At 47.2% G+C, this 57,671-nt stretch carries 54 protein-coding genes (1 of these 54 running past the window's edge); 27 read left to right on the top strand and 27 right to left on the bottom strand.

Translation table 11 applies throughout. The features are described from left to right. On the top strand, positions 1-141 hold the 3' end of the coding sequence (locus tag OL444_RS28570) for a S9 family peptidase (protein WP_264727666.1). It extends 1,998 nt beyond the left edge of the window; 141 of the gene's 2,139 nt are visible here — the last part of the coding sequence; its start codon lies off the left edge, out of view; its stop codon occupies positions 139-141. A gap of 54 nt (positions 142-195) precedes the next feature. On the opposite strand, the gene murI is transcribed toward OL444_RS28570, so the two are convergent. Together murI and OL444_RS28560 are read right to left on the bottom strand one after the other, a co-directional pair. After that, positions 196-1,014, bottom strand: coding sequence for a glutamate racemase (gene murI / locus OL444_RS28565; protein WP_264727667.1), 819 nt, complete (start codon positions 1,012-1,014; stop codon positions 196-198). Positions 1,015-1,016: 2 nt separating this feature from the next. Continuing rightward, complete coding sequence (locus OL444_RS28560) at positions 1,017-1,679, bottom strand: carbonic anhydrase (RefSeq protein ID WP_264727668.1); 663 nt, start codon at positions 1,677-1,679, stop codon at positions 1,017-1,019. Between the two features lie 300 nt (positions 1,680-1,979). Here OL444_RS28560 and OL444_RS28555 point away from each other — a divergent pair, with 300 nt between their 5' ends. After that, positions 1,980-3,623 carry an ABC-F family ATP-binding cassette domain-containing protein gene (locus OL444_RS28555; protein WP_264727669.1) on the top strand — a complete coding sequence of 548 codons (1,644 nt, stop codon included), beginning with the start codon at positions 1,980-1,982 and terminating at the stop codon, positions 3,621-3,623. A 65-nt stretch (positions 3,624-3,688) separates the two neighbouring features. Here the strand turns inward: OL444_RS28555 and OL444_RS28550 are convergent, their stop codons facing one another. Further along, positions 3,689-4,084 (bottom strand): response regulator, encoded by a 396-nt coding sequence (locus tag OL444_RS28550; RefSeq protein WP_264727670.1) that lies wholly within the window; start codon positions 4,082-4,084, stop codon positions 3,689-3,691. A gap of 499 nt (positions 4,085-4,583) precedes the next feature. Beyond that, the gene (locus OL444_RS28545; RefSeq protein ID WP_264727671.1) at positions 4,584-5,546 is read right to left on the bottom strand and encodes a DUF8428 domain-containing protein; all 963 of its coding nucleotides are present in this window, start codon (positions 5,544-5,546) and stop codon (positions 4,584-4,586) included. Between the two features lie 140 nt (positions 5,547-5,686). Between OL444_RS28545 and OL444_RS28540 the strand changes: the two genes are divergently transcribed. Both OL444_RS28540 and holA read left to right on the top strand, forming a co-directional pair. Continuing rightward, positions 5,687-6,376, top strand: a complete 690-nt coding sequence (locus OL444_RS28540) for a ribonuclease H-like domain-containing protein (protein ID WP_264727672.1) — start codon at positions 5,687-5,689, stop codon at positions 6,374-6,376. Between the two features lie 37 nt (positions 6,377-6,413). Then, positions 6,414-7,409: a DNA polymerase III subunit delta gene (holA, locus tag OL444_RS28535; RefSeq protein WP_264727673.1), complete on the top strand. Its 996-nt coding sequence runs from the start codon at positions 6,414-6,416 to the stop codon at positions 7,407-7,409. A gap of 21 nt (positions 7,410-7,430) precedes the next feature. Here the strand turns inward: holA and OL444_RS28530 are convergent, their stop codons facing one another. Further along, positions 7,431-8,390, bottom strand: a complete 960-nt coding sequence (locus tag OL444_RS28530) for a bifunctional riboflavin kinase/FAD synthetase (protein WP_264727674.1) — start codon at positions 8,388-8,390, stop codon at positions 7,431-7,433. 137 nt (positions 8,391-8,527) lie between these two features. On the opposite strand from OL444_RS28530, the gene OL444_RS28525 reads away from it, so the two are divergent. Next, positions 8,528-9,703, top strand: a complete 1,176-nt coding sequence (locus OL444_RS28525; protein ID WP_264727675.1) for an AIR synthase related protein — start codon at positions 8,528-8,530, stop codon at positions 9,701-9,703. A gap of 63 nt (positions 9,704-9,766) precedes the next feature. Here OL444_RS28525 and OL444_RS28520 read toward each other — a convergent pair whose 3' ends face one another. Then, entirely contained in the window at positions 9,767-11,446 is a 1,680-nt protein-coding gene (locus OL444_RS28520; protein WP_264727676.1) for a M56 family metallopeptidase, read from the bottom strand. Positions 11,447-11,449: 3 nt separating this feature from the next. Continuing rightward, the gene (locus tag OL444_RS28515) at positions 11,450-11,815 is read right to left on the bottom strand and encodes a BlaI/MecI/CopY family transcriptional regulator (RefSeq protein ID WP_264727677.1); all 366 of its coding nucleotides are present in this window, start codon (positions 11,813-11,815) and stop codon (positions 11,450-11,452) included. Between the two features lie 169 nt (positions 11,816-11,984). On the opposite strand from OL444_RS28515, the gene OL444_RS28510 reads away from it, so the two are divergent. The 3 genes from OL444_RS28510 to OL444_RS28500 all read left to right on the top strand — a co-directional run bounded on the left by OL444_RS28510 (position 11,985) and on the right by OL444_RS28500 (position 15,570). Beyond that, positions 11,985-12,680 carry a cell division ATP-binding protein FtsE gene (locus OL444_RS28510; protein WP_264727678.1) on the top strand — a complete coding sequence of 232 codons (696 nt, stop codon included), beginning with the start codon at positions 11,985-11,987 and terminating at the stop codon, positions 12,678-12,680. A gap of 149 nt (positions 12,681-12,829) precedes the next feature. Beyond that, the gene (rpsO, locus tag OL444_RS28505) at positions 12,830-13,102 is read left to right on the top strand and encodes a 30S ribosomal protein S15 (protein WP_079470431.1); all 273 of its coding nucleotides are present in this window, start codon (positions 12,830-12,832) and stop codon (positions 13,100-13,102) included. Positions 13,103-13,233: 131 nt separating this feature from the next. After that, positions 13,234-15,570 carry a polyribonucleotide nucleotidyltransferase gene (locus tag OL444_RS28500; protein ID WP_264727679.1) on the top strand — a complete coding sequence of 779 codons (2,337 nt, stop codon included), beginning with the start codon at positions 13,234-13,236 and terminating at the stop codon, positions 15,568-15,570. Positions 15,571-15,666: 96 nt separating this feature from the next. Here OL444_RS28500 and OL444_RS28495 read toward each other — a convergent pair whose 3' ends face one another. After that, complete coding sequence (locus tag OL444_RS28495) at positions 15,667-16,242, bottom strand: hypothetical protein (protein ID WP_264727680.1); 576 nt, start codon at positions 16,240-16,242, stop codon at positions 15,667-15,669. A gap of 46 nt (positions 16,243-16,288) precedes the next feature. Further along, positions 16,289-16,471, bottom strand: a complete 183-nt coding sequence (locus tag OL444_RS28490) for a hypothetical protein (RefSeq protein WP_264727681.1) — start codon at positions 16,469-16,471, stop codon at positions 16,289-16,291. Between the two features lie 93 nt (positions 16,472-16,564). On the opposite strand from OL444_RS28490, the gene prmA reads away from it, so the two are divergent. From prmA to OL444_RS28475, 3 genes are all read left to right on the top strand, one after another. Next, positions 16,565-17,389, top strand: a complete 825-nt coding sequence (gene prmA / locus OL444_RS28485; RefSeq protein ID WP_264727683.1) for a 50S ribosomal protein L11 methyltransferase — start codon at positions 16,565-16,567, stop codon at positions 17,387-17,389. A 118-nt stretch (positions 17,390-17,507) separates the two neighbouring features. Further along, the gene (gene plsY / locus OL444_RS28480; RefSeq protein WP_264727685.1) at positions 17,508-18,149 is read left to right on the top strand and encodes a glycerol-3-phosphate 1-O-acyltransferase PlsY; all 642 of its coding nucleotides are present in this window, start codon (positions 17,508-17,510) and stop codon (positions 18,147-18,149) included. A 119-nt stretch (positions 18,150-18,268) separates the two neighbouring features. Then, the gene (locus OL444_RS28475) at positions 18,269-19,075 is read left to right on the top strand and encodes a M48 family metallopeptidase (protein ID WP_264727687.1); all 807 of its coding nucleotides are present in this window, start codon (positions 18,269-18,271) and stop codon (positions 19,073-19,075) included. 101 nt (positions 19,076-19,176) lie between these two features. Here the strand turns inward: OL444_RS28475 and OL444_RS28470 are convergent, their stop codons facing one another. Together OL444_RS28470 and OL444_RS28465 are read right to left on the bottom strand one after the other, a co-directional pair. Further along, a complete protein-coding gene (locus OL444_RS28470) occupies positions 19,177-20,121 on the bottom strand; it encodes a hydrogen peroxide-inducible genes activator (protein ID WP_264727689.1) in 945 nt (314 codons plus the stop codon). A 134-nt stretch (positions 20,122-20,255) separates the two neighbouring features. After that, entirely contained in the window at positions 20,256-21,560 is a 1,305-nt protein-coding gene (locus tag OL444_RS28465; protein WP_264727691.1) for a hypothetical protein, read from the bottom strand. A gap of 251 nt (positions 21,561-21,811) precedes the next feature. Here OL444_RS28465 and OL444_RS28460 point away from each other — a divergent pair, with 251 nt between their 5' ends. Genes OL444_RS28460 through OL444_RS28450 form a run of 3 tightly spaced genes read left to right on the top strand, consistent with a single transcriptional unit; the run spans position 21,812 to position 24,194 of the window. Further along, a complete protein-coding gene (locus OL444_RS28460; protein WP_264727693.1) occupies positions 21,812-22,549 on the top strand; it encodes a glycosyltransferase family 2 protein in 738 nt (245 codons plus the stop codon). Positions 22,550-22,563: 14 nt separating this feature from the next. Further along, positions 22,564-23,361 (top strand): O-methyltransferase, encoded by a 798-nt coding sequence (locus tag OL444_RS28455; RefSeq protein WP_264727695.1) that lies wholly within the window; start codon positions 22,564-22,566, stop codon positions 23,359-23,361. A 35-nt stretch (positions 23,362-23,396) separates the two neighbouring features. Then, the gene (locus tag OL444_RS28450) at positions 23,397-24,194 is read left to right on the top strand and encodes a carboxylesterase family protein (protein WP_264727697.1); all 798 of its coding nucleotides are present in this window, start codon (positions 23,397-23,399) and stop codon (positions 24,192-24,194) included. A 95-nt stretch (positions 24,195-24,289) separates the two neighbouring features. On the opposite strand, the gene OL444_RS28445 is transcribed toward OL444_RS28450, so the two are convergent. From OL444_RS28445 to hemA, 11 genes are all read right to left on the bottom strand, one after another. Beyond that, positions 24,290-25,720, bottom strand: coding sequence for a TolC family protein (locus tag OL444_RS28445; RefSeq protein ID WP_264727699.1), 1,431 nt, complete (start codon positions 25,718-25,720; stop codon positions 24,290-24,292). Then, positions 25,713-28,853, bottom strand: a complete 3,141-nt coding sequence (locus tag OL444_RS28440) for an efflux RND transporter permease subunit (protein ID WP_264727701.1) — start codon at positions 28,851-28,853, stop codon at positions 25,713-25,715. The genes OL444_RS28445 and OL444_RS28440 overlap by 8 nt, the downstream gene beginning before the upstream one ends. Positions 28,854-28,885: 32 nt before the next feature. After that, a complete protein-coding gene (locus tag OL444_RS28435) occupies positions 28,886-30,004 on the bottom strand; it encodes an efflux RND transporter periplasmic adaptor subunit (protein ID WP_264727703.1) in 1,119 nt (372 codons plus the stop codon). 125 nt (positions 30,005-30,129) lie between these two features. After that, a complete protein-coding gene (locus OL444_RS28430; protein WP_264727705.1) occupies positions 30,130-30,555 on the bottom strand; it encodes a hypothetical protein in 426 nt (141 codons plus the stop codon). 224 nt (positions 30,556-30,779) lie between these two features. Beyond that, positions 30,780-32,066: a glutamate-1-semialdehyde 2,1-aminomutase gene (hemL, locus tag OL444_RS28425; protein WP_264727707.1), complete on the bottom strand. Its 1,287-nt coding sequence runs from the start codon at positions 32,064-32,066 to the stop codon at positions 30,780-30,782. Positions 32,067-32,104: 38 nt separating this feature from the next. Then, positions 32,105-33,076 carry a porphobilinogen synthase gene (hemB, locus tag OL444_RS28420; protein WP_264727709.1) on the bottom strand — a complete coding sequence of 324 codons (972 nt, stop codon included), beginning with the start codon at positions 33,074-33,076 and terminating at the stop codon, positions 32,105-32,107. A 55-nt stretch (positions 33,077-33,131) separates the two neighbouring features. Beyond that, complete coding sequence (hemF, locus tag OL444_RS28415; protein WP_264727712.1) at positions 33,132-34,046, bottom strand: oxygen-dependent coproporphyrinogen oxidase; 915 nt, start codon at positions 34,044-34,046, stop codon at positions 33,132-33,134. 16 nt (positions 34,047-34,062) lie between these two features. Next, entirely contained in the window at positions 34,063-35,094 is a 1,032-nt protein-coding gene (hemE, locus tag OL444_RS28410) for a uroporphyrinogen decarboxylase (protein WP_264727714.1), read from the bottom strand. Next, positions 35,091-35,762: a uroporphyrinogen-III synthase gene (locus tag OL444_RS28405; protein WP_264731729.1), complete on the bottom strand. Its 672-nt coding sequence runs from the start codon at positions 35,760-35,762 to the stop codon at positions 35,091-35,093. The genes hemE and OL444_RS28405 overlap by 4 nt, the downstream gene beginning before the upstream one ends. Positions 35,763-35,808: 46 nt before the next feature. Beyond that, positions 35,809-36,732 carry a hydroxymethylbilane synthase gene (hemC, locus tag OL444_RS28400; RefSeq protein WP_264727717.1) on the bottom strand — a complete coding sequence of 308 codons (924 nt, stop codon included), beginning with the start codon at positions 36,730-36,732 and terminating at the stop codon, positions 35,809-35,811. A gap of 3 nt (positions 36,733-36,735) precedes the next feature. Further along, on the bottom strand, positions 36,736-37,989 hold the full coding sequence (gene hemA, locus OL444_RS28395; protein ID WP_264727720.1) for a glutamyl-tRNA reductase: 1,254 nt from the start codon (positions 37,987-37,989) through the stop codon (positions 36,736-36,738). A 346-nt stretch (positions 37,990-38,335) separates the two neighbouring features. On the opposite strand from hemA, the gene hemH reads away from it, so the two are divergent. The 7 genes from hemH (at position 38,336) to OL444_RS28360 (ending at position 46,529) form a co-directional block, all read left to right on the top strand. Then, the gene (gene hemH / locus OL444_RS28390) at positions 38,336-39,370 is read left to right on the top strand and encodes a ferrochelatase (protein WP_264727722.1); all 1,035 of its coding nucleotides are present in this window, start codon (positions 38,336-38,338) and stop codon (positions 39,368-39,370) included. A gap of 17 nt (positions 39,371-39,387) precedes the next feature. Continuing rightward, complete coding sequence (gene hemG / locus OL444_RS28385) at positions 39,388-40,734, top strand: protoporphyrinogen oxidase (protein ID WP_264727724.1); 1,347 nt, start codon at positions 39,388-39,390, stop codon at positions 40,732-40,734. Between the two features lie 60 nt (positions 40,735-40,794). After that, positions 40,795-41,925 (top strand): Re/Si-specific NAD(P)(+) transhydrogenase subunit alpha, encoded by a 1,131-nt coding sequence (locus OL444_RS28380; protein ID WP_264727726.1) that lies wholly within the window; start codon positions 40,795-40,797, stop codon positions 41,923-41,925. A gap of 41 nt (positions 41,926-41,966) precedes the next feature. Then, positions 41,967-42,281, top strand: coding sequence for an NAD(P) transhydrogenase subunit alpha part 2 (locus OL444_RS28375; RefSeq protein ID WP_264727728.1), 315 nt, complete (start codon positions 41,967-41,969; stop codon positions 42,279-42,281). A gap of 64 nt (positions 42,282-42,345) precedes the next feature. Next, positions 42,346-43,908, top strand: a complete 1,563-nt coding sequence (locus OL444_RS28370; protein WP_264727730.1) for an NAD(P)(+) transhydrogenase (Re/Si-specific) subunit beta — start codon at positions 42,346-42,348, stop codon at positions 43,906-43,908. A 45-nt stretch (positions 43,909-43,953) separates the two neighbouring features. Continuing rightward, positions 43,954-45,357: a methyltransferase RsmF C-terminal domain-like protein gene (locus tag OL444_RS28365; RefSeq protein ID WP_264727731.1), complete on the top strand. Its 1,404-nt coding sequence runs from the start codon at positions 43,954-43,956 to the stop codon at positions 45,355-45,357. Between the two features lie 209 nt (positions 45,358-45,566). Further along, on the top strand, positions 45,567-46,529 hold the full coding sequence (locus OL444_RS28360) for a LysM peptidoglycan-binding domain-containing protein (protein ID WP_264727733.1): 963 nt from the start codon (positions 45,567-45,569) through the stop codon (positions 46,527-46,529). A 70-nt stretch (positions 46,530-46,599) separates the two neighbouring features. On the opposite strand, the gene fmt is transcribed toward OL444_RS28360, so the two are convergent. Further along, positions 46,600-47,526 (bottom strand): methionyl-tRNA formyltransferase, encoded by a 927-nt coding sequence (gene fmt, locus OL444_RS28355; RefSeq protein WP_264727735.1) that lies wholly within the window; start codon positions 47,524-47,526, stop codon positions 46,600-46,602. 72 nt (positions 47,527-47,598) lie between these two features. Then, positions 47,599-48,729 (bottom strand): exo-beta-N-acetylmuramidase NamZ family protein, encoded by a 1,131-nt coding sequence (locus OL444_RS28350; protein WP_264727737.1) that lies wholly within the window; start codon positions 48,727-48,729, stop codon positions 47,599-47,601. A gap of 141 nt (positions 48,730-48,870) precedes the next feature. Between OL444_RS28350 and OL444_RS28345 the strand changes: the two genes are divergently transcribed. Beyond that, a complete protein-coding gene (locus OL444_RS28345; RefSeq protein WP_264727739.1) occupies positions 48,871-49,302 on the top strand; it encodes an FKBP-type peptidyl-prolyl cis-trans isomerase in 432 nt (143 codons plus the stop codon). Positions 49,303-49,464: 162 nt separating this feature from the next. Here the strand turns inward: OL444_RS28345 and OL444_RS28340 are convergent, their stop codons facing one another. Both OL444_RS28340 and metE read right to left on the bottom strand, forming a co-directional pair. Further along, positions 49,465-49,683, bottom strand: coding sequence for a cysteine-rich CWC family protein (locus tag OL444_RS28340; RefSeq protein WP_264727741.1), 219 nt, complete (start codon positions 49,681-49,683; stop codon positions 49,465-49,467). Positions 49,684-49,771: 88 nt separating this feature from the next. After that, positions 49,772-52,057, bottom strand: coding sequence for a 5-methyltetrahydropteroyltriglutamate--homocysteine S-methyltransferase (metE, locus tag OL444_RS28335; RefSeq protein ID WP_264727743.1), 2,286 nt, complete (start codon positions 52,055-52,057; stop codon positions 49,772-49,774). A 196-nt stretch (positions 52,058-52,253) separates the two neighbouring features. Between metE and pepT the strand changes: the two genes are divergently transcribed. The 3 genes from pepT to OL444_RS28320 all read left to right on the top strand — a co-directional run bounded on the left by pepT (position 52,254) and on the right by OL444_RS28320 (position 54,774). Next, positions 52,254-53,507, top strand: a complete 1,254-nt coding sequence (gene pepT, locus OL444_RS28330; protein ID WP_264727746.1) for a peptidase T — start codon at positions 52,254-52,256, stop codon at positions 53,505-53,507. 145 nt (positions 53,508-53,652) lie between these two features. Further along, positions 53,653-54,366 (top strand): MotA/TolQ/ExbB proton channel family protein, encoded by a 714-nt coding sequence (locus OL444_RS28325; protein ID WP_264727748.1) that lies wholly within the window; start codon positions 53,653-53,655, stop codon positions 54,364-54,366. A 12-nt stretch (positions 54,367-54,378) separates the two neighbouring features. Then, complete coding sequence (locus tag OL444_RS28320) at positions 54,379-54,774, top strand: ExbD/TolR family protein (protein ID WP_264727750.1); 396 nt, start codon at positions 54,379-54,381, stop codon at positions 54,772-54,774. A gap of 96 nt (positions 54,775-54,870) precedes the next feature. Here the strand turns inward: OL444_RS28320 and prmC are convergent, their stop codons facing one another. Further along, the gene (gene prmC, locus OL444_RS28315; protein ID WP_264727752.1) at positions 54,871-55,722 is read right to left on the bottom strand and encodes a peptide chain release factor N(5)-glutamine methyltransferase; all 852 of its coding nucleotides are present in this window, start codon (positions 55,720-55,722) and stop codon (positions 54,871-54,873) included. A 79-nt stretch (positions 55,723-55,801) separates the two neighbouring features. Between prmC and ribD the strand changes: the two genes are divergently transcribed. Continuing rightward, positions 55,802-56,875 carry a bifunctional diaminohydroxyphosphoribosylaminopyrimidine deaminase/5-amino-6-(5-phosphoribosylamino)uracil reductase RibD gene (gene ribD, locus OL444_RS28310; protein ID WP_264727754.1) on the top strand — a complete coding sequence of 358 codons (1,074 nt, stop codon included), beginning with the start codon at positions 55,802-55,804 and terminating at the stop codon, positions 56,873-56,875. Positions 56,876-56,933: 58 nt separating this feature from the next. Further along, positions 56,934-57,533 carry an IMPACT family protein gene (locus OL444_RS28305; RefSeq protein WP_264727756.1) on the top strand — a complete coding sequence of 200 codons (600 nt, stop codon included), beginning with the start codon at positions 56,934-56,936 and terminating at the stop codon, positions 57,531-57,533. Positions 57,534-57,671 lie beyond the last annotated feature (138 nt).

Below are 57,671 nucleotides of genomic sequence, written 5' to 3'. Positions count from 1 at the left end.
AAAACAGATCATAACCTGCTGCTGTTGCATACCAATATGGAAGCGGGGCATGGCGGGGCTTCCGGCCGGTTTGCTCCTTTGAAGGAAGTAGCGTTGGAATATGCTTTCCTGTTGAAGCTGGAGAAAGAAGCTAAAAAATAAACGAACAACAATATAAAAAAGAGGGCTGATCAATCATTGATCAGCCCTCTTTTTTTAATCTGTTTTTATCTTTTCGGAACTCACGGCTTTGCCGAAAAATATTTCTGCCATGCGATCAAAAATAATCGGATCATCTGTCGTATAAAAACGTTGTTCCGCATGTTTACTTAACCGGGTTTCCATCTCCGGATGTCGCTTCAGGTAGTCTTTCAGGCTATGCGCCACGATTTTTCCCTGCGATAATACGGTGATGCCGCCAGGCAAAAATTTACGGATCTTTTTCATCAGCAGCGGATAGTGGGTACATCCCAATACCAGCGTATCGATGTTGTCTGATTCTGACAGAATTTTGTCGATATATTTTTTTACAAAGTAGTCAGCGCCTTCTGTTTCATGTTCATCATTTTCTATCAGCGGTACCCACATCGGGCAGCTGAGCTGATAGGTTTTTACATGCGGAAAGAACTTGCTGATTTCTATTGGGTACGATTCGGAAGATACGGTACCATGGGTAGCCAGAATGCCTACTTCACCGGTTTGGGTGAGGGTGCCCACCATTTCACTGGTGGGGCGTATCACGCCCAGCACGCGGTTGTCCGGAGCAATGCGGGGCAGGTCTTTTTGCTGGATCGTACGTAGTGCTTTAGCCGAAGCGGTATTGCAGGCCAGTATTACCAGCGGACAGCCCATATCAAACAGCTGTTGTACGCACGACAGCGTATAGGCGTGTATGGTATCAAAGCTCCGGTTGCCGTACGGTGCGCGGGCATTGTCTCCCAGGTAGATGTAATCGTATTGTGGCAGGTCTGCCACTATTTCTTTCAGTACGGTGAGGCCACCGTAACCGGAGTCAAATACGCCTATGGGTCCCATGATTAAATGCTGTCTTTTTGTATCAGACCAGAGCCGGTAAGGTCATATATTTTTTGAATCTCGTGTAACAGGCCTTCGAAGTCAATTTCCAGGTCTTTGAGCAGGCCGTTTTTGAGATCGTATACCCAGCCATGTACGGTAGGATAGCCCCGTTCGAGGTAGGAACGCTGTACAGCGGCTGTTTTGATGACGTTAATGCATTGTTCCTGTACGTTCAGTTCTACCAGTCTGTTATAACGTGTATGCTCATCCGTTATGGCATTGAGTTCATCCATGTGGAGGCGGTATACATCCCGGATGTTGCGCAGCCAGGGGTTGAGGATACCCAGGTCCTGTGCCTGCATGGCAGCTTTCACCCCACCGCAGTTGTAGTGCCCGCAAATGATGATGTGTTTCACTTCCAGGTGTGCAACGGCGTAGTTGATTACGGCCATAACGTTCAGGTCTGTATTGCACACCAGATTGGCAATATTGCGGTGTACAAATACTTCTCCGGCTTCCAGTCCCATGATGTCATTGGTAGGAACGCGGCTGTCACTGCAACCAATGTACAGGTAGTCCGGTTTCTGGGAATCTGCCATTTTCTCAAAGAACGTTGCATCGGTGGCTAATTTGGAAGCAACCCACCGTCTGTTGTTTTCGAATACCTGTTTGTAGGATGTCATGCAGCAAATATTTTATGCGATAAAGATACGTATTGCAGGTATATCAACGTGCAACTAATAGTTATTCAACCGGTTAGCAGATTAATGAGGGGATACTGCCGTATAGAAATACCCATGAAGTCCGTCTTTTAATTATAAAGAGATGAATAACAGGTATTAATGCAGGTGTTTTCCGGTTGATATGGCCGCTGTACTGCTGCAGGATTACAGGGAATGCGGGCCGTGGCAGGTACGATGTCTTAACTTGGAAAGCCAGTATAAAATGTGTACCTTTGCGGCTTCAAAATTTACATAGCCAGCATGATCAGTGTTAAAAACGTAACGCTCTCTTTTGGTAAGAGAGTATTGTTTGACGAAGTAAACCTCAATTTCACAAAAGGGAACTGTTATGGTGTGATTGGGGCCAATGGAGCAGGGAAGTCTACTTTCCTGAAGATATTGAGCGGCGAGATAGAGCCGAACAAAGGCACCGTGGAAATCACCCCGGGTGAGCGCATGAGCGTTCTGAAGCAGAACCACTTTGAGTTTGATGAGGTGACTGTGCTGAATGCCGTATTGATGGGTAACAAGAAGCTGTGGGAAATCGCGCACGAAAGAGATAGCATCTACGCCAAGGAAGATTTTACCGAGGAAGATGGTATGCGTGCCGGTGAACTGGAAGCAGAATACGGCGAAATGGGCGGTTATACGGCCGAAAGTGACGCCGGTGTACTGCTGGGCGACCTGGGTGTAAAAGAAGAGCTGCACAGTGTGCTGATGAAAGATATCGCTGGTAGCTTAAAAGTTCGTGTATTGCTGGCGCAGGCACTGTTCGGTAACCCGGATATCCTGTTGCTGGATGAGCCTACCAACCACCTGGATGTGGAAACCATCGGCTGGCTGGAAAACTTCCTGGCTGACTACGAAAACATCGTGATTGTTGTATCCCACGACCGTCACTTCCTGGATGCGGTATGTACGCACGTAGCAGACGTGGATCGCGCCAAAATCCAGATTTTCAGCGGTAACTATACTTTCTGGTACGAATCATCCCAGTTGATGGCCCGTCAGATTGCCGATAAAAACAAGAAAATGGAAGATAAGCGGAAAGACCTCATGGACTTTATCGCCCGCTTTAGTGCGAACGCTTCCAAAAGTAAGCAGGCTACTTCCCGTAAGAAAGCACTGGAAAAACTGGTGGTGGAAGATATCCAGCCTTCCAACCGTAAGTATCCGGGTATCATCTTCAAGCAGCAGCGCGAAGTAGGTAACCAGATCCTGAATGTGGAAAAACTGGAAAAACAGGTAGATGGCCGCAAACTGTTTACAGATGTAACTTTCTCTGTTAACAAAGGCGATAAAATTGCTTTCCTGTCTAAAGACCACATGGCCCTGACTACCTTCTTCGAGGTGATCAACAACAAGGGACAGGCAGACGGGGGTAAATTCGAATGGGGTACTACCGTTACAACGGCTTACCTGCCGAATGATAACGCGGAGTTCTTCACAGATAAAGACCTGAACCTGATGGACTGGCTGCGTCAGTACGTACCACCGCATGTAACAGATGTGGATGAGCCGTTCCTGCGTGGTTTCCTGGGTAAAATGCTGTTTGGCGGAGATGAGATCATGAAGAAAACTTCCGTATTGAGCGGAGGAGAAAAAGTACGTTGCATGACCAGCCGCATGATGCTGCAGGATCCGAACGTATTGATTCTGGACGAACCTACCAACCACCTGGATCTGGAATCCATTCAGTCTTTCAACGAAAGCATGATCAACTATAAGGGAGTGGTACTGTTCACCACGCATGACCATACGTTTATGCAGTCTGTGGCCACCCGTATTATTGAATTAACACCTAAAGGTATTATTGACCGGCTGATGACGTTTGATGAGTACCTGGCAGATGAGCGGGTAAAAGCGCTGCGGGAAGAAATGTACGAAAACGCCGTATTAGCGTAGGTATAATAAAGTTTTATAGAGATGTGATCAGCCTACATGCAGATGTTTGCTGATCACATCTTTTTTTACAGATACTCTGCAATAACTTTCAGTTTGTTCTTGTCCAGTGGCTTGGTGATGTAAGCCATCAGTTCCGGTGTATGCTGCACTTTCTGCATATCCCGGACATCTATTGAAGAGGAGCACATGATAATCGGAATGTTACTCAATAGAGAGGTTTTCAGCCCTCTGTAGGCTTCAATAAAATCCCATCCGTTCATTCGTTGCATATTCATATCCAGAATGATAAGAGAGGGCAGGGTAGGCTGAGGAATAGCAGATAGTTGTTCCAGCGCTTCTTCTGCGCAAAGAAAGGAGGTTACAACCAGATTGTTTTCCTGCTGCCCCAACATCTTTTTAATGATGAAATGAAAAATTTCATCATCGTCTACAACGTACACTATTTTGTTCAAGTCTTCCATGCGGCTGTTTTTAATTGGGCTTCTGATCTTATTCCGTCAATAACAGAAGGCAATGAAAAGCGAGGAGTGAAAAGACCGTTCAGTAAAGCGATTTGTCCGGGTTGCTGTCAATAACAAGGAAGCGACTTCCGGGCACAACGGGGTACTGAAATCACGCATTTTCCATTGCCATTCACACGGGTTAAACTAAAGCAACAACGATCTGGTCACATTCTTTCTTTTCTGACATTGGTTACAATAGAACCAGGGTTTTAGTGCCTTCGGCTATTAGTTATGATTATGCTGGCAAAGAACGTTAATTTAATTTTATTTTTATATATATCTTTTTGTCAATAACTAATCGTTAACAATTAAGACAGGTGAAAAAAGTATTAATAAAAAGCCCCGCTGCGGTAATATAACAGGCGTATAAAAAACATTGGCCCGGAGTAAGCAGCGAAATAATTCCGCCGTTATCTCCGGGCCAATGTATATTTTTTGATGTATACTTATCTATCGCTTAAAACAGTCCGCCTTTTCTCAGCGTTACTTTACCCTGACCGATTTTGAAACCGTTGTGATAAATTTCAACGGAATAATCGCCCACTTTAAAGTCGGAATTCTGTTTCCAGTCCATGCTGATGGATTGTTTCTGACCAGTTACATAAGCCACTGTTTTCTTGGCAGTATATAACTTTTCAGTACCGTCTTCCAGGGTGAATCTGCCGGAACCCAGTGCTTCTACAGCCAGCGGGGAACCATCCGGAGCAGTAATCGCTACATAGATTTCCTTATCGCCGGTGGGTGCAATTCTGTTGTCATCCAGGTCAAAGGTTACCCGCATCATATCTGCGCGTTTCGCTTTGGTGGTTTCTACTTCCTTGCCGTTATTTTTAACCCGGATGGGCTGTAATTTAATGTTGGAGGCATGTAATACCGATCCGAGGTCTACCTTTTTATTCAGGCTGTCCTTTACAGTGGATACGGAATCCCTTTCCTTGCGGGCTACATCCCTTTCTCCGGCCAATACAATCTTTTCACCTTCCAGACGCTCAATGGTTTGCGTATAGCCTTCAATGTTGGATTTCAACTGCTCAATCAAACGACGGGCTTCTGCCAGTTGCGCCTGTGTAGCATTTTTGTTGGTCAGAATGCTGGAAATCCTGGCTTTCATATCCTGGATTTCTTTATCTTTTGTTTTTACCAGGCTGTCCATGCGGGTGTTCTGAGAAATCAGATCATCCAGCCGGGCATTGGCGGCATCATATTCCTGCTGCAAAGCATCGCGGGAAGAAGAAATAGAATCTATCTGTGTGTTTTTCTGAACAATCTGCTCGCTGGATTTATTTTTATCATACAGCATATAGATCCAGGTACCTGCCAGCGCTGCGATTAAAATGCCGTAAATTAGACCATTCCGGCTGCGCGGTTTTTCTGGTCCGGGTGACCCCGGTGCAGGTGTGTTAAAGGTGTTCTCCGTCATAGTTGTTAGTTTTATATTTATTTGTTATATGGTTAAAAATTGTTATTCAAAAGTAGGGATTAATATGCTGATTTTATCATACATATAAAAACTGTTTTTCAATCGTGCTTCCAAATATTTCATTAGATCAATTATTGTTGTTGGACATAGAGACAACACCCGGTGCTCCGGCCTTCGAGCATCTTCAGGGTGATATACAGGAACTATGGCGGGACAAAATTGCAAAAACTGCGCCAGTTTCCGAAAATGAGGAAGAAGCATATGCAGACAGGGCAGGCTTCTACGCCGAATTCGGGAAAATCGTCTGTATTTCTGTAGGATATTTCCATGTAGAACAGAATCATTACCAATTAAGGCTGAAATCGTTTTTTCATGACGATGAGACCGTTGTACTCCGCAGTTTTTTAGAATTGGTAAATATCTTTCATGCGAAGCATCCTAATTTTCAGTTTGCCGGACATAACATCAAAGAATTCGATATTCCGTTTATTTGCAGGCGGTCTGTTATTCATCAGTTATCTTTGCCCCTGCCTTTGCAATTGTACGGGCGCAAACCATGGGAGGTACCCATGCTGGATACGCTTCACCTGTGGCGGTTCGGAGATAATAAATACTATACATCTCTGAAATTGCTCACAGCCATCATGGGCATCGATACGCCCAAAGATGATATAGACGGCAGCATGGTAGGCCGGGTATACTGGGAAGAAAAAGACCTGCCACGGATTGCGGCGTACTGCCGGAAAGACGTGCTGGCCGTAGCGCAGCTCCTGTTGCGCTTTAAGCGGATGCCCCTGCTGCTCCCGGAAGAAGTAACACATGTACAATAAAGTATCAGGCCATCAGGCTTAAACGGTTCATATAACAATGGAATACCAGGATATCATCAAAGATTGGAAACAAAAAAAATTCCGGCCACTATACTGGCTGGAAGGAGAAGAAGATTTTTTCATCGATCAGGTTACCGCCTACGCAGAGCAGGAACTCCTGGAAGAAGCGGAGAAAGGATTTAACCTGACTGTACTCTATGGTAAAGATACCGATTGGAGTGCCGTGATTAATGCCTGTCGCCGTTACCCGATGTTTGCGGAAAAACAGGTAGTGGTACTCAAAGAAGCCCAGGCCATGCGCGACCTGCTCAAACTGGAAACCTATATCGACAATCCCCTGAGCTCTACCATATTTGTAGTGGCACATAAACAGGGCAAAATAGACGGCCGTAGTAAAATGGCCAAACTCATCAAGGAAAAAGGCGTATTGTTATCTACCAAAAAACTATACGACAACCAGCTGCCGGGATGGGTGGAAGCTTATGTAAGCAGCCGCGGACTGGCTATTGCCCAGAAGGCCGCCATCCTGTTGGTAGATCATATCGGTAATGACCTGTCGCGGATTGCCAATGAAATCGATAAGCTACTGGTCAACCTGCCGGCACAGAAAAAAATAGATGAAGGAGATATCGAAAAATATGTAGGTATCAGCAAGGAGTATAATGTATTTGAATTACAGAATGCATTGGGGCAGAAAAATGCAGCGAGGGTATTCCGCATCATTGCCTACTTTGCCGCTAACCCCAAAGCAGCGCCCATTCAGATGACCCTGCCGGCATTGTATAACTTCTTTGCAAAAGTGAATCTCATATTTGGTGTAAAAGGCAATGAAAAAGAAGTGGCGGCAACGCTGGGAGTACATTCCTTTTTTGTAAAAGACTACATGCAGGCCGCCCGCCAGTATGGGCCGGAAGGTACAGAGAAAGCTATTTTGCTGTTACATCAGTATAACCTGCGTAGTATAGGCATCAACGATAGTGGCGTGGAAGATGGAGAGCTGATGAAAGAGCTGATGTATAAAATCATGCACTAACCGCATCCGCTGCCGGGAGCATTATCTGCTGCCGGCAGTAGCAGCTTCCTGCTGCAGGATCTGCCTTGATTTCAGGGAGTCTTTATCCATCTGTTTAATCAGGGCATTGATATCTTCAAACTTCTCATTGGCCCGGATATAATCTACAAAATAAACCGTCAGCTGCTGATCATAGATATCTGCGTTAAAATCGAAGAGATGTACTTCCAGGCGCAGATCAGTACCATTGAAAGTAGGGCGGAATCCGATACTCATCACTGCCGGTAATAAATTTTCCTGGTCATTCAACCTTACCCATACGGCGTAAATACCTTCCGCCGGGATGAGTTTTCTTTCATCGGTCAGGTGCAGGTTGGCAGTGGGGTAACCAAGCTGGCGCCCCATCTTATCGCCATGCACCACGGTACCCGACAGGAAATAGGTATATCCCAGCAGCTCATTGGCCAGCCGGCTACCACCTTCCTGGAGGCTTTTGCGGATTTTGGTGGAGCTGACAGTCAGGTCGTGTACTACCTGTTGCGGAATCTCTATCAGTTCAAATCCATAGGACTTTTGCTCTGCTTCCAGTAGCTCCAGTCCGCCTTCGCGGTTATGGCCAAAACGATGGTCGTAGCCAATGATAATCGTGTGCGGCTTGAAACGGGCCACGAGGAAGTCTTCCAGGTAGCTGCGGGCCGATAATTCAGAAAATGCTTTGGTAAAAGGTACCACTACCAGGTGGTGGATGCCGGCACGTTCCAGCAAGGCAATTTTTTCAGGCAAGGTTGTCAGCAGGCGGATATTGTTGGGTTTAGGTAACAACACCTCCCTGGGGTGCGGATCAAATGTAATGATCACAGTTTCTCCTCCGCAATGGGCTGCTGCCTGCTCCAGTTGCTGTATAATGAAGCGGTGCCCTGCGTGTACGCCATCAAATGTGCCTATGGTAATGACTGCATTCCGGAATTCCGGTAAGTGATCTAAGTCCCTGTGAACCTGCATATAATTCAATAAAAAATCAAAACGCCGTGCAAATCTAACACATTCGGAGGGCATTATGCGTGGAATCTGTTACTTTTGCAGCCAGAACAGCATCTTTGTATAAAGAAATCTTTATTTAATTATTTATTTAATTTCCGGTGGATAATAACATTTACGCCAAGCGCGGTGTTTCGGCAGGCAAGGAAGATGTGCATAATGCCATTAAAAATATTGATAAGGGACTATTCCCGAAAGCATTCTGCAAAATAATACCCGATATCCTGGGAGGCGATGAAGCCTATTGCAATATCATGCATGCGGATGGTGCCGGTACCAAATCATCACTGGCATATATCTACTGGAAAGAAACCGGCGATCTGAGTGTATGGAAAGGTATTGCACAGGATGCGATTATCATGAACATGGATGATCTGCTGTGTGTGGGTGCTACAGACAATATCCTGTTATCTTCCACCATCGGCCGTAATAAACAATTATTGCCGGGTGAAGTAATTGCCGCCATTATCAACGGTACAGAAGAGATCCTGGCAGAACTCCGCCAGCATGGTATCAGCATCTATTCTACCGGTGGCGAAACTGCAGATGTGGGCGATCTGGTACGTACCATTATTGTGGATTCAACGGTTACCTGCAGAATGAAGCGGGAAGACGTGATTTCCAACGACCGTATCCAGGCCGGCGATGTAGTGGTAGGTCTGGCTTCCTACGGGCAGGCTACCTATGAAACCGCCTACAATGGTGGTATGGGCAGCAATGGTCTCACCAGCGCACGGCACGATGTCTTTAACAAAGTGATGGCAGAAAAATATCCGGAAAGCTTCGACCCCGGTATTCCATACGAACTGGTGTTCAGCGGTAAAAAATCCCTGACAGATAAAATAGATGTTCCCGGTTTCGACGCGGTAGATGCAGGTAAACTGGTGTTATCTCCTACCCGTACCTACGCACCGGTGATCAAAAAAATACTGGAACAGTTCCGTCCGCAGATTCATGGAATGGTACATTGCAGCGGTGGTGCACAAACCAAGGTGTTGCACTTTATCGAAAACCTGCATGTGATCAAGGATAACCTGTTCCCGGTTCCGCCTTTATTCAGCCTGATTCAGGAACAATCCGGTACGCCCTGGAAGGAAATGTACCAGGTGTTTAATATGGGGCACAGAATGGAGTTGTATGTACCGGAAGCGATTGCGGCTGATATTATCGCTATCTCCAAAAGCTTTAACATCGATGCGCAGATTGTGGGAAGAGTAGAAGCGGCAGAGAAAAAACAGGTAACTGTGAAAGCACCGGCCGGTACTTTTGTATACTAGGATTTTATTATTTTACTTTATAAAAAAGACGCATTTCCGAAGTACCGGAAATGCGTCTTTTTTTTACGCTTTGGTCCGGAAACTTATGGGCAGATTATACTGCACGCTTACCGGCCGACCGTTATGAACGCCTGGTTTCCATTTTGGCATTTCCTTTACTACGCGGATGGCTTCTTCTTCCAGGCCATAGCCTTTAAGTGCACCAACGGTGTGGGTGTCGCCGACACTACCATCGCTATGAACGGTAAACTGTACAAAAACAGTGACATTTACCTTGGCGGCCACGGCTGCCGCCGGCATCCGGATGGATTTGCGGAGGTACTGCACCAGTTGTTCCTCTTGGCCCGGGAAAACGGGTGGCTGATCTACGAAGGTGTATAGCTGTTCCTGCGCTGGTGGTGGCGTTGCTTTTTCCTGTTTCACGGAATCTTCTTCAAGTGTAAAGCGGATGGGCAGGTTAAACAAGACACTTACTTTTTTGCCTTTATCTCTACCGGGTATCCACCTGGGCATCGCTTCAATGACCCGTACAGCCTCTTCCTGCAGGCCATCGCCCGGATTTTTTCCAACAGCTTTTACTGCCTGCACAGCTCCGTTTTGCGTGACTACAAACTGCACAAAAATAGTTCCGGTGGTGCCTTTTTCATGTGCAGCTTTAGGGTAGGTGATATTCCTGGAAAGATAGGTGGCCAGTGCGGTTTCGCCTCCTACGTAGGCAGGCGGCTGGTCTACAAAGGTGCGGGGCGTATCGGTACTGTTTTGTACCGGAAGCATGTTGGCCTGTGCCATGGCGGGTGCCGTCACGCCGGGTGTTGCGATGATGGGTGTTGTGGGGGTGGGCGTGCCGGTAGCCGGCAGCATCCGAATGGCGGCCGGATGCTTGTCTGCTACAAAGGCAAGCGCACAGAAAATAAATGCGGCAAGCGGCAATACCATTATCCTGCGCAAATAACTGAACCGGGGGGTACGAAATTGTGTGAGCATAAGGATTCTTCGTTTTATAGGCGGGTGAAAAAAATCGTTGGTCAGCCGGAATTGTTTGCTGTGAAAGGCCATTTGCAGAATGGTTTGCGCATAGCCGGCAACTTCTTCCCCGGCTGCTTTTTTATCGGCCAGAAATTCATGTACGAGCGACAGTTCCCGTTTCAGCAGATGGAAAAAAGGATTGATCCAGTAAACGGCGGTGATGATTTCCATCAATATCTTATCCGCACTATGTTTTTCACGCAGGTGTACCAGTTCATGCCGGAGTATCTGCTGGCCTTCGGGGCTGTTGAGCTGTGTTTGATGATCCCAGAAAATATACCGGAAAAAAGAGAAGGGCGCCGTTACAGCCGGGTGTTCGATAAACCGGAAAGGGGGGATGTCCTGTACCGCGCTGGTGCGGATCAGCTGCCTGATTTTAAAATAGCCGATTACTAATCGTAGTAGTAATAACAGAAGGATGCCGGCATAAATAACGGTAAGCACTACACGAAAATTAATCACCGGAGCAGCTACCGGAATCGCATTTTCCCGGAGGGTGATAATGCGGTTGGTGTAGGTGAGCACGGTGGCGGGCGCCTGTTGCTGAAAGGGCAAAGGGATGCGCAGCAGGGGAATGACCAGGGAAACGAGGGTAATCAGTATCAGGTAGTACCGGTTCCACTGGTGAAAGCGGTTGTTGCGCAAGGCAATGTAGTAATAGCCGTATAAGACGGCTGAACAAAGGATAACTTTAGCCAGATAGATAAGTAGGAACATGGCTTATTTTTTTTGAGTGTCCTTGATTTTTTGCAGCAGTTTTTCCAGGTCAGATACACTCAGCTCTTTTTCTTTCACAAAAAAAGAGACCATGTTACTGAAAGAGCCGCCGAAATAACCTTTTACAATATTGTTGACAGTTTTATGGCTGTAGGAATCTTTGGTAACCAGGGCAAAGTACTGGTGAGATTTGCCATAGGCCTTGAAATCTATAAACCCCTTTTCAATCAGTATTTTTACGAGGGTGGATACTGTATTGTAGTGGGGTTTGGGATCGGGCATGGCTTCAATCAGTTCTTTTACAAATGCGGGTCCTGTTTGCCACAGGGCCTGCATGATCTGTTCTTCTGCTTTGGTCAGCTGTTTCATGTAACTGTAATTGTGTTATTCTAAGTTATAACTATATTCTTAGTTTAAAAACTATTTTTTTAGTTTTTGTGAAATGAAGTATCCGGTGCATATTTGGGAGATAATCACAACGGATTATTTTTTAATTAGTTATTTTTGCCGCAACAGATCGTAAAAACAGAAAAAATACATGACGCCTGAACAGCCTATCATCCAATTAACCAATGCCAGTATATATCAGGGGAATACATTGATCCTGGGAGATGTGAATGTCTCGGTTAACAAAGGAGAGTTTGTGTATCTTATCGGGAAAACGGGTACGGGGAAGTCCAGCTTGTTGAAAACTTTGTATGGCGATTTGCCGTTGAAGGATGGTACCGGTCAGGTAGTGGGTTTTGACCTGAAAAAGATGGATTGGAAAAAAGTACCGTACCTTCGCCGGAATCTGGGGGTAGTATTCCAGGATTTTCAGTTGCTGACAGATCGTAATGTACACGACAACCTGAAGTTTGCCCTGCGGGCTACCGGCTGGCAGGATCCGAAGCAAATGGAAGACAAGATTGCGGATGTGCTGGATAAGGTAGGATTAGGTACCAAAGGTTTCAAAATGCCGTATGAGCTTTCCGGAGGAGAACAGCAGCGTGTGGATATTGCCCGCGCCATGCTCAACTCACCGAAGCTGATTCTGGCGGATGAGCCCACCGGTAACCTGGATCCGGAAACATCGGATGGTATTATGCAGCTGTTGTTTCGTATTTGTAGGGAAGGCACCGCTATTGTGATGGCTACCCATGATTATATTGTATTACAAAAATTCCCGTCCCGGGTGTTACGGACCGAGAACGGGCATGTTATCGATAATGCAGCCGTGAATTTTTCTGCTTAATAGTTGCTGAAGGAGAAATTTTTACAGATGTAGATTAACTGTAATTTTATTATTAATTTCCGGTTAATTGGTAATTCCTATTTTTTAAATTACCTTTGCACCGGAAAAATAGCGTCAAAAAACATTATTATTACTTATTATTTTTAAAGATGTCTTACTTAACTGTTGAAAAGAAAGCCAATATTTTTAAGGAATTTGGTGGAAGCGAGAAAAATACAGGCTCTGTGGAAGCGCAAATTGCACTGCTGACTGAGCGTATCAACAGCATTTCCGGTCACCTGAAACAAAACAAAAAAGATTTCTCTACCCATCGCGGTTTGATGAAAATGGTTGGCCAGAGAAAGCGTTTGCTTTCATATTTATCTAAAACCAACCTCACAGGCTATCGTGCCCTTATTGAGAAGTTAGGTATCAGGAAATAACCATGACTTAATTATAGCGCTATTCCCAACTATCCTGGTTGGGAATAGTTTTTTGTATGTATACCATTTGTTGTTCCTGACTTGACGATTATAATACCAGGAACAATTTTATTTTTAATCCTCACTTTATTATGAATCTGACACCTATTTCAGTGAAATTCGATATAGGAGACGGTCGTATGGTGACCATCGAAACCGGCAAATTAGCTCGCCAGGCTGACGGTGCGGTTACGGTGCGTTTAGGGAATGCTATTTTGCTGGCCACTGTGGTAGCAAATAAAGAACCCAAACCAGGCCAGTCATTCTTCCCCCTGACTGTAGACTACCAGGAGAAATTTGCCTCCGCCGGCCGCATACCCGGCTCTTTCTTCAAACGTGAAGGCAGACTGTCCGATTCAGAGGTGTTAGTTTCCCGCCTGATTGACCGCGCGCTTCGCCCCCTGTTCCCCGACAACTACCTCTGCGAAGTACAGGTATTAGTAACCCTGATCTCTTCCGATCCGGAAGTAATGCCGGATGCTCTGGCCTGTCTGGCTGCATCTGCCGCCCTGGCTGTTTCTGATGTTCCCATTCAGGAAATCATTTCTGAAGTAAGGGTAGCCCGCATCGAAGGCAACTATGTAATCAACCCTAACCGTACTGAGCTCGCCAAAGCTGACATGGATTTCATCATCGGTGCTACCGATAAGAACATCATGATGGTGGAAGGTGAAAGTAAAGAATGCCAGGAAGAAGACCTGATTGCCGCTATTGAGGCTGCACACGCTGCTATCAAAGTGCAGGTAAAAGCGCAGGAAGAACTGCGTGATCTGAAAGGTGTTACCGGCAAGCGTGCATACACCCTGCCGCATCAAAACGAAGAACTCAAAGCAAAAGTGGTTGCTTTTGCCCAAGATAAAATTTATGTAGTAGCTAAGTCTGCTTCTGCCAAACACGTACGCAGCGATGCATTTGCGGCTATCGGAGAAGAACTGAAAGCACACTTAGGCGAATTACCGGAAGAAGATCAGCCGCTGGTAAAAGAATACCTGCATGATCTGGAAAAAGAAGTGATCCGTAACATGATCCTGGACGAATCCATCCGCCTGGATGGCCGTGCACTGGATCAGGTACGTCCGTTGGCGATGGAAACAGATATCCTGCCTTCCCCGCACGGTTCTGCACTCTTTACCCGTGGTGAAACACAGTCCCTGACCACAGTTACCCTGGGTACTCCGGAAGATGAACTGCTGATCGAAACAGCTGCTGTTTCTAACTATTCCAAATTCATCCTGCACTACAATTTCCCTCCGTTCTCTACCGGTGAAGTGAAAATGATGCGCGGCCCCGGCCGTCGTGAAGTGGGTCACGGTAACTTGGCCATGCGTTCCCTGAAACAAATGATGCCAGGTGCGGACTATGCTTATACTGTAAGGGTGGTTTCCGATATCCTTGAATCCAATGGTTCCTCTTCCATGGCAACGGTTTGTGCCGGTTCCCTGGCGCTGATGGATGCCGGTGTTCCTTTACCGAAACACGTTTCCGGCGTGGCAATGGGATTGATCTCCCGTGCTTCAGACGGTAAATGGGCGGTATTGACCGATATCCTGGGCGATGAAGATCACCTGGGTGACATGGACTTCAAAGTAACCGGTACCCGCGATGGTATCGTAGGTATCCAGATGGATATTAAAGTGGATGGTCTGAGCATGGACGTAATGCGTTCTGCACTGGCACAGGCACAGAAAGGACGTCTGCACATCATCGAAGCGATGTATGAAGCCGTTCCTGCTGCCCGCCCAGAACCTAAACCACATGCACCACGCATGGAGAAACTGATTATTGACCGTGAATTTATCGGCGCAGTAATCGGACCCGGTGGTAAAATTATTCAGGAAATCCAACGCGAAACCGGTACTACTATCAACATTGAAGAAGTAGGAGAAACCGGTGAAGTGAGCATCTTCTCTTCTCAGAAAGAAAGCCTGGATAAAGCAGTTGCCTGGGTTAAAGGCATCGTAGCTATTCCGGAAGTAGGAGAAGTATACGAATCTGTTGTAAAATCAATTATGCCATACGGTGCGTTTGTTGAGTTTATGCCTGGCAAACAAGGCTTGCTCCACATTTCTGAAGTTTCCTGGAAACGCCTGGAAACGATGGAAGGCGTACTGACCGAAGGTGAAAAAGTGAAAGTGAAACTGACCGGTACCGATCCTAAAACCGGTAAGTTTAAACTGAGCCGCAAAGTGCTGATGCCTAAACCAGAAGGTTATGTAGAAAGACCGGAACGTGAAGAGCGTGGTGACAGAGGCGATTTCCGTGATCGTGGCGACCGTGGCGACAGACGTGGTGGTGATCGCGATCGTGGTCCACGCGACGACAGACGTGGTGGTGGCGACAGAGACAGACGGGACAACCGCGATCGTGGCGGTGACCGTGGTCCTCGCCCGGAAAAGCCACAGGAACCTACCTTTGATGGCGAAGAGTAGGACTTGGAGTAGCTAACTGATAACTGAAAATTAAATGAAAAAGAAAGCAGTCACTTTGTTGACTGCTTTCTTTTTTTTATAACTGCAGGGAAGTATTTATCGCCGGGTGATCTGTTCTACACAGAAAGTACTTTCACGAAAGATTTCTTTACCGCTGGTGAGCCGGAAAACGCGATAGTTGTTATTGTCCACTGGTTCCTGTATCATCCGGTAGGCTGGCTGTGCAGCTTTGCTCATCCGGTCTGTTACCCGCAAACGGCCTTCGGCCAGTAATCCCGGTAATATTTCTTCTACATAAGGTAATAAGATACCCCCGTCTTCTGCCCAGAACATATTCATTTTATCCGTGCTGAAAGAAAAATCTTTGTTGTTGGTATCCTCCAGGTAACAATAGGCTTTACGGAAATGGGAAGCCATATCTGTTGGGCTGAGTCGTACAAACTGTATATGGCGGAAAGTCCGGTTATTATACTTGTTCTGGCGTAAGGAAGTATCCATGCCGATCATATAATCCATCAGGTCCTGGCGCTTAAATACCATCATCACATTTTCAGTCTGGTACGTAATCGAGTCTGTCAGAGGTTCGGCCGGTTGTACTTTGATCACTGTGGTTTGAGCCATACCAGCAAGGCACAGCGTCATGCCGGTCAGCAGGAGAAGGAGCGTTTTCATAGGTATATTTGATATGATTTATTTATCAAATATAAAACTATTTCTATTAATGCATCGTGGCTCCTGCGGATCCGTTATGTGGGGGATGTTTATCTTTTGCCGCAGCAGGAGAGGGCGCAGCGAGGCGTTGGTTGTTTTCCATCATCCGGAGAAAGTCGAGGAGTTCCTGGTATAAAGGATCTTTGGCGGGGTCATACCCGTGTACAGGTGGAGTGGGTTTTTTGCTCATATGGTCGTGGTTAGGTGAACGAAGTTTTTATTAACAGGTAGAGTTGGCGGCCCTGATATGTGGTTAACAGGCAATTCCCTATATTTGCCGCTTATGTCACACATTGCTATAACCATGCGTGCAGGAGCGGAACAAACCGATCTGTTGATTGCACTACTATCCGCTGTCGGTTTTGAAGGATTTGAAGAACAAACTGATGTACTTATCGGTTATATTCCCGAGGCGGATTATAATGAAGCTACACTGGAGTCGGTATTACAACCTTACGGTATCACCTATACGAAGGACGCAATTGTCCCTGTAAACTGGAATGCAGTGTGGGAAAGTAATTTTCAGCCAGTACAGGTCGATGATTTCTGTGGTATCCGGGCAGCTTTTCATCCGCCATTTACACCAAAACCAGTGTACGAAATTGTGATCACGCCCAAGATGGCTTTTGGAACAGGGCATCACGCCACTACTTCTTCCATGATCAAACTGATGGAAACACTGCCGGTTGCCGGAAAAAGCGTATTTGACTTTGGTACGGGAACAGGTATCCTGGCTATCCTGGCAGAAATGATGGGTGCTACCACAGCAGATGCCATTGATTATGATGAATGGGCGGTGAATAATACCCTGGAGAATATTGCTGATAATAACATGCACGTGGTAAAGGTGTGGCAGGCAGATAATCTGGAAGCGGTTACCCGCCGGTATGATATCCTGCTGGCCAATATCAACTGTAACATTTTGCTCCGTTTCATGGCCGATATGCGTCGTTTGCTGGAGCCGGGCGGAAAATTGCTGCTGAGTGGTATCATGCCTTCCGATGAAGCGCAAATCCTGGCAGCTGCGCTCCCACACGGGTTTACGGCAGAAAAAAGAATAGAAAAAGATAACTGGCTGGCACTGCAGCTGGGCGTACCGGTAGCATAATAACTTAAAAAAATCATATGAAATGCATTGATAATCCAACTTTTGTGTTATCTGGTTTTCTAATATTCACTTAATTTTAACACAGAATTCGTTATCTTAGCATTCCTAACTTATAGTGATGACAGAAATTTTATTGCTTTTTTGCGCTTATCTGATAGGCTCGGTTCCGACAGCCGTATGGGTTAGTAAAGGCGTTTTTGGTATGGATATCAGGGAGTATGGCAGCGGCAATGCCGGTGCAACGAATACTTTCCGGATATTAGGCCCCAAAGCAGGTACTTTTGTAATGGTAGTAGATATGTTGAAAGGGGTGTTAGCCGTTCGACTGGCTTACCTGGCTCCTTACTACCTCGATCCGGAACATCTTACACAGCTGGTAAACCTGCAGATTGGTCTGGGCCTGTCTGCGGTAGTTGGTCATATATTTCCTATCTGGGCTAATTTCAAAGGAGGAAAAGGCATTGCCACCCTTTTTGGGTTGGTACTGGCTATTCAGCCGCTGGTAGCCCTGTGCTGCGTGGGCGTATTTCTCATGATTCTCTTTTTAACCAGGTATGTATCCCTGAGTTCTATCATCGCCAGCATCGCATTTCCTATTTTAATCCTCTATATCTTCAATGAACCGGAGATCTTTTATCGCATCTTTGCCATAGCAGTAGCGTTAATGGTGGTATTAACACATCAGAAAAATATTACGAGATTGTTGAAAGGTGTAGAGAGCAAAGTCCCCTTATTTAAGAATAGGAAAGAAAAAAGTTAAGTCTGAAGCTCAACGCTATAAGCAAAGAAGCATAAAGTTAAAAGCAGTTGCCTATGAATGTGCATGCTTTTTGCTTTATGCTTTTTTCGTTGAAGCACTTTTAATAAATTAATTCTCCCATGAAAAAGAATGTACTCCTTTTTGCAGCAGGCCTTGGATTACTGGCAGCATGTACACGTGTGCCTATCACTGGTCGGAGCCAGTTGAACCTGATCCCCGAAAGCACCATGCAATCAATGGCATTGCAGCAGTACCAATCATTTCTCTCTGAAAACAAAGTAGTTTCTCAGACTACCAGTAAAGATGCAGAAATGGTAAAACGTGTTGGTCAGCGTATCGCAGCGGCGGTAACGCAATACATGAACCAACAGGGGATGGCCAGTACAATTGCCGATTACAAATGGGAATTCAACCTCGTAAACAGTAAAGAAGTGAATGCCTGGTGTATGCCGGGTGGTAAAGTTGTAGTGTATACCGGTTTATTGCCGGTAACACAGAATGAAACCGCACTGGCCTGTGTAATGGGACACGAAATAGCCCACGCGATTGCGCGTCATGGTAATGAACGTATGAGCCAGGGATTACTCGCACAGGGCATACAGGTAGCCGGTTCTGTAGCATTGGGAAAAAATCCTACTGCCGTGAATATCTTTAACCAGGCATTTGGTATCGGTGGTAATGTGGGCATGTTAGCCTTCTCCCGTTCCAATGAGCTGGAAGCAGATCACCTGGGTGTTATTTTTATGGCGATGGCAGGTTATAATCCGCAGGAATCTATTCCATTCTGGCAGCGTATGGGCAGTATGGGCAGTGGACAGAAACCACCGGAGTTTTTAAGCACGCACCCCAGCGATGCTACCCGTGTACAGAAGCTGCAACAGCTGATGCCGGAAGCGATGCGTTATTACAAGCCGGGAAGAGTATAAGCGTATAAAAATAAAAAAAAGACGCATTTTTAGGAAAATATCGGGCAGTTGACTGCGCGTATCATGGTCCTGAAAATGCGTCTTTCTTTAGATTAAACAGCTTAACTGTTGATAATCTCTACTACTTTTTTATTTTTCTGCACCTTCATTTTATCTGGCACATGCTGTAAGATTTCTTTCTTGAAAGCTTCTATCAACGCTTGTTTGATGAAATGTCTGTGGGTGACCAGGCTGATTTCCCGAACCGGTTCGGGCGCTTTGAAATAGCGTACCATGTTCAGCTGGCGGGTATTCAGATCCTGTAATGACAGCTCCGGCAAAATCGTATAACCTTCGTTCAGATCTACCATTCTTTTCAGCGTTTCCACACTGCCGGTATTATATTCCAGGTTTTTATGTTCGCCGGCGGTGAATTTATCCTTACAGATATTCAGGACCTGATTGCGCATGCAATGCCCTTCATTCAGCAGCCATACTTCTTTTATATCCAGTTCATCAGCCCTTACCACTTTCTTTTCAAATAAGGGATTGCTTTTAGCCGTGTATACCACAAACGTTTCATAAAACAACGGATGTTCTTCGAGGTGCGGGTTGTGCAGGGGAGTCGCCAGCAGGCCGCAGTCCAATAATTCCTGTTTCAGTTGCTGCATGATTTGTTCCGTAGGATATTCCCATATTTCCAGTTTTACTTTAGGGTATTTTTTCATAAAGCCGGTGAGAATACGTGGGAGGAGGTAAGGGGCCAGTGTGGGGATGATACCTACTTTCAGGGTACCCTGTACTTCTTTTTTCTGGTCGGTGATGATCTCCCGGATACGGGCATTTTCCTTGAGAATTATCCGTGCCTGCGAGATGACGGCGATGCCTATTTCTGTGGGTACCACCGGTAATTTACTGCGATCAAACAGTTTAACGCCCAGTTCATCTTCCAGTTTCTGTATCTGCATGCTTAAGGTGGGCTGCGTAACAAAACACTTCTCAGCCGCTATCACAAAACTTCGATAGGTCTCTACTGCAACAATATATTCCAATTGTACGGTTGTCATGTCCTCAATATTATTCCGGTAAAGGTATTGATATAATCTATAGGAAGTAAATAATAAATTAAGCCGGCTGGCTTATTACAGGACGTATTTCCTGGAATAAAGCAGCCGGCTGTAGTATTGTTGAGAACGAAAAATTAGAATATCCGGTAGCGGTATTTGATTTTCTCTGTATTGCTGTACAGTTCACGAATGTTGATAGACGCCTGTATTTCGCTGACAGCTTCCGTTTTCAGGTTCCTGAATTCAGCCTGTTTGTTATCGATGATGCTTTTGTCGGCAAGACCGTTATCCTGGGCTATTTTCAGCGAGTTATTTACTTTTGAATAGTAGGAATCCAGCAGGGTGAAATACTCGTTGTACAGGTTTTCATACCGTTTGGTTTGCAGTACCAGGTCTTCCAGTTGATTATTTACTTCTTTCAGATTAGGATTTTCGCGCAGCAGGGATTCATAGTCAATTCTCTTTCCCTTGGCGTATTTGGTTTCCAGCTGATTGAAATAATCCACTACTTTTTCTTTCTTGAAATCGAAAAAGTATTCATTCATGGTCTGGCTCAGGCTCTGATTACTTTTCTGAGGCGCCGGAAACTTCATGGAAGTGGCGGTGAAGGAAAGGTGATCGTAAAGGTTGTCCTGCAGCAGACTTAACTGGTCCTTATTGAAATTGAGGCCATACTCAAATTTCTGGTTGGCATCGTTCAGTGCCGTATAATACACGACGTATTTGTTGAGTTCTTTTTCAAACTCCTGCAGCGATTTCTGATTAATCTGTTTGTTGTTTACGCTTACACTGTGCAGGAAGTTCATCACGGAATTGGCGATGGCCAGTGGCGGCGTAAGAGAAGTAAAGCTTTGGAATATCGGGCTGTTGATGATGGACTTGGTAGACTCCACAATTTTGGAGTTCTTCTCGTTTTTTTCTCCTTTATTTTTTAAGATGATTTTTTCTACCAGTTCTACTATCCGGTCGCTCAGCGAAAAGCCGAGGGCCTTGCTTTCCGGGTTGTTCAGGGAAGTAATGAACACATCCAGGTTATTGGTAGTAGTACGGGATTTCAGGTCAATGATCTTTTTATTAAGGAGATAATAGGTTTCGCTGGCATTGACAATATTGTTTTTGATCAGCTCATATTTGCTGATATTGTCAATTTCTTTTCCCTGCAGCAGTGCCTGAATAGCGGTGGAGTTTTGTTTATCGTTATCCGTAATTCTTTGTAATTCCTCTACAATTTTCCGGATAGTGGTATCCTGTGTTTTAATGGTGGGAGAGCTGATAGCTTTGATTTCCGGGTCCTGTGCCTGCGCAGCCGCACAGCACAACAAAAGGAGGAAAGTGGCCGGAAGCATTTTCAACCATTTGTCAGACTTTCGTTTCGCGGGCAGGTGTACTAACGGTAATGACACATCGTACTTAGCTGTCAAGTGTAGATCTGGCTTCATTTCCGTCGGTAGGTGATTGAACATTTGTTTTTGCTTTTTGTTAACAAAAATTTAAGAAAATATGATGCCAAAAGCATCAAGAGCCAAAGATAATAATTAATGACAGTTAAAATTAAATCATGATAAGTGATGTAGGTAATATTTGTATAATATATTTTTAAATACCAACCGGAAACTTACCTTTGCAGCCAATTTGGCTTCATTTCATGCTGAATGCTACAAATAATTATCAGGCAAAACAATAACCTGTCATGCTCAACAACAAAAAGATTGTGGTGGTATTACCAGCCTACAATGCCGCGCTGACGCTGGAAAAAACATATCGTGAAATCCCGTTTGAAATAGTGGATGAAGTGGTATTGGTAGACGACGCCAGTAAAGATGATACCATAGAGGTAGGAAGAAGACTGGGAATTAAGCACCTGATACGCCATGATAACAATAAGGGCTATGGCGGTAATCAGAAGTCCTGTTATAATAAAGCATTGGAACTGGGTGCGGATATTGTGGTGATGTTACACCCCGATTATCAATATACACCTCATCTGATCATTGCTATGTGCAGTATCATCGCCAATGATGTGTATCCGGTGGTGTTCGGGTCGAGGATTCTGGGTAAAGGCGCCCTGAAAGGAGGCATGCCTATCTATAAATACATTGCCAACCGCTGCCTGACCTTTGTACAGAATGTACTGATCGGTCAGAAACTCAGCGAGTACCATACCGGCTATAGAACGTTTTCTGCAGATGTGTTGCGTAATATCAACTATATGGCAGATGATGATGATTTTGTGTTTGATAATGAAATGGTATCCCAGATATTTATGAAAGGATACGATATTGCAGAGATTACGTGTCCTACCAAGTACTTTGATGAAGCTTCCAGTATCAACTTCAAACGCAGTGCGATCTATGGAATAGGCGTATTGCGGGTGTCTTTACAGCACCGGTTGCATATGTGGGGCCTTATGAAGGGAAAAATCTATTAAAAACAGTATTAGCAGTGAGTTTAGCGCAACAATATAATCTGGCCGGCAAATACCTGAAGTATCGTTTTACTTCAGGTAACCGTCATGATGTACATTCCCCTTTTGTATTTTCCTTAATTGAAGAGGTGTTAAGGGATAAAACACAGCATGCGGCCTTCGGCGAAATTGAGGCGTTGCGCAAACAATTACTCCGCAGTCAGGAAACCCTGCAGGTAACCGATCTCGGAGCCGGGTCCCTGATATCAACCGGTAATGAACGAAAGGTGAGCGATATTACCCGATATGCCGCCAAACAGCCCAAATTCGGGCAGTTATTCTACCGGTTGATCCAATACTTTCAGCCGGGCAGAATCCTGGAATTAGGGACTTCTATGGGATTATCCACGGCCTATATGGCCAAGGCTGCTCCCCGCGCTAAAGTATACACCATTGAAGGCTGTCCCAATATAGCAGCCCGGGCAGCCAAGAACTTTGCGGCCCTTAATATTAAAAACATCACCCAGGTAACCGGTAACTTCGATACCGTACTGCCCGATGTACTCAAACAACTGCAACTACCCGACTGGGTATATATAGACGGTAATCACCGTAAAGAGCCTACCATCGCTTATTTCGAGCAATGCCTGCAGTTCGCGGACGAATATTCCCTCTTTATTTTTGACGATATTCACTGGACACCGGATATGGAGGAAGCCTGGCATACCATTCAGGCGCACCCGCAGGTAACTATGACCATCGACCTCTTTTTTGTCGGGTTGGTATTCTTCCGGAAGGATTTCAAAATCCCCCAGCACTTTACACTGAAATATTAACTTCCGGTAGTATATTAGGGAGAAAAACTCCCGCTATGCAAATCCTGAAACTTTTTTTACTGGTATGCCTGTTATGGCTAACCGGTACTCATGCCGCTGCGCAGGATATGAGCAGCTATAGCCGCGAATCGTTTAGCCGTAAAGGTAAGACCCTGCAATACCGGTTGCTGACTCCCGCCAATTACAATATTCAGCAAAAATACCCGTTGGTCATCTTCCTGCATGGCGCCGGAGAAAGGGGATGGGATAACAATGCCCAGCTGTTGCATGGCGGGGAACTTTTCCTGCGCGATACCATCCGGGAGCGTTATCCCGCTTTTGTATTGTTTCCGCAATGTCCGGGCAATGAAACCTGGGCGCCCATGAAAATGGTACGCGACAGCACCGGCAAGGTCATCAGGGCTGATTTCCCGCTGGATGTACCCGCCCCTGCGCCCACTCAGCTACTGACGCAATTGCTGGACAGCCTGCTGGCTACCGGTAAAGTAGATCCCAAAAGAGTTTACATCGGCGGCTTGTCGCTGGGTGGAATGGGAACATTTTACCTGATTACCCGGTACCCCCGCTTGTTTGCCGCTGCCTTTCCCATCTGTGGCGCCGGTAATACCGATGCTGCCGGTGATTTTGCCGGTAAAGTGCCAGTATGGATGTTTCATGGCGGAGCAGATATGACCGTACCTGTGGAGGCATCCCGTGCATATAATATCCGGCTGAAAGCGCTGAAAGCAGCGCCTAAATATACCGAGTATCCTGGCGTAGGCCACAACAGCTGGGACAGTGCATTTGTAGAACCGGATTTAATGAGATGGATTTTTAGTCATAAAAAGAAATAAGCGCCGTGACCCGGAGCAAAGAAGACGCCTCCTGTTGAAACGCTGTATCACAGCTTTCAACAGGAGGCGTCCTCCCTTACATAGCCTGTCTTCCCTTAATTGCCGCCCAACGAACGATACAGGGATACCATTCCCTGGTATACATTACGACGGGTACTTACCAGTGCCAGTTCTGCTTCCAGTACATTCTTCTGTGCCGTAATCACCTCCAGGTAGTTGGCATAACCTGTAGTGAAAAGAATATTAGCGGTAGCTACCGCTTCTTTCAGCACGCCTACTTCCTTGCTTTTCAGCGTAAAAGCCTGTTGCTGGTTATCTACTTTGTTCAGCGCCGTAGCTACTTCCTGATAACCATTTACAATCGCCTGCTGATAATTGTAGAAGGCTGTATAGGCGCTTGTTTTACTGATATTATATTGTGCTTTGAGCTGTTTCTGATTGAAGATGGGGGTGGTCATATTACCCAGTACACCCCAGGCCAGCGAGGCGGGCGACTGAAACAGGAGATTCGCCTTGAAGGCATTGTAGCCCGCATAAGGTGTAATGGTAATTGCCGGCAGAAAGGCTGCCCTGGCCGCTTTTACGTCTGCTTTGGCAGCGGTCAGTTCCAGCTCGGCGCGTTGTACATCCGGGCGTTGCAGCAGCAACTGCGCCGGAATACCTCCTTTTACGATCGGTGGCAACGCGGCGGAATCCTGTACTGTACTGCGTTTTGTCGGCTGTGGTAACCGGCCGGAGAGCGCATTGATCTGATTTTCCAGTGCCGTAATTTCTTGTCTTACGCCATATTCCAGTGCCTGGGTACTCAGCAGCTGGGCCGTGAATTGTTGTACGGCCAGCTCTGTAGCCCTGCCACCGGCTTTCTGAATATTCACCGTTGCTACGGCAGCTTCCTGCAGTTTAATGTTGCGATGGATGATGATCAGTTCATTATCCATCGCCATCAGCTCATAGTATAAACCGGTGATGCCGGCTACTACCTGTGTGATCAGCAGTCTGCGTCCCTGGGTACTGGCCAGGAAGCGGGCATAGGAAGCCTGCCGCTGACTTTTCAGTTTACCCCACAGGTCAATTTCCCAGCTGCTGCGGATACCGGCGAAGTATTCCGGCGTTGTGCCCGGAATACGCTGATCCTTGCTGATATTAGGCGAGAGGTTGGTATCGTAGTTACCCACCCCGTTGAGGGTATAGTCGGCGTAATGATCCACTCCGGCGGCCAGGGCCAGGTTGACAGACGGCAGCCACGCATTTTTGGCCATCATGAGCCGCGCCTGAGCGGCAGAAACCTGTTGGGAAGCGGATAACAGGTCGTAGTTGTTCCGCAGGGCGGAGTCGATGAGACTACGCAGATGCGGATCCTGGAATACCTGTTCAAAACCTGTCAGCGACAAGGTATCGCTGTTGTTATCGGAAGTAACGGGTACGGTTATACGCTCTGGAAGCACCAGTGCCTTCTGTGTGGAACAGGCGGCAGCACCGGTAGCCAGACAGGCGCATAAAGCATATTGATATATTCGTTTATTCATTGGTGTAAGCTTTAAGTTCAACGGATTTTTTTCTGGTCATACTGGCAAACAGCACATATAATCCGGGAATGATGATCACCCCGAAGAGCGTACCGATAAGCATCCCACCTGCAGCGGCGGTACCGATAGAACGGTTACCCATAGCACCCGCACCGGAAGCAATACATAAAGGAATCAGCCCCGCAATGAAAGCGAAGGAGGTCATCAGAATAGGGCGCAGCCTGGATACCGCGCCTTCTTTGGCTGCATTGAGTACAGAAGCCCCGTGTTTATTACGGAGAATTGCAAATTCTACGATCAGGATCGCATTTTTACCTAACAAGCCTACGAGCATTACCAGCGCCACCTGCGCATAGATGTTGTTCTCCAGTCCCAGTAATTTCAGGGAGAAGAAGGCGCCGAAGATACCTGCTGGTAATGACAGCAACACCGGCAGTGGCAACAGGAAACTTTCGTACTGTGCTGCGAGCAACAGGTACACGAATATCAATACAATGATAAAAATGTAGATCGCCTGGTTACCGGAGAGAATCTGTTCCCGTGTCATACCGCTCCACTCATAGCTATAGCCACGAGGTAATTCTTTCGCAGCTACTTCCTGAACAGCGGCAATCGCCTGGCTGCTACTGAAGCCGGCGGCGGCATCCCCATTGATCATAGCGGCAGTATACATATTGTAGCGGGTGAGCTGTTCCGGGCCATATACCCGTTCCAGTTTCACAAAGTCCGAGTAGGAGACCATTTCACCGCGGTCATTTTTTACGTAGAGGCGCAACAGATCGTCTGGTTTGGTTCTGTAGTGCGGATCTGCCTGTACCATTACTTTGTACATCTGACCAAAGCGGATAAAGTTCGAGGCATAAAAGCTGCCCATCAGTGTTTGCAGGTTGCTCATGGCATTCTCGATGCTTACGCCTTTTTTCGCTGCCATGGCCTGATCCACATGAATGAGATATTGCGGGAAATCGGCATCAAAACTGGTAAAGGCGCTGCCTATTTCCGGTCTTTTTTTCAACGCGTCAATAAACTGGTTGGTGATTTGCGCCGTCTGACGGAGATCTCCGCTACCGCTGCGATCCAGTAAGCGTAATTCAAATCCGCTGGAGTTACCGAAGCCCGGTACGGTAGGCGGCGGGAAAAATTCTATGCTGGCATCTGCAATACCGGCTGTTTTCTCCTGCAGTATTTTAATGATATCCTGTACAGATGCATCGCGTGCTTCCCATGGTTTCAGGTTCACCATACCCATACCGTAGGAGGCGCCGGCTACTTCATTCACCAGGCTGTAACCTGCCAGGGTAGATACGGATTCCACTTCGCCCAGCTGCGCCGCAATGGCCTGCACCTGGTCCAGCACTTCTTCTGTACGTTCTACCGTAGCTCCCGGCGGTGTAGTCACGTTTACATAGATCATACCCTGGTCTTCTGTTGGAATAAAGCCGGAAGGCAGGATCGCGCTGACACCCCAGGTAGCGGCAAAGAAAAATACGAGACAGGCCAGCGTGATTAATCTTCTGCCGGCAATAAAGCTGATCAGTTTCGCATACTTGTTTTCTGTAGCGGTGTATCCTTTATTGAAGGTGTTGAAGAAACGTTGCAGCAGGTTCTTTTTGCGTGGCTTGCCATGGGTATCTTTCAGCATAATCGCACACAGTGCAGGCGTTAACGTGACCGCATTGATACCCGATATCACAATGGAGATGGCGAGTGTGAGGGAGAACTGCCGGTAAAATACCCCCACCGGACCGGAGAGGAATGCTACCGGAATAAACACGGCCGACATCACCAGGGTAATAGCCACCAGGGCGCCGCTGATTTCCCGCATAGCAGCCAGGGTAGCCTCCATCGGCGGCAGGTGTTCTTCAGTCATCTTCACGTGTACGGCCTCTACTACCACAATCGCATTATCTACCACAATACCAATGGCCAGCACCAGTGCAAACAGCGTAAGCAGGTTAATGGAAAAGCCCATCATCTGCATAAATGCCAGTGTACCGATCAGCGCTACCGGTACGGCCAGCGCCGGAATAAGGGTAGACCTGAAATCCTGCAGGAATATAAATACCACGATGAATACCAGCAGGAACGCTTCAAACAAGGTGCGTACTACTTCATGAATAGAAGCGTCGAGGAAGCGGGATACATCGTAGTTGAAGTTGAAAGTCATGCCCGGCGGAAAAGAAGTATTTTTCATTTCCTCCATCTTCTGTTTCACATTGTTGATCACCTCACGTGCATTGGAGCCGGGTCTTTGTTTGAGCATGATGGAAGCAGAAGGTTTACCATCTGTTTTAGACACCATGCTGTAGGTGAGTGAGCCGAATTCGACATCGGCAATATCTTTCAGGTGCAGTACAGATCCATCGTTGCCGGCGCGCAGTACAATCTGTTCGTATTGCTGCGGTTCAAAGAACTTACCCGTGTAACGCAGTACATACTGTAACATCAATGGATTTTTATCGGAGCTTTCGCCGGTTTTTCCGGGAGCGGCTTCGATATTTTGTTTGCGGATGCATTGAATCACTTCATCCGCAGATACGTTGTATGCCAGCATGCGATCGGGTTTCAGCCATATACGCATGGCGTATTCCTTGGCGCCCATGATTTCCGCACGGCCTACCCCGTCAATACGTTTCAGTTCCTGCAGTACGTTGATGTCTGCAAAGTTGTAGATAAACTGTTCGTTGAGCGTAGTGTCTTCACTCATCACGTTGAGATAAAGCAGCATACTGTTTACCTCTTTTTCCGTGGTTACACCCGCTTTGATTACTTCTTCCGGTAATTCATCGATAATGGTGGCTACCCTGTTTTGAACGTTTACGGCAGCCTGGTCGGGGTCGGTACCCACCTGGAAAAATACCTGGATGACAGTGATACCGTCGTTACTGGATACCGACGACATGTAGGTCATGCCGGGCACCCCGTTGATGGCGCGTTCCAGCGGTGTAGAAACGGCTTTGGCAGATACTTCTGCGTTGGCGCCGGTATATTTGGCGGTAACGGTAACAGAAGGAGGTACGATGTCGGGGAACTGGGTTACCGGCAGTGTAAACAGGGCCAGTAAGCCTACCAACGTGATAATAAGCGATATGACCAGTGATAACACCGGTCGTTTTATAAAAGTATCAAACATTGATTTGTAGTTTCAGCTAATAAGCAAGGTGATTATAAACTCAATAAACTATCCATGGATACGGCACGTGGCGCGATCTGGATACCATCACGGATGTTGCGCACGCCTTCGCACACAATACGTTCACCGGGTTGCAGGCCGGATTGAACGATGTAGAAATGTGCAAAGCGGGCCTGTGGAATAAAGTTTTTCATCTTCACCTTATTAGCGGCATCTACTACAAATACATAGTTTTTATCCTGCATTTCAAACACAGCTTTCTGTGGGATGATAACGGCGCTGTCCATTTCAGTGGTCAGGCGTACTTTCCCGCTGGCGCCATGTTTCAGCAGTTTGGAGGGATTAGGGAAACGGGCACGGAAAGCAATGGAGCCGGTATTTTCTTCGAACTCGCCTTCCATGGTTTCGATTTTGCCGGAATGGCTGTAATCACTGCCATCAGCCAGCACCAGGCCTACCTGGCGGTAGCTGTTATCGCCTTTGGCGAGGGCTTTGTTGTATTGCAGGTATTCTGTTTCCGATACATTAAAATAAGCATATATTTCCCGTGTATCCGATACCGTAGTGAGCAAGGTGCCTTCACTGATGAGACTTCCTTTTTTCAGCGGAATACGGTCTACAATGCCATCAAATGGCGCACGGATACTGGTGTAGGAAAGGTGCATTTCTGCATTGCCGGCAGTGGAGCGGGCTTCGTCTATTTTTGCCTGGGCAGCTGCCAGCCGGGCTTTGGCTACTTCCAGTTCGGAAGCGGCTACTACTTTTTTGTCTACCAGTAATGTAACGCGGTCCAGTTCCAGCGCTGCGGCTTTGGCTTCTGCCACTACATTGCTGAGTACTGCTTTTGCTTTGGCCAGTTCTGCGCGGTATTCGGCATCATTGATGCCAAAGAGCAGCTGTCCTTTTTTTACTTCCTGTCCTTCATCGATATATATTTTATCGAGAAACCCGTTTACCCGGGCTCTTATTTCCACATTCTGCACGGCCTGAATATCGGTGACATAAGAGCGGTGAAGCATGGTGTCTTTTGCTACCAGTTTGGTAACAGGCAATGATTTGAGTACTTCCTGGTTTCCGCTTTCGCCTTTGGTGGCACAACCAGCCATGAAAAGGACGATCAGCGATGTATAAATCCCTGTATATTGACGCATAGAAATAAAAGATTGCTCCGCCAATGGCGAATAAATGAATACAACACAACACGGTCTCAACCGCTGTTGCAGCGGTGTTGAAACATAGTTAGAAAAATAAAGTCAACTGTGGCTGTGGGCAGTACTCAAAATGGCGTAAACCGGAAGAGGAAAGTATAATATGCGGGTAAAAAGGCTTTTTTGCCACTGTATTCGCCGGTTTTGTTTTCCGGGATATAATTGCTTTGCGCAATACTGTCTGTATCAAGATAGACAATACGGGTGGCAATACTGAATTGTTGAGAAGAAGCCGTCAGATAGTAACGTGTCTTACGGCGATGTTTGGTAGCATGTACTACATCGGGCGTATCGCTGTCATCTTCTTCCAGCTGAACGGGAAGTTTGGTGAGCAGGTTCTGCAACACGTCCTGCTGCTGTTGCTGTACCGTGATCTCGTGCAGCATCAGGTGACGATGCGCGGCAAGAGCGGGCATAAAAGTGGTTGCCAGCTGCAAACACAGCAGGAAACAGACATACATACTCCGTTTCAATATAGCAATCCGTTCGTTCATGCCCGGCAAAATTAATAGTTTATGATATAAGTTGCATATTACTTTATGTTGAACGGCATAATAAGCCCGTCAGCAAGTGGGAAGTGCGGATGGCTGCGGAAGGGTGGCAGGCAAACGTACCAGCTGCTGTTTTCCGCCACCAGCTTATATTAGCGCGGTATAAATAAAAAGGGTTGACCTTTAAAGGTCAACCCTTACCACTCAGCACAGGATTGAAATGTTAACTATTTGATTGCCTGCATGGCAGATTTAGCAGCTTGTATGGTTGTGTCCAGGTCTTCTGTAGTGAGCGCATTCGTCATAAACCAGCTTTCGAAGGCAGATGGCGGTAAGTATACGCCACGTTCCAGCATGGCATGGAAGAAACGTTTGAACAGCTCATTATTGGCCGCAGAAGCAGCCGTGAAATCGATGATCGGATATTCGGTGAAGTGAACACTTAACATCGAACCGATATGATTGATACTATATACCACACCGGCAGCGCCGAAGGCTTCTTTTAATCCGTTGATAAGATAGTTGGATTTTTCTTCCAGCTGATCGTAGATAACCGGGTTGTCGTTGAGTGTCTGTAACAGCGTATAACCGGCAATCATAGCGATCGGGTTACCGCTCAGGGTACCTGCCTGGTATACTTTTCCGGCAGGGGCCAGGTGTTCCATGATTTCTTTCGGTCCGGCTACTGCACCTACCGGCATACCAGCGCCAATGATTTTACCGAAGGTCACCAGGTCGGCTTTGATACCCAGTAATTCCTGTGCACCACCGCGGGCAAGTCTGAAACCGGTCATTACTTCATCAAAGATGAGCAGGATGCCGTTTTCGTCGCATATTTTCCGCAGTCCTTCCAGAAAGCCTGCCTGTGGCAGGATACAACCCATATTACCGGCTACCGGTTCCACAATGATGGCAGCAATTTCGTCTTTATTACCGGCTACCAGTTCTTCTACTGCAGGCAGATTGTTATAGGGAGCAGCGAGGGTATCGGAGGCTACGCCAGCTGTTACGCCGGGAACGGATTGGATACCGAGTGTAGCAACACCACTGCCGGCACTCACCAGAAATGCATCTGCATGGCCATGGTAACAACCTTCAAATTTGATGAATTTATTACGGCCGGTATAGCCTCTGGCCAGCCGGATGGCGGTCATACAGGCTTCCGTACCGGAGTTGACCATGCGTATCATGTCGATGTTGGGCACCATGCTGGTAATCAGTTCCGCGATCTTTGTTTCCAGCGCGGTAGGTGCACCAAAAGAGGTGGAATAGGCGGCATGTTCCTGAATGGCTTTTACCACCGGCTCATAGGCATGGCCGAGGATCATAGGCCCCCAGGAATTGATATAGTCGATATATTTGTTGCCATCCACATCATACATGTAGGCGCCTTTTGCGTGCTGCATAAATACAGGGTTACCGCCTACACTTTTGAAAGCTCTTACCGGAGAGTTAACACCGCCGGGAATGACTTGCCTGGCTTGTCCGAACAACATTTCGCTTTTGCTGTACATCTGTTTGCTGGTTTATTTTTTTGATGCAAGATACTTAATTACGCATTCAGCAGTTTCACCACATCTTTCGCGAAGTAGGTAGCGATCAGATCCGCGCCGGCACGTTTGATGCTGGTCATGCTTTCCAGAATGGCCTTGTTTTCATCCAGCCACCCCATCTGTGCAGCAGCCTTAATCATGGCATATTCGCCGCTAACATGGTATGCACTAACGGGAACGGTTGTACGATCTTTTAGCATGCGGATAATGTCCAGATAAGCCATTGCTGGTTTTACCATAATAATATCTGCTCCTTCATCAATATCCATCAGGGTTTCCTTAATCGCCTCCCGGGAGTTGGCGTAATCCATCTGATAGGTTTTTTTATCCCCAAAGCCAGGAGCGGAATCCAGTGCATCACGGAAAGGACCGTAGAAGCAGGACGCATATTTGGCGCTGTAGGACATGATACCTGTTTTGGTATAGCCATGTTGTTCCAGCAGGTTACGCATGGCCAGGATGCGGCCATCCATCATATCGCTGGGGGCTACAAAGTCGGCGCCGGCCTGTGCATGGCTTAAGCTCATACGGGCCAGTACTTCTACAGTAGGATCATTTACAATCTCATTGCCTTCCACAATACCATCATGGCCATAGGAAGAGTAGGGGTCCAGCGCCACATCGGTCATGATCACCATTTCAGGAACCGCCTGTTTGATGCTACGGATGGCACGTTGCATTAACCCGTTAGGGTTTACAGCTTCTGTACCTTTATTATCTTTTACACTATCCGGTGCTTTCACAAACAGCAGCACACTTTTAATGCCCAGGCTCCATAATTCTTTGGCCTCTTTAATGGTGAGGTCAATGGAACACCTGAAATAACCGGGCATTGAGCTGATCTCTTCTTTCACATTTTCTCCTTCGGTTACAAATAATGGCGCGATAAAATCGTTGGGTGTCAGTATTGTTTCCGCTACCATTGCACGAATGGCAGGAGATGTTCTTAAGATTCTGTTTCTCCGTATCATAATTATCTTCAGTTTTTTTATACTTCGTTATCCTGGCCGTAATGGTTGATTACCATTAGGCCTTTACCCATTCTCTGGGTTGCAGATAGGCTACCAGTTGGGCTTCCGGACTACCTGGTTCCGGATGGAAGTCATATTCCCATCTGGCTACCGGCGGAAGGCTCATCAGAATAGACTCTGTACGTCCATTCGTTTTCAGGCCAAAGAGGGTGCCACGGTCATGTATCAGGTTAAACTCTACATAACGGCCGCGTCTATACGCCTGCCAGCTTCTGTGATGATCTGTATAAGGCAGCGCTTTGGTTTTTTCCACTATCGGCAGATAGGCGGATAAAAAGGCAGTGCCGTTTGCCTGTGAAAATGCCAGCAAGGAGGCCGCCGGCGTTTGTGCATCCGGGCGGAGGTAATCATAGAAGATACCCCCGATGCCTCTTGCTTCGTTGTTGCGATGTTTATTCACAAAATATTCATCGCAGTGTTTTTTATACTTCGGATACAGGTCCTTACCAAAAGGATCACAGGCCTCTTTGAAGGTACGGTGGAAATGAGCCCCGTCTGCTTCTTCCAGATAATAAGGAGTCAGGTCTGCACCACCTCCAAACCAGCTGTCTTTTAATACGCCATCCTGATCATATAATTCAAAGTAACGGAAGTTGGCGTGAACGGTAGGTACAAAAGGATTCAGCGGATGTATCACGAGGGATATACCACAGGCCATGAAGTTGCAGTTGGCTACCCCAAACTGCTGGGCCATCACTTCCGGCAGGGCGCCATGTACGACAGAGGTATTTACACCGCCTTTTTCAAACACGTTGCCATCAACTATTACCCTTGATTTGCCGCCACCGCCACCAGGCCGTTCCCATTTGTCTTCCCGGAAGGTGGCTTTGCCGTCTATCTTTTCCAGGGCTGCGCAGATGTCGTCCTGCAGCCCGTGTATGAATGCTATGAATTCGTTTTTAACAGACATGAGGAGGTGTCTTTAATTAGTTACCGTAAGCTTTCACTGTTTCTACAAATGCTTTCGCATGATCTACCGGTACATTAGGCAGAATACCATGTCCCAGGTTAGCGATGTAGCGTTGCGTACCAAAGCCTTTCAGCATGGTTTTTACGGCTTTTTCTATTTCCGGAATAGGCGCCAGTAATTTAGCCGGATCGAAGTTACCCTGTAAGGTAATGTTGCTGCCGGCAAACTGACGGGCCAGTTCAGGTTTAATGCACCAGTCGATGCCCAGGCCGTGTGCACCGGTGGCCGCCATGTCTTCCAGGGCAAACCAGGCGCCTTTGGCAAACACGATGGTCGGACAGATGTCTTTCATCGCGGTTACGATCTGACGGATGTATTGTAAAGAGAAGGTTTCAAAATCCTGCGGGCTGAGTAATCCACCCCAGGAATCAAATATCTGTACGGTATCTGCTCCGGCAGCTACCTGTGCTTTCAGGTATGCGATGGTGGTATCGGTAATCATCTGCAGCAGCTGATGGGCAATGGCTGGTTGCTGGTAGCAGAATGCTTTGGCTTCATCAAAGGTTTTGGAACCTTTTCCCTGTACCATGTAACAAAGGAGGGTCCAGGGGGCGCCACCAAAGCCGATTAAAGGCACCCGGCCATCGAGTGTTTTTTTCGTGAGCCGCAGCGCATCAAATACGTAGTGTAATCTTTCCTGTACATCGGGTACGCATAAACGTTGCAGGTCGTGCGCGCCTTTGATGGGATCAGGCAACAGCGGACCTACTTTTTCGATCAGCTGTACTTCCATTCCCATTGCCTGGGGTACTACCAGGATATCGGAAAAAATAATTGCAGCATCCACACCTACCTGGTCTACCGGCATGACGGTTATTGCTGTAGCCAGCTCCGGGTTTTCGCAGCGTTCAAAAAAACTATATTTATCACGCAGTTTGATATAATCCGGTAAATAGCGGCCTGCCTGGCGCATCATCCACACGGGAGTACGGGAAACAGTTTCGCCTTTCAGTGCTTTCAGTAATAAGTCGTTCTTCAATGCGCTCATTCGTTGCAATTAATGTTGTTAAAATAAATGATAGCTGTTTGCATCATACTGGCTTCATCTGTGCCGGTACTGATGATTATTTTATTGTTGGTATGTGTTGCCAGGGCGGCCGCAGTAGTGGTGCCGATGGCAAAACAAACTGTGTGTTCCGGAAGGCTGTTAACGGAAAAATAGCTGTTAACGGCGCTGGGACTGAAAAACATCATACCGTCGTAAGTGGTGGTTATTGCCACTGGCGCGGGTATGTTTTCATAGATCACATATTCCTGTACGTGAATACCGGCAGCCTGTAAGGTATCCGGTAATTCATGCCTGCGCTGACTGCCACAGAAAAAATTTACTGTGTGTATATTTCCCAGTTGTACCATGGCATTCGCCAGTGCTATGCCATAGGATGCGGAGGCTACGATCCGGCATCCTGGCAGGGCTTTTTCTACCGCTGTTTTTGTTTTACCGGAGATGCAGCCAACGGTAACCGTGTTGTACAGGTGAGAAAAATCATCCTGGCGGAGATAACTTTCGAAGATACTGACCGCATGGGCGCTGGTAAATACCAGTGGATTTTTCAATACTGCTGCTATATCCTGGCTGTTCAAAGCGGGATGAAGGAGTGGACGGATCTGAAACAATTCCTGTATGTCTGTTGCGATACCACTTTCTGCAGCCATTGCCACAAGGCTGGCTGTTAAAGGCCTGGTGCATAATATGCGGTATTTAACAGCTGACATTTCTGATCTGTGCTACCACTTCTGCGCCTCCCTGTGCCATGATTTCCAGTGCGGCTGCCTGACCGAGGTCAGTGGCCTGGTCTATGGCTACCTGGCGGGAAGTGCTGAAAAACTGTGTCCCGTCAAGGCTACAAAGTTCTCCTGTAAAGTGAACGATATTATTTTCTATATAGGCATACGCACTGATAGGGGTGGTACAACCTCCCATCAGGGTACGCAGGAAATCACGTTCTATGTATGTGGCGAGTGCTGTTTCCGTATGATGGAAAGCGGCACAGGCTTCCAGACAGAAAGTATCATCTTCCCGGCAAACGGCTACCACAGCGCCTTGTGCAGGAGCAGGCAGCATCCAGTCGAGTTCGATGGAAGTAGCGGGGCGTACATTGATTCTTTCCAGGCCGGCCACAGCGAAGATGGCGCCATCCCAGTTTTCTGCTGCGAGTTTCTGCAGGCGGGTATTTACATTTCCGCGCAGGTTGTGCAGCTGGTGTTGCGGATATTTGCGTAACCACTGGGCTTTGCGGCGTACACTGCTGGTAGCGATGTTGGCTACATAGTCCGGTTGCGCCAGGAAGTCTGTATTGGATTTATACACCAGCAGATCTTTTACAGGTCCGCGTGGTAAGATCGCTGCGTGAACAATTTGTTGTGGTAATTGGGTGGGTACGTCTTTAAACGAGTGAACGGCAATGTCTATACGATTATTGAGCAGTGCCAGATCCAGGCTTTTGGTGAAGATGCCCTGAACACCTATTTCGTAGAGGGGTGTTACCAGATCGATATCCCCTTCGCTTTTGATAGGAACCAGTTCTGTTTGATAGCCCTGTGCTGTCAACAGGTCTTTCACCTGGTTTGCCTGCCATAGTGCCAGCTGGCTTTCTCTTGTGCCTATCCTGATAATTTTATTCATTACTTAGTCCTGATTAACACCTGTCTCGAAAATATCATTGATCATAGCGATGTACTGATCACTTTTATCAGTTTCCTTACGCACTTTACCGGCCATGAGATTAATCATTTTCTGTATGATGCGGGAAGACACCATTTCAATATCTTCCATTTTATAGCTATTACCGTTTTTCTGCTGGAGTATTTCACGCATGTGTATTTCATGCAGTTTATCTTTTACTGCTTTCAGTACCACAGCATGCTTACGCATTTTATACCAGTAGAGGAATTCGGTCATGTGTTCTTCAATGATGGCAATGGCCTTCGGAACTTCTCCCAGTCTGTTTTGCAGGGTTTCGTCCTGTACTTTGGACAATTCATCCACATTAACGAGAGAGATGTGCGGCAGGTCACCTACGCTGGTTTCTACGTTGAAAGGAATAGAAAGATCTATAATGAGCTTGGGGGATGATTGCTCAAAATACTCTGCCAGTACCGTAGGTTGCGGCGCGTTGGAAGCTACCAGAATCACATCAGCCGCCTGCATTTCGCTGACCATATTTTCATAAGGTGCGTACTGCAATCCATGCTGGCCGGCAAAATCAGCGGCTACCTGCATGGTACGGTTGATGAGGGTAATTTCTTTTACGCCCAGGTATTCGATCATATTTTTGCAGGTGTTACGGCCTATTTTGCCGATACCGAATAATACGACCTTTTTATTTTTGATGTCAGGACAGATACGTTCCAGCATGCGTACCGTAGCAAAAGCCACGGATACGGTGCCTTTACTCAGGCCTGTTTCTGTTTTAATAAGTTTGGAAACCTGTAAAACACTGTTAACCAGTCTTTCCAGGAAACTGCCCAGGCATTGGGCGGATTTGGAAAATTTAGCGGCATTGCGGATCTGACCAATGATCTCGTAATCCCCTAATATCTGGGAATCTAATCCGGTGCCTACCTGGTATAAGTGTTTAATGGCTTCTTCTCCGGATTTAACATACGCCAGTGCTGCCAGTTGCGTACTATCGCCGTTGGATTCCCGGCATAATAGTTCCATCAGCTGCCCTGGATGGGCGGCGAATCCGTAAATTTCCGTTCTGTTACAAGTGGATAGTACAAAGAGATCATCTAATTGCACAGTCCTGGCATGCTCCAGGAGTTGTTGGTATTGGGCCGGGTTAATGGCGTATAATCCCCTGATAGCAGCGTCTGTTTTCTTATAGTTGATGCCAACAATATGAAAATTTGCTATTTCTTTTGAATGACTGACCTGCATGTTTTTGTATAAGCTTCCGGTTGCAAAAGTACTTTCATACACCGCAAACAAAAGGGTTTAAGCTGTCATTAGTGTGTCATTTCTCCTACTGGTAATTCATACGACGAAAAAATGATTTTTATCAGTTTTTGGTTATTACAATAGGATGACAGAATAAAGTGACAAAGTATCCGTATTTACTTCTATTAACGGATAGCAATATACGCCCGTAATCCTTTTACAGCTGGTGTTTCCGTCGATCGGGTCATTTATTTTCCGGCAGATATTAAATCCTGCTGACGCTTTTTGTACATCATGAACTGCTTTCTGCTTTTTTGTACTTTTGCACCAATTTTTATTAAGAAGCATGGTCTCAAAATCTGATGTTGGAGTTATTCTGATGAATCTGGGGTCGCCGGATTCCACGGCAGTGCCGGATGTGAAGCGTTATTTAAACGAATTTCTGATGGACAAACGGGTCATTGATTATCCGTGGCTATTCAGGAAGATATTAATAGAAGGTATTATTGTGCCTAAACGCGCTGCGCAATCTGCCAAAGCTTATTCTTCCATCTGGTGGGAGGAAGGATCTCCGCTGGTGGTGCTAACCAAACAATTACAGAAGGCTGTACAACATGATTTGAATCTGCCGGTGGAAATAGCCATGCGGTATGGTAATCCTCACCCGGAAGTGGCTTTTGATAATTTGTTGCGGCAAAACCCGGATCTGAAGGAAGTGATATTGTTTCCATTATATCCGCACTATGCCATGTCTTCCTATGAAACGGCTGCAGAATATGCGAAAGAAATTCACAGGAAGAAGAATTATGCATTCAAGCTGACGTTGATACCGGTTTTTTATAATGAGCCTGATTACATCCATGCAATGGCAGAAAGCATGCGTCCTTATCTGCAGCAGGAGTATGATCATGTATTGTTCAGCTATCACGGATTACCGGAAAGGCATATGCGGAAAGCGGATGTTACTGGTAAACACTGTATGCAGGTAGATGATTGTTGTCATGTAAATTCAACGGCGCATACTTATTGCTACCGGCATCAGGTAACCGTTACCTCTGAACTGGTCGCAGCAGCCCTGGGATTACCCCGCGAAAAATGGGGGATTTCTTTTCAGTCAAGACTGGGCCGTGAAGAATGGGTAAAACCTTATACCGTTGATGTGCTCGAAAGATTGCCCAAAGAAGGAAAGAAAAAACTGCTGATCGTATGTCCGGCATTTGTATCCGACTGTTTGGAAACATTGGAAGAAATAGCGGTGGAAGGCAAACATTTATTTTTGAATAGCGGAGGGGAAAGTTTTACCATGATTCCGTGTCTGAATATTCATCCGCTTTGGGTACAGGCAGTAGTCAAATATTGTAACCAGCTTATCGAGCAATAATTTAAATCAGATATCCCATGAGCCAACAACCCGTAGTGATCATCGGCGCCGGTATTTCCGGGCTGAGTATAGCATATGAGCTGCAAAAACAACAGGTGCCCTATCTGTTGCTGGAAGCATCGGATCATACGGGTGGGGTATTACAATCGTTTCACCAGGATGGCTTTGAGCTGGATGCCGGCGCCAATACGCTGGCGGCCTCCCCTGAACTGCTGGCGTTTATCCGGGAGCTGGGCCTGGAGCAGGACATACTGGAAGCTGGTGCGGCCAGCAAAAAACGTTTCCTGGTGAGGAATAACCAGTTGCACGGCGTATCACCACATCCGGTGAAAATACTGGGTTCTGCGTATCTGAGCAGGGCGGCCAAGTGGCGTTTGTTTACCGAACGTTTCCGGAAAGCCGCCGCTCCGCAAGGAGAAGAAACCGTGACGGATTTTGTGAGCAGACGGTTTAACAAAGAGATAGCAGATTATGTATTTGATCCGGTATTATCCGGTATCTACGCCGGTAATCCCGACCTGATGAGCATCGGGGAAGTATTGCCCGCATTACCACGCTGGGAAAAAGAATATGGCAGTGTTACCAAAGGACTGATGAAAGACAGGGGCGCTATGGGCGGCCGCAAAATCATCAGCTTCAAAGGGGGCAACCAGCGCCTCACCAACCGTTTACAGGAACTGCTTACCACCCCGGTGCGTTTTAATTGTACCGTAGATACCATCAGCGTATCTGCCGGTGGTTATACCATACAGGCCACGGAAAACGGTGCTGCTACTACTTTACAGGCTGCAAATATCATCTTCACCGCGCCGGCCTATCGTACCGCGCAACAAATAAATACCCTGGACACCCATACGGCAGCATTGCTGCAACAGGTACATTATCCCCGTATGGGCGTATTGCACCTGGGCTTTGAAGCTGCCGCCATGCAGCAGCCACTGGAGGGTTTCGGGTTCCTGGTACCCAACGCAGAAAAAAAGCACTTCCTCGGTGCGATCTGCAATTCAGCTATCTTTCCGGCAAAAGCGCCACAGGGTAAAATGTTGCTGACTGTTTTTGTGGGCGGCGCCCGACAGGAGCATTATTTCGATGAAATAGGCGCAGCGGCCCTGCAAACGCAGGCAATAGCAGAAATAAAATCGCTCTTGCAACTATCTGCCGGCCCGGTGCTGCAACGTTTCAGCGAATGGAAGCAGGCCATCCCGCAGTTAAATGTGGGGCATGCAAAGTTGCGGAGCGCGGTTACGGCATTTGAAAAAAAATATCCCGGTTTATATATCAGTGGCAACTACCTGCAAGGTGTGGCTATCCCGGCTTTACTGCAACATGCAGCTACACTGGCTGCATCGCTCCGGAAAAATTAATCCGGGAAATGGTGCTTTGTTGGGGTTTTTTCTTTAAATTCCATTATAAATTTCCACCAGATGATTGCAGGAATTTTAAAAGAAAAAAATGGCGAAACCCGGGTATCCCTTGTACCTGATGTGGTAAAGCAGCTGCAGCAAATGTCGGTAACCGTGTGGGTGGAGCAAGGCGCCGGGGATACTGCTTACTTTAACGACAACGCCTATATGCAGGCGGGCGCCGTGATCAAACCTGCTGCCGACATTCTCTCCCAGGCAGATATCATTTTTACGCTGCAACCTCCTTCAAGGGCGCTGATTGACCAGGTACCTGCCGGGAAAATTATCATTGGTATCCTGCAACCCCTCTATCGGGTAGGGGAAGTGGAATACTGGGCCTCCAAACAGATCACTACTTTCAGTTTAGATACCATTCCACGTACTACGCGGGCACAGACCATGGATGTGCTCAGCTCCCAGGCAAATATTGCCGGCTATAAAGCCGTATTGCTGGCAGCGTGTAGTTATTCCCGTTATTTTCCCATGTTTATGACGGCTGCAGGCAGTATTGCTCCTGCCAAGGTGCTGATACTGGGCGCCGGTGTGGCCGGTTTGCAGGCAATTGCTACTGCCCGCAGGCTGGGCGCCGTGGTAGAAGTATTTGATACCCGTCCGGCTGTAAAGGAAGAAGTCATGAGCCTGGGCGCCAAATTCGTGGAAATTGAAGGGGCGGCAGATGCCTCCAAAGCCGGTGGGTATGCGGTAGAGCAATCAGCGGCGTATCAGCAGCAGCAGCAACAGAAAATTGCGGAAAGCATCGCCAAAGCAGATATTGTCATCACCACGGCACAGATTCCCGGAAAAGCGGCTCCTGTACTGGTTACCAGCGACATGCTGGACCAGATGCGTCCCGGATCAGTGATCATCGACCTGGCTGCTGCCACCGGTGGTAATACCAGTGCGACCAAAAACAATGAAACGGTCCACTACCGGGATGTCACGATCATCGGTAATTCCAGCCTTCCTGCCACTATGCCGGCAGATGCCAGCAAACTCTATGCAAAGAATGTATTCAATTTCCTGAAACTGATATTAACGAAAGAAGGTTCCCTGCATCTCAATTTTGAAGATGACATTGTAAAAGGAGCCTGTATAACTCACAACGGTGAAGTAGTCAATGAACGCGTAAAAAGCGTGATGCAGGTGGCTTAGTGATAGCTATATCGTACCGGCTTAATTTAAATCCCGACAACATGGACAATATTCTTTCTTTTCTGCATCAGCACATTGAGTTAATTTATATCATCATCCTGTCTGTTTTCCTCGGCGTGGAAGTTATTTCCAGGGTACCTGCCGTGTTGCACACCCCCTTGATGAGCGGCGCCAATGCTATTCATGGCGTAGTCATCATCGGAGCTATCATCGTCATGGGAAAAGCAGAACAGGATAATTACCTGGCACTCATACTGGGCTTTCTGGCCGTTATTCTGGGTACTATCAATGTAGTAGGCGGTTTTGTAGTGACAGACCGTATGCTGGAAATGTTTAAAGGGAAGAAAAAACAATAATCCATATGCGTAATGGTTATCGCATACAGATTGTGCACTGCTAACGGCTAAACGAATTTTTAATATGGGACCCAGCATACTATCGCTCATCTACCTGATTGGCTCTGTTACCTTCATCCTCGGACTGAAAATGTTAAGTAAGCCGGATACGGCCCGCAAAGGAAATCTTATAGCGGCTGCCGGTATGTTCCTGGCTATTTTCGGTACCATCTTCCTCTATAAATCAGACGGGCAATACCTGCATAACTATAGCTGGATTTTCGCCGGCCTGCTGATTGGTACTATTGTAGGGGTACTGGCAGCGAAAAAAGTGAAGATGACGGCCATGCCCGAAATGGTAAGTATGTTCAATGGTATGGGAGGCGCCTGCGCAGCACTTATTTCCGTAGTGGAATTCAATCACCTTGTGACACTCGATCCGGATATTTTTCTGAAGCTGATACCGCCGGTAGAAAAATTACATGGCGTGTTACAAAGTGTGTTGGAAGGAGATAAAAACAGACTGGTCAATGATATGGTGAGTAATATGCTGGGAGATGCCCGCGGCCAGTTGCTGATTATTCTGCTGGGTATGATTATCGGTGCGGTATCTTTCGCAGGCAGCGTAATTGCCTGGGGAAAACTGAATGGCAGCATCCGTGATTTTTCCTTTAAAGGACAGCATGTGGTGAACCTGTTGGTGATGGCTGCTATCCTGGTGGGTGCAGTGGTACTCATGGTGAGTACGGGTACAAAATTAGAGGCAATGGTGGCAGCTCCTGCTGATACGCCTGTTTCCTGGACAACGATTCATCTTATTTTTTATACGATACTGTTACTGTCTATTGTGTACGGCGTACTGTTCGTACTGCCTATCGGTGGCGCCGATATGCCTGTAGTGATTTCCCTGTTGAATTCCTTTACCGGTGTGGCAGCAGCTTGTGGCGGATTCCTCTACAACAATCCCGTGATGCTGACAGGGGGCATTCTGGTAGGTTCTGCGGGTACGATTCTGACGATCCTCATGTGTAAGGCCATGAACCGCTCTTTGAAGAATGTATTGATCGGTTCTTTTGGGGGTGGGCAGGCAGCAGCAGCAGCCGGCAAAGAACAAGGCAACTACAAGGAAATCAGTATGACCGATGCCGCTGTGGTATTGGCTTATGCAAATAAGGTGATGATTGTACCGGGATATGGGCTGGCGGTGGCGCAGGCACAGCATGCCTGTCATGAGCTGGAGAAACTGCTGGGAGAAAAAGGGGCAGAAGTAAAATATGCCATCCATCCGGTAGCGGGGCGTATGCCAGGACATATGAACGTCTTGCTGGCAGAAGCAGATGTGCCGTATGAAAAATTACTGGAAATGGAAGAAGCCAATGCAGAACTGGCCACTACAGATGTGGTGCTGGTGTTGGGCGCCAATGATGTGGTGAACCCTGCTGCCAAAAATGATCCTGCAAGTCCGATATATGGCATGCCTATCCTGGAAGTGGAACTGGCCCGGCTGGTGATCGTCAACAAACGGAGTATGAAACCCGGTTATGCGGGAATCGAAAATGAACTCTTCTTTCAACCCAAAACTTCTATGTTGTTTGGAGATGCCAAACAGGTTTTACAACAATTGCTGACAGAGATCAAACAGGTATGATCCGCTGTTTGATCATTTCCACTTATTTTTGCAGAAAAAATTCGTTTGTCAAGTTACTTACCAGCAGCACTGATTGCTTCTTTGGAAGGGTTACCAGGATTTAACCGGGAAACATTTGAGCGGGTGCATACCGCCGCAGAAAAAATTACTTCATTGCGTGTGAATCCGGCTAAACTAAAAACGCCGGAAAAAATTCAACAGGTTTTACAGGCATTATCTGCCGAAGGCACGACAAAAGTACCTTGGAGCAGAGATGGTTATTACCTGCCCGCCAGACCCTCTTTTACTTTCGATCCCTTTTTTCATGCAGGCGCTTATTATGTGCAGGAAGCATCTTCTATGTTTCTGGAACATGCCGTGCGGGCTACAGTGGATGTATCAGCCCCATTGAAAGTACTGGATCTTTGTGCAGCGCCAGGCGGAAAGTCTACCTTGCTGCAATCATTGATCAGTCCGGAAAGCATGTTGGTGGCCAATGAGGTGATTAAGCCACGTGCCGCCCTGCTGGCGGATAACGTGACCAAATGGGGGGCTGCCAATGTAGTGGTTACCAACAATGATCCCCGCGATTTTGGTGGATTGCCGGGTTATTTCGACCTGGTGGTGATTGATGCTCCTTGCTCCGGTTCCGGCTTGTTTCGCCGCGATCCTGACCTGGTAACGGAGTGGTCGCCGGAGAATGTAATCCTTTGTAGTCAGCGCCAGCAGCGTATTCTGGCAGATGTATTACCGGCGCTGAAAGAAGACGGCGTGTTGATTTATTCTACCTGTTCTTTTTCAAGAGAAGAAGATGAGGTGATACTCGACTGGCTGGCAGATCATTTTGAGTTGGAAAACATTGCATTGGATATACCGGAAGACTGGCATATCGTACCAACGGTAACGGATAAACGAAATTGTACCGGTTATCGTTTTTATCCGGATCGGCTGAAAGGCGAAGGTCTTTTTATCGCCTGCTTCCGCAAGCGTAGCGGTGAATCTCCGCGAAAGAAAAAAGAACAACGGATAACATTGCTCACAGCGAAAGAACGGGATAAACTCACTCCCTGGATACAGGCACCGGCAGATTATGCATACCTGCTGCACCAGGATGATGTGTTGATTTTACCACCTGTTATCGCCGCAGAAATAGCATTGTTGCAACAACAATTGTATATTCGCAAGGCAGGTGTGAAAGCAGGCCAGCTGGGCCCAAAGGAATTGATACCGGATCATCAGCTGGCTGCCAGTACATGGGCAGCGGATAGTATACCGGTCATATCGCTTAGTCTGGCACAAGCCTTGTTATATCTGCGCAAGGAAGATCCGGGTATCACCACCCCGGTGAAAGGATGGGCGCTCATGCAGTATGAAGGAATGAATCTGGGATGGGCAAAAATGCTTCCCAACCGGATGAATAATTACTATCCAAAAGAACTCCGTATTTTGAAAGAAATTACAGGGCGGTAAAAATACCCTGTTGCTATTTGTCCTTAAAGCGTATGTTTGTGAAATGCAATGCCAGCCGGTATTTGATACGTATTACAGCATATGATGCCTGTGTAGGTAATCACAACAAAAAGTTTATTTTACCGTTTGTTTATCAATTGGTTGATTAAACTGAATTGTCAATTTTAACACATATATTCGTTCCCCGAAATAGTATAAACAGAGTTAGTATGGTAAAATCGATTCTTTCAATTGCCTTGTTTGGTTTAAGTGCAGGAGTGGTACGGGCACAGGACACACTACAGGTGCAGGGTACAGCGCCTGGCCTTTATATAACCCACACCGTAAAAAAAGGAGAAAATTTTTATAGCCTGAGCCGTGCATACGGTTTGCCGCCAAAAGAAATCGCTGCTGCCAATAAAATTACTATGGAGCAAGGTTTGCAGTTGGGACGGTCGATTCATATTCCGCTTACCGCTGCCAACTTTTCTCAGAAGGCGGATGCTGCCGGTAAACCGGTATATCACAAGGTAACAGACAAAGAAACCTTGTACCGGGTAAGTGTAAACTTTAATAAAGTGCCGCTGGATAATATCCGTCAATGGAATAGTTTTTCCGGAGATGGTTTGAAAAAAGACAGCTACCTGATTATTGGTTTTGTGAAAGGCAGTGGCGGCGCTACTACACCGGCAGAAGTACCTGCCCGTCCGGCGCCGGTAGAAAAGGAAAAACCAGCTGTGGCAGTAACAGAACCGGTTGCTCCCGCACCTAAAAAAGAAGTGCCTAAAAAAGAACCGGAAGCCCGTCCGGTAACAGATACCCCGGAAACAACTACTACACCAGCGGTACCAGCTCCGAAACCGGTAGTAGCTACCAGCAATGACTTTGAGCAGCTGTACGATCAGCAAACCAGCGGCGGAAAAAAAGCGGCTACGGAAAAAGGCCCGGGTACCTGGTTTAAGAGCAATGCAGTAGGAAAATATTACGCCTTGCATAACACGGCACCGCGTGGTACCATTATCAAGGTAACCAATCCGCTAAACGGAAAGGCGGTATATGCCAAAGTACTGGATGTGATTCCACAGATGAAATCCAATGCCGGATTGATCATCAAATTAAGTGATAGCGCTATGCAGGCATTGGGCAGTAATGAAACCCGCTTTTATTGCGAGTTGAATTATGATGATAAATAATAGTCATTAGTGATAATGCAAACGGGGAACAGGTGATCACCTGTTCCCCGTTTGCTTTTATGGTATATTGTTACAGCCGGTATCCTCTCAGGAAAGCGGTGATATCCATTTTCTTCTTGCCTTCCAGTTGTACTTCATCGAGGTACAGATAACCATCGGCAGCAGCGATGCGCAGGTATGTTTTCTGATCCGATTCAAATGCGCCCGGTGCTACGGCTGGTGTGCCGTGTTCTTTGTGCGCTTTGTAGATCTTGATGTTTTTGCCTTGCAGCAGGGTCCAGGCAGCCGGGTAGGGACTTAATCCGCGTACGAGGTTATATACCTGATCCAGCGGTTGTTCCCAGTTGATCTGACAGGTATCTTTAAAGATTTTAGGTGCATGTTTGATGGCTGCTTCCGGAATGTCTGCCTGGGGCGTTTCCCGGGCGGTACCATCCGCAATGGCCTGTACTGTTTTCAGCAACAGGCGTGCGCCGGTTACCATCAGTTCATCGTGCAGTTCTCCGGCGGTTTCATCTTCCCGGATAGCAACCGTATCATGGAACATAATATCGCCGGTATCAATGGCGTGCTGCAGTTTAAAGGTAGTGACGCCTGATTCCTTTTCTCCGTTGATGATAGCCCAGTTGATAGGTGCTGCGCCGCGATAGTTAGGCAGCAGGGATGCATGTACGTTGATGGTACCTTCGGGGGGCATATTCCAGACTATTTCCGGTAACATGCGGAAGGCTACCACTACCTGCAGATCTGCCTGCAATGCCTGTAATGCGGCAATGAATTCCGGATTTTTCAGTTTCTCCGGTTGCAGTACCGGTAATCCTTTGGCAACAGCATATTGTTTCACAGCACTTTGTTGCAGCTGTAAACCTCTGCCGGCCGGCTTATCGGGCGCTGTGATTACGCCCACAATATTGAAACCGTTTTGAACCAATATATCCAGTGACGCCACGGCAAAGTCGGGCGTGCCCATAAAAACAATACGGAGATCTTTCGTCATAGGATGCAAAAATAACAAGGATTCTATGAACAGCAATCCGGCCGTGAAAATTGTCTGGCCGGTGCTGCTGCTTTAATAAAGCAGGTATTTGGCCCGGATCACTTTAAACTTCGCCAGCCCTGGTTCCCAGCTTTTGCGGATGTCACTTTCGGATACACCGGTTTTGATTTGTTGCATCAGGGTGGCATTACCCGCCAGTTTATTAAAGAAGGGATTAAAGAATTTATCTTTCTCCGGATACAGATGATAGGCTTCTATCAACCATCTCAACACAATCTGTCTGTCTTTTCCTGGAGCTGCTTCCGGCGTATTACTAAGGTCGAAGCCATAGCACAGCTGGTCTTTCAATACCGGATCTTTGGCGCCGGCGGTACTGCGTGGTGTAAAGGAGTACCCGTTTTTAGGAAAGCCTGGTGCGCCGAATACCTGGAAAGGCTTGTCAGTACCACGTCCCAGACTCACCGCTGTACCTTCAAAAAAACAGAGGGAAGGGTACAGGTGGATAGCCGCCATGTTAGGCAGATTGGGCGAAGGCTTCACTGGTAAACGGTAGTATACTTTATGGCTGTAGTTTTCACAGGGAATGTATTTGATATTGCATTGCACGCCTTTGCTGAGCCAGCGTTCCCCATTGAGCATCCGGGCATATTCCGCTACCGTCATACCATGTACGATGGGGATGGGCTGCATGCCTACAAAGGAGCGGTAGGCAGTGTCCAGTACAGGGCCGTCTACATAGTCGCCGTTGGGATTGGGGCGGTCCAGTATAAGCAGGGTTTTGTTACTGGCAGCCGCAGATTCCATCAGTTCCTGGAGCGAAGAAATGTAGGTGTAAAAACGGGTGCCTACATCCTGGATATCAAAAATAAGGATGTCTACATCTTGTAGATCTGCTGCAGTGGCCTTCCTGTGCTTGCCATAAAGGGAAATAATGGGAAGCCCTGTTTTTGGATCTGTGCTGTTACCTACTTTTTCGCCGGCATCGGCATTCCCGCGAAAGCCGTGTTCGGGGCTGAAAATTTTCTGGATACGTACATTCAGTTTCAGTAATGAGTCTACCAGATGGGTACGATCAATCATGGCAGTCTGATTAACGAGCAAGGCCACACGTTTATTTTTTAACAGCGGCAGATAGCGGGAAGTCTGTGCAGCACCTGGTATGATATGGTCTGCATATTGTGCCTGTACTCCGGTCAGGAGCATACAGGCTAGCGTGCAAAGAATAAAAAAACGGTTCATGCCCTTAAGATACGTCAAACCCGGTATTGGGTGTTTGAAAAAAACGGGAATCTGGCAGCTTTTTGTATCTTGCGGGTCATTACTTAACACTAAATATTTTTTTTTATGCAAACTGTTAAAAACGGGGATACAGTGAAGGTGCATTACCATGGCCGTTTAACAAACGGTACTACCTTTGATTCCTCTGAGGGTAGACCTCCGCTGGAATTTCAGGTGGGCGCTGGTATGGTTATTAAAGGGTTTGAGAATGGTGTCCTGGATATGAAAGTGGGTGATAAGAAAACCATTCATATCCCTGTTGATCAGGCATACGGCCCCAAAAATGATGAGATGATTATGGATTTTCCGAAAGCCAATATCCCGGCAGATTTGAATCCTGAAGTTGGTATGGAGTTGCAGATGAGCAATCCTGAAGGCCAGGTATTTCAGGTAAAAGTAGCTGCTATCGGAACAGAATTCATTACCCTGGATGCGAACCACCCTTTAGCTGGTGAGGATCTGGTGTTTGATCTGGAACTGGTAGAGATTGCCGGCTAAATCATGAGGTCCGGGATTTTTTGATCATCCGGGTAGCGGTGCAAGCCTTGTTATCTGTTGCCATTAAAAAATCCCGGATTGTTTTACCACTGTTATGAAGGCCCCGGTTACCCCTTCCTCCTGTATTTCCCGGTTATTTATTACCTGCATTTATCCAATATTTTACGATGCCTGCGTCCTGTCATCCGGTGATTGCCGGTAGGTAGTCTGCAAGTCCAGTAAACACGCGGCGCAAAGACAGGTCGTATATTGCTGCCGGATAAAATAACGTTCTTCCTCCGTTAAGGTTACTGCCATACATTGACAACGTAGTATCGTACCAACGCGGCATTCGAAGCTGCATTGACAGCGGGGGCAAGTGACGGTTTCATGATCAGCCATGCTGTAAAATTACGTATTACAGCTGATGCACAACAGCCCTGCCGGAAATCTCCGGAAGAGCTGTTATATTTTATCTGTCAACCGTATTTTAATTCCATTGGCTTCTGGCCTGTTTAGCCGCTTCCACCATGTTGCGGAGTGCCATTTCCGTTTCTGCCCATTGCCTTGTTTTGAGGCCACAGTCGGGGTTTACCCAGATATTGCGTGCGGGTAATAACCGGGCTGCCTGGTGCAATAATGCTTCCATTTCCGCCACTGCCGGTACGCGGGGAGAGTGGATATCGTATACCCCCGGACCCGCTTCATTCGGATAACGGAACTGGGCAAAGGCTGCCAGTATCTCCAGTTGTGACCGGGAAGTTTCGATGGTAATGACATCGGCATCCATGGCCGCAATATGTTCAATGATATCGTTGAAAGAAGCATAACACATATGCGTATGGATCTGGGTACTGTCGGCCACCGTACTCACTGCCAGCCGGAAGGCCTGTACGGCCTGTTCCAGGTATTCGGCTTTCCGTGCATTACGCAGGGGCAAGCCTTCCCGCAGCGCCGGTTCATCTACCTGAATGACGGTAATACCCGCATCTTCCAGGTCTTTCACTTCATCGCGGATGGCCAGTGCCAGCTGGAAAGCCGTTTGCATCCGAGGTTGATCGTTGCGCACAAAAGACCATTGCAGGATGGTGATAGGGCCGGTCAGCATGCCTTTCACAGGCTTACTGGTCAGGGATTGTGCGAAGCTGCTCCAGTCCACCGTCATGGTATGGGGCCTTATCACATCGCCGTAAATCACGGGTGGTTTTACACAACGGGTACCATAGCTCTGTACCCAGCCTTGTTGCGTAAATACAAATCCCTGTAGTTGTTCCCCGAAATACTCCACTATATCATTCCGTTCAAACTCGCCATGTACCAGTACATCCAGGTCCAGTTTTTCCTGCAGGCGAATGGTATGTGTGATGGCGGCACGAATATCTGCATCATAGGCTTCCCGGGTGATGACGCCTTTTTTCAGATCGGCCCGGAGCTGCCGGATGGCGGCTGTCTGCGGGAAAGAACCGATGGTGGTAGTAGGAAATACCGGTAGATTTAAGGCTGCATGCTGTAAGGGCTGACGTACGGCAAAGCTATGTTGCCGTTGCATATCGGCGGGTGCGATGTGTTGCATACGTTCTTTCACTGCCGGGATATGTATGCTGGCGGCGGTTTTGCGCCCGGACATAACGGCCTGGTTGTGTTCCAGTAGTCCATGGCGGCCGTTCATAATGCTTTTCAGGTCATTTACTTCGGCCAGTTTCTGCCGGGCAAAGGCCATCCACTGTTTAATCTGTGGGTCCATGTCGGTTTCTGCATCCAGGTCGTAAGGACAGTGCAGCAATGAACAGGAGGTGGCCAGCATGATATTATCGGCGCCTATGCTGTTGCAGGCCTGGGTGACCAATGCTATAGATTCTGTATAATCATTCTTCCAGATGTTCCGGCCGTCTACTATACCCAGTGATAAGCGGCCATGGGCAGGTATCCGGGATAATACATCGGCCAGTTGTGCGGGGGCCCGTACGAGGTCAATATGCCATGCCTGTACCGGTAGCTGCAGGGCCAGGGCAGTATTGTCTTCCAGGCCACCGAAATAAGTAGTAAGCAGGATTTTCAGGCCAGGCAATGCCGCATGGATAGCAGCATAAGCTACCTGATAGAGCGCTTTCACAGCGGGTTCCAGGTCGGTCACCAGAAAAGGTTCGTCCAGTTGTACCCATTCCGCGCCGGCGGCATGCAGTTCTGTAAGCAGTTGAATATATACCGGCAGTAGCTTTTCCAGCAGTGCGGCTTGATGGGTATCGTCTTTTATCTTGCCACTGAGTATAAATGTCAGTGGGCCTATCAGCACTGGCTTGGTCGTGATGCCGTGCCGGAGCGCTTCTTTGAATTCTTCAACGCATTTGCGGGACAGCAGGCGATAGGTTTGTGCCGCTTCAAATTCGGGTACCAGGTAGTGATAGTTGGTATCAAACCATTTGGTCATTTCCAGGGCGGTGATGTCGAAGCCGTTTTTCTGATAGCCGCGGGCCATGGCAAAATAGAGTTCCAAGCAGGCGGGATTGGCCAGGGTTTGCTGCAGGGGAAGGAAGCGGGCGGGTATGACGCCCAGCATAAGACACATATCCAGTACCTGATCATAGAAAGAAAAATCATTGGAGGGAATCAGGTCTATACCGGCCGCCTGGAGGGTATCCCAGTTTTGTTTTCGTAGCTGCCTGGCCGTTAGTTCCAGTTTTTCCAGTGACATTTTGCCGCTCCAGTAATTTTCGCAGGCCTTTTTCAGTTCACGCTGGCTCCCGATGCGTGGGTAACCCGGAATATTGGTAAGCATATCTAGGATGGTTTTTTATTCTATGCAAACCTATATTTATTAGTTATTTGTTCAATGAAATACTATTTATTTGGTGTTTTGTAGTTAAAAAATGGATAAATGTAGAAAATATTACTGTTTATGATATTGTGAGAAGTGGTAAAACAGAATATCCTACGGCGAGAGGGTACAAAGGTTTTTTCCTTACGTTTGCAATATGTTTACAAATTATAGCTATACAGTAGATACACGCTTTAAGCGTTACGTACAGATAGATACCCAGTCAGATCCATTGAGCAACAGTTTTCCTAGTACGGAGAAACAAAAGGACCTGTCCCGTTTGTTGGTAAAGGAACTGCAGGAAATGGGAATCACCGATGCAGAGATGGACGAGCATGGGTATGTATATGCCACTATTCCGTCCAACACAGACAAACAGGTGCCTGTGATCTGTTTTTGTTCTCATGTGGACACCTCTTCCGATAGCAGTGGTACCGGTGTAAAACCCCTGGTACATTCAAAATATGATGGTGGTGATATTATCCTGCCGGATGATGAAACCGTGATCATCAGCCCTAAAGAACATCCTTACCTGGCCAGCAAAAAAGGCGACGATATTATTACGGCCAGCGGTACTACCTTACTGGGTGCAGATGATAAGGCCGGTGTGGCGGAAATCATGGATGCGGCTAATTTCCTGATGACCCATCCGGAAGTAAAACATGGTGCTATCCGCATCCTGTTTACACCTGATGAAGAAATAGGACATGGTGTGGATAAAGTAGATATTAAAAAACTGGGCGCCCGTTTTGGTTATACCATGGATGGTGGTGAACTGGGCTCACTGGAAGATGAAAACTTTTCAGCCGACGGTGCGCGGATTACGGTGTATGGTGTGAGTGCCCACCCCGGATCTGCCAAAGATAAACTGATCAGTGCCATCAAAATTGCCGGTGAAATCGTAGATGCGTTACCGAAAGACAGCCTCTCTCCGGAAACAACCGCCGACCGCGAAGGATTTATTCATCCCGTACGTATACAGGGCACCGTAGAGAAAACAGAGATTGATTTTATTATCCGTGATTTCGATACCTCTTCCCTGGAAGCGCATGAATCCTATCTGCGCCGCCTGATGGAAAAAGTACTGGACCGCTACCACGGCGCCAAAGCTACGCTGAAAGTAACAGAGCAGTACCGCAACATGAAAGAAGTGCTGAATGATTATCCGGAAGTGACTGCCTATGCCGCGGAAGCTATCCGCAGAGCAGGTGTACAACCGCTGAAAATGAGTATCCGTGGTGGTACAGACGGTTCCCGTCTGTCTTTTATGGGCCTGCCTTGTCCCAATATCTTTACCGGCGAAATGGCCCTGCACAGCAAGCATGAATACGTAAGTATACAGGATATGCAGAAAGCGGTACAAACGATTGTATATCTGGCACAGGTTTGGGAAGAAAAAACGACAGCATAATTTTTTTTAATTGCAAAGGAGGAAGGAAAAACGATCCGGCAACAGGAACAGATACCGATAGTATCTTCCCTGTTGTTTCGTAATTCTTCCTTCATTATTTGTAATTATTTATTATTTTAACCGTTTATAGAAGAAAATCTCCCACATGTTAGGTCTTATTACATTATTACAGGACGCTTTATTACAGCCCAAGGCAGATACCGTGGCGCAGGGTGTAAGCAACGCTGTTGCTGCTACTCCGCAGATTCATCTGATAGATATGCTGATGAAAGGTGGTGTACTGATGATCCCGTTGGGGATACTTTCGCTGATAGCCGTATTTGTGTTTGTTGAGAGATACATTACCATTGCCAAAGCCGGTAAGCTGGAAGACAATTTCATGCCGATGATCCGTGATCAGATCACCAGCGGTAATATGCAGTCTGCCCGCTCACTCGCCAAAAATACAGCCGGTCCTATTGCCCGCATGATCGACAAAGGCATTCAACGCATAGGTAAACCCATCGATAACATCGAAAAATCCATGGAGAATGTGGGTAAGCTGGAAATCTACGGCATGGAAAAAAATCTGGTCATCCTGTCCATCATTGCCGGTATTGCACCGATGTTCGGATTCCTTGGTACCATCGCTGGTATGATTCAGACCTTCTTTAACATTTCCATCACTTCCGATATTACATTAGGCACTATTGCCGGTGGTATTTATGTGAAGATGATCACCTCTGCTACCGGATTGATCATCGGTATTGTGGCCTTTATTGGTTACAGCTTTTTGAATGCACAGATCGACAAGGTAGTAAACAAGATGGAAGGTGCTTCCGCAGAATTTATCGATATCCTGCAGGAACCTACCCGCTAAAAACAACAGACCATGAATTTACGCAGGAGAAATAAGAAACATGTGGAAATGCACAACTCTGCATTGAATGACATCCTGTTCATTCTGCTGTTGTTCTTTCTGATTGTTTCCACACTGGCCAATCCTAATGTGATCAAACTGCTGCTGCCCAAGGCACAGAGCAATACCAAGGCGAAACAAACCGTGGTAGTGAGCATTAATGATAAGCGGGAGTTTTTCGTAGGTACGACACCGGTACCTTTTACTTCTTTGAAACAGGCACTGGCGCCGGCTATCGGCAACGAAAAGATTGATCCTACCATTGTAATCAATGCGGAGAAATCTGTACCGGTAGAAGATGTAGTGAGTGTGATGGAAGTAGCCAAAGAACTGGGCGCAAAAGTGGTGCTGGCCACCGCCAAAAAATAGATAACAAACAATCAGCTATACGTATTACGCATTTTTCAGCAGCTTTACTCCAAGATCATTGGCAGGTAGCTTCCGGAAAATGCGTAATCATTTTGATCAGATGGTGCCACGTACCATCCGGTCTTTCCCAAACATATCCTGGCGCAGCGTTACCAGCTGAAAGCCATTCGCCTCCATCAGGGCTACCACTTCTTTTCCCAGTGCTTCATTGATTTCAAAATACAGCGCGCCGCCCGGTACCAGTTTGGATTTGGCAAGCAGGGTGATATGCCGGTAAAACAACAACGCATCGTTATCCGGTACAAAGAGCGCCAGGGAAGGCTCATGCCCCCATACCTGCTCCTGCATGGTTTGTTGCTCGCTTTGGGTGATATAGGGCGGATTGCTCACGATGACATCAAAGGCCGGCAAGGTTGCTACCAGTGCAGGTTGTAAGGCATCCATCAACAGGAAATGTACATCGAGCCGTAGCCGGGAAGCGTTGCTGCGGGCTACTTCCAGGGCGCCGGTACTTACATCCATGGCAGATACCTGTGCGGCCGGCAGGTTTTTTTTCAGGGCCAGCGGAATACAACCGCTGCCGGTGCCGATGTCCAGTATCCGGGGAGCGGCATGCGGGCCGGCATCTGTCAGTATCCATTCCACCAGTTCTTCTGTTTCCGGCCGTGGAATCAATACCTGGCTGTTGACCAGTAGCTCCATGCCGTAAAACCAACCGGTACCCGTTACATACTGAACCGGTTCCTGACGTTGCAGCGCTTCTATCGCTACGTGCAGGCGACTGCTCTGATCGGGGGTGAGTAATTTGGTCTTGTGCACAATACGGTCCAGTTTATTGAGACCGGTAAGGTATTCCATTACAATATGTGCTATGCTGGCTGCTTCCCGCTCATCGTATAAATCGCTGATAGCACCGGTAATATAGGTGAATGCTGTCTGAATAGTCAAAATAGTAATTTTAAGCAGTATAACCGTTATGAGGGCAGGAGGAAGTGTTCCTTTTTGCCAACGGCTAAAAACAATACTTTTGCACAAAAGTATTCTATCGCTGATAATTATGGATAGCAAGGTCAATGAATTTTTTATGCAGCGTTGCCTGGAGCTGGCAGCCATGGGAGCCGGACAGGTGGCCCCCAATCCGATGGTAGGCGCTGTACTGGTACACCAGGGGCGTATCATCGGGGAGGGTTATCACCGGCAATATGGCCAGGCCCACGCAGAAGTGAACTGTGTAAACAGCGTACGGGAAGAAGATCAGCCATTGATTCCCCTGTCTACCATGTATGTGAGCCTGGAGCCTTGCGCCCATCACGGTAAAACGCCGCCCTGTGCAGATCTGATTGTTGCCCGTGGCATCGGAAAGGTCGTGATTGGGTGTGTGGATACTTTTTCTGCCGTAGCCGGTAAAGGCATCGCCAGATTGCAGCAGGCAGGTATTACCGTAGAAACAGGCGTATTGGAAGCTGCTTGTCGCCACCTGAACAGACGCTTTTTTACTTTTCACGAAAAGAAGCGACCTTACATCGTTTTAAAGTGGGCACAAACCAGTAATGGTTTTATGGGGAGCGTCAGCGGTGCGCCGGTGAAAATCTCCAATGCACGCAGCAACCGGCTGGTACATAAGTGGCGCAGTGAGGAGATGGGCATTCTGGTAGGTACCCGCACGGCAATGCTGGATAATCCCCGGCTCAACAACCGGCTGTGGACCGGTAAAGATCCGGTACGACTCATTATTGACCGCACTTTAAGCATACCCCGTTCCTATCATGTATGGGATGGTAGTATTCCTACCATTTTTATCACGGCACAGGAAACCGGTACGCATGGCCTCACCGAGACCCTGCAACTGGATTTTACGACGCCTTTGTTGCCACAGCTGCTGGAAAAGCTGCACCATCGCCATTTGCAAAGCATCCTGGTGGAAGGAGGCAGTTATGTATTGCAACGTTTTCTGGAAGCGGGTTTATGGGATGAGGCTCGTATTATAACGGGAAAGGGCACACTGGAAGAAGGGCAGGCGGCGCCGCTTGTAGGGCGGGCAACCCTTACCGGTACTACTTTCCTGGATGGCGACCGGATTGACTATTATGAACGGATATAAACACAGGCTGTAGTACAGCCGGATTATATTGAATATTGGGTTTTTCTAAATTTTTTTGATGGAGGTTTATTTTACGATTGATAAAACAGCGGTGGCAGAGTTTAAAGACAGAGGCAGCAAATTCCTGGCATATGCTTTCCCTGTTAAAACGCCGGAAGCTGTAAAAGCGTGTTTGCTGGAAGTGAAGCAGGAGCACCCCAAAGCTACGCACCATTGTTTTGCCTATCGCCTGGGTACAGAAGGATTACAGTATCGTGCCAGCGATGACGGAGAGCCATCCGGTTCTGCCGGTAAGCCTATTCTGGGGCAGATAGACAGTAAACAGCTCACCGATGTACTGGTGGTAGTGGTGCGTTATTATGGCGGTACTTTATTGGGAGTGCCGGGTTTAATTAATGCCTACAAGGTAAGTACAGCGATGGTATTGCAGCTGATTCCGGCTGTGCAGAAAAACATTGAAGTAAAATACCGCCTTACTTTTGATTATACCATCATGAATGAAGTGATGACGGTGGTGAAACAAAACAATTGTACGGTGCTGGCGCAGGAACTGCAGCTATTCTGCAATATGGATATCGGTATACCTAAGTCAGGTGAGGAGCTTTGTATGCTGCGGTTAAAAGACATTTACGGGTTAGAGGTAAAGCCCCTGAAATAATTTGCTGCTGATAGGCCGCCACCCGGCGGTGCAGCGTGATACGGAGATCAGGTTTTTTAAATAACCGGTATAGCTGCCTGATCTCCACCGGTTGTTTCCACAGTAACAACAGCGACGTTAACCCGTGTATGCAGCTAA

It is taken from the genome of Chitinophaga nivalis, from assembly GCF_025989125.1.
GTDB classification, from domain to species: Bacteria; Bacteroidota; Bacteroidia; order Chitinophagales; family Chitinophagaceae; genus Chitinophaga; species Chitinophaga nivalis.
The sequence above is the reverse complement of the archived record's forward strand: the minus strand, read 5'-3'. Positions and strand labels throughout refer to the sequence as shown.

What these genes read in the sequence shown, in the direction of transcription:
- hemE (WP_264727714.1), bottom strand. Translation starts at nt 35,094, where the DNA reads ATGAGCGCATTGAAGAACGACTTATTACTGAAAGCACTGAAAGGCGAA.
- hemC (WP_264727717.1), bottom strand. Translation starts at nt 36,732, where the DNA reads ATGAATAAAATTATCAGGATAGGCACAAGAGAAAGCCAGCTGGCACTA.
- rpsO (WP_079470431.1), top strand. Translation starts at nt 12,830, where the DNA reads ATGTCTTACTTAACTGTTGAAAAGAAAGCCAATATTTTTAAGGAATTT.
- hemB (WP_264727709.1), bottom strand. Translation starts at nt 33,076, where the DNA reads ATGATACGGAGAAACAGAATCTTAAGAACATCTCCTGCCATTCGTGCA.
- OL444_RS28325 (WP_264727748.1), top strand. Translation starts at nt 53,653, where the DNA reads ATGTTAGGTCTTATTACATTATTACAGGACGCTTTATTACAGCCCAAG.
- OL444_RS28475 (WP_264727687.1), top strand. Translation starts at nt 18,269, where the DNA reads ATGAAAAAGAATGTACTCCTTTTTGCAGCAGGCCTTGGATTACTGGCA.
- OL444_RS28370 (WP_264727730.1), top strand. Translation starts at nt 42,346, where the DNA reads ATGGGACCCAGCATACTATCGCTCATCTACCTGATTGGCTCTGTTACC.
- OL444_RS28450 (WP_264727697.1), top strand. Translation starts at nt 23,397, where the DNA reads ATGCAAATCCTGAAACTTTTTTTACTGGTATGCCTGTTATGGCTAACC.
- hemA (WP_264727720.1), bottom strand. Translation starts at nt 37,989, where the DNA reads ATGCAGGTCAGTCATTCAAAAGAAATAGCAAATTTTCATATTGTTGGC.
- metE (WP_264727743.1), bottom strand. Translation starts at nt 52,057, where the DNA reads ATGCTTACCAATATTCCGGGTTACCCACGCATCGGGAGCCAGCGTGAA.
- murI (WP_264727667.1), bottom strand. Translation starts at nt 1,014, where the DNA reads ATGGGACCCATAGGCGTATTTGACTCCGGTTACGGTGGCCTCACCGTA.
- OL444_RS28510 (WP_264727678.1), top strand. Translation starts at nt 11,985, where the DNA reads ATGACGCCTGAACAGCCTATCATCCAATTAACCAATGCCAGTATATAT.
- OL444_RS28445 (WP_264727699.1), bottom strand. Translation starts at nt 25,720, where the DNA reads ATGAATAAACGAATATATCAATATGCTTTATGCGCCTGTCTGGCTACC.
- OL444_RS28520 (WP_264727676.1), bottom strand. Translation starts at nt 11,446, where the DNA reads ATGTTCCTACTTATCTATCTGGCTAAAGTTATCCTTTGTTCAGCCGTC.
- OL444_RS28530 (WP_264727674.1), bottom strand. Translation starts at nt 8,390, where the DNA reads ATGCAGGTTCACAGGGACTTAGATCACTTACCGGAATTCCGGAATGCA.
- OL444_RS28360 (WP_264727733.1), top strand. Translation starts at nt 45,567, where the DNA reads ATGGTAAAATCGATTCTTTCAATTGCCTTGTTTGGTTTAAGTGCAGGA.
- OL444_RS28550 (WP_264727670.1), bottom strand. Translation starts at nt 4,084, where the DNA reads ATGGAAGACTTGAACAAAATAGTGTACGTTGTAGACGATGATGAAATT.
- OL444_RS28490 (WP_264727681.1), bottom strand. Translation starts at nt 16,471, where the DNA reads ATGAGCAAAAAACCCACTCCACCTGTACACGGGTATGACCCCGCCAAA.
- OL444_RS28560 (WP_264727668.1), bottom strand. Translation starts at nt 1,679, where the DNA reads ATGACATCCTACAAACAGGTATTCGAAAACAACAGACGGTGGGTTGCT.
- prmA (WP_264727683.1), top strand. Translation starts at nt 16,565, where the DNA reads ATGTCACACATTGCTATAACCATGCGTGCAGGAGCGGAACAAACCGAT.
- OL444_RS28545 (WP_264727671.1), bottom strand. Translation starts at nt 5,546, where the DNA reads ATGACGGAGAACACCTTTAACACACCTGCACCGGGGTCACCCGGACCA.
- holA (WP_264727673.1), top strand. Translation starts at nt 6,414, where the DNA reads ATGGAATACCAGGATATCATCAAAGATTGGAAACAAAAAAAATTCCGG.
- hemH (WP_264727722.1), top strand. Translation starts at nt 38,336, where the DNA reads ATGGTCTCAAAATCTGATGTTGGAGTTATTCTGATGAATCTGGGGTCG.
- OL444_RS28380 (WP_264727726.1), top strand. Translation starts at nt 40,795, where the DNA reads ATGATTGCAGGAATTTTAAAAGAAAAAAATGGCGAAACCCGGGTATCC.
- fmt (WP_264727735.1), bottom strand. Translation starts at nt 47,526, where the DNA reads ATGACGAAAGATCTCCGTATTGTTTTTATGGGCACGCCCGACTTTGCC.
- OL444_RS28495 (WP_264727680.1), bottom strand. Translation starts at nt 16,242, where the DNA reads ATGAAAACGCTCCTTCTCCTGCTGACCGGCATGACGCTGTGCCTTGCT.
- OL444_RS28350 (WP_264727737.1), bottom strand. Translation starts at nt 48,729, where the DNA reads ATGCTCCTGACCGGAGTACAGGCACAATATGCAGACCATATCATACCA.
- OL444_RS28305 (WP_264727756.1), top strand. Translation starts at nt 56,934, where the DNA reads ATGGAGGTTTATTTTACGATTGATAAAACAGCGGTGGCAGAGTTTAAA.
- OL444_RS28460 (WP_264727693.1), top strand. Translation starts at nt 21,812, where the DNA reads ATGCTCAACAACAAAAAGATTGTGGTGGTATTACCAGCCTACAATGCC.
- OL444_RS28440 (WP_264727701.1), bottom strand. Translation starts at nt 28,853, where the DNA reads ATGTTTGATACTTTTATAAAACGACCGGTGTTATCACTGGTCATATCG.
- pepT (WP_264727746.1), top strand. Translation starts at nt 52,254, where the DNA reads ATGTTTACAAATTATAGCTATACAGTAGATACACGCTTTAAGCGTTAC.
- OL444_RS28430 (WP_264727705.1), bottom strand. Translation starts at nt 30,555, where the DNA reads ATGAACGAACGGATTGCTATATTGAAACGGAGTATGTATGTCTGTTTC.
- OL444_RS28555 (WP_264727669.1), top strand. Translation starts at nt 1,980, where the DNA reads ATGATCAGTGTTAAAAACGTAACGCTCTCTTTTGGTAAGAGAGTATTG.
- plsY (WP_264727685.1), top strand. Translation starts at nt 17,508, where the DNA reads ATGACAGAAATTTTATTGCTTTTTTGCGCTTATCTGATAGGCTCGGTT.
- hemG (WP_264727724.1), top strand. Translation starts at nt 39,388, where the DNA reads ATGAGCCAACAACCCGTAGTGATCATCGGCGCCGGTATTTCCGGGCTG.
- OL444_RS28375 (WP_264727728.1), top strand. Translation starts at nt 41,967, where the DNA reads ATGGACAATATTCTTTCTTTTCTGCATCAGCACATTGAGTTAATTTAT.
- OL444_RS28470 (WP_264727689.1), bottom strand. Translation starts at nt 20,121, where the DNA reads ATGACAACCGTACAATTGGAATATATTGTTGCAGTAGAGACCTATCGA.
- OL444_RS28345 (WP_264727739.1), top strand. Translation starts at nt 48,871, where the DNA reads ATGCAAACTGTTAAAAACGGGGATACAGTGAAGGTGCATTACCATGGC.
- OL444_RS28500 (WP_264727679.1), top strand. Translation starts at nt 13,234, where the DNA reads ATGAATCTGACACCTATTTCAGTGAAATTCGATATAGGAGACGGTCGT.
- hemF (WP_264727712.1), bottom strand. Translation starts at nt 34,046, where the DNA reads ATGTCTGTTAAAAACGAATTCATAGCATTCATACACGGGCTGCAGGAC.
- OL444_RS28435 (WP_264727703.1), bottom strand. Translation starts at nt 30,004, where the DNA reads ATGCGTCAATATACAGGGATTTATACATCGCTGATCGTCCTTTTCATG.
- OL444_RS28320 (WP_264727750.1), top strand. Translation starts at nt 54,379, where the DNA reads ATGAATTTACGCAGGAGAAATAAGAAACATGTGGAAATGCACAACTCT.
- OL444_RS28465 (WP_264727691.1), bottom strand. Translation starts at nt 21,560, where the DNA reads ATGAAGCCAGATCTACACTTGACAGCTAAGTACGATGTGTCATTACCG.
- OL444_RS28340 (WP_264727741.1), bottom strand. Translation starts at nt 49,683, where the DNA reads ATGGCTGATCATGAAACCGTCACTTGCCCCCGCTGTCAATGCAGCTTC.
- OL444_RS28405 (WP_264731729.1), bottom strand. Translation starts at nt 35,762, where the DNA reads ATGGCTGCAGAAAGTGGTATCGCAACAGACATACAGGAATTGTTTCAG.
- hemL (WP_264727707.1), bottom strand. Translation starts at nt 32,066, where the DNA reads ATGTACAGCAAAAGCGAAATGTTGTTCGGACAAGCCAGGCAAGTCATT.
- OL444_RS28515 (WP_264727677.1), bottom strand. Translation starts at nt 11,815, where the DNA reads ATGAAACAGCTGACCAAAGCAGAAGAACAGATCATGCAGGCCCTGTGG.